This is a genomic window from Streptomyces sp. NPDC017246, from assembly GCF_044331325.1.
In the GTDB taxonomy this organism is placed as follows: domain Bacteria; phylum Actinomycetota; class Actinomycetes; order Streptomycetales; family Streptomycetaceae; genus Streptomyces.
In genome coordinates, this window is record NZ_JBIRMW010000026.1 from 1 (window position 1) to 56,747 (window position 56,747).

The window sequence follows — 56,747 nt, forward strand, 5'->3', positions numbered from 1 at the left end:
CGCTCCAAATAGGCACCCACCGAACGATGCTCAACCACCACACCCTTCGGACGACCCGTCGAACCCGACGTGAAGATCACATACACCGGATGCGACAGCGCAATGGGAACCGACACCGGACCATCAGCGAAACCATCCGCCTCCGACAGGACCGACACATCATCGATCACCATCACCGGACGCGCATCACCAAGAATCTGCGCCACACGATCCGCCGGATACTCCACATCCACCGGCACATACGCACCCCCAGCCTTCACCACACCCAGCAACGCCACCACCAACTCCACCGAACGCGGCAGCATCACCCCCACAAACGACTCAGCCCCAACCCCACGTCCGATCAGCCACCGAGCCACACGATTCGACCAACGATCCAACTCCCCATACGTCAAAGACCGCCCGTCACACACGACCGCCACCGCATCCGGCGTCCGCGCCACCTGCTCCCCGAAGAGAACCGGCAACGACACACCCCGCGTCTCCCGCACCTCACCGTTCCACCCCACCAACACCCGCTCCCGCTCCTCCGGAGCCAGGACGTCCACGTCTCCCACCAGTTCGGCGGGGTCCGCGGCGATCCGCTCCAGGACGCGTACCAGGCGGTCCTGGTGGGCCTCGATCTCGTGGGCGTCGTAGAGGGCGGGGTCGGCGTCGAACTCGACGCGGATGCCGCCGCGCGAGGCGGCGGTGCCGTAGAAGTTGATCTTGAGGTCGTTGACCGGACCCGTGGAGAGCGGGTGCACGTCGGCGGGGCTGTCGCCGAAGGCGAGTTCGCCGGCGAAGGCCATCACGTTCACGGTGGGGCCGAGGCGGGCCTGGCGGCCGCCGGACAGGCCCAGTTCCCGTACGAGGTCCTCGCCGCGGAAGCGCTGGTGGCGGATGACGCCGGCGAGAGAGCGGGAGACCTCCGCGGTGAGCTCAGCGACCGTGCGGTCCGGGTCGGGCTGGACGCGGATGGGCAGCACGTTGACGAGGGCGCTGGGGGTGGTCAGGCCGGTCCGTCCGGTGCGGCCCGCCAGGGGCAGCGCGAACGTGACGTCGGTACGGCCGGTCATGCGGTGGTAGAAGACGGCCGTGGACGCGATGGCCAGGGCCGGCCACGGGACGCCCAGCCGCTCGGCGAGTGCCGTGAGCCGCTCGGCCAGGTCCTGCGGCAGCGCGCGGATCCGGCGCAGGCTGCTGTGGGTGCTGCCGGCGGTGCGATCGGCGAGCGAGAGGGGCTCGGGAACGTCCTGGAAGAGGTCGAGCCAGTGGGCGCGGTCCCGTTCCCGGCGTCGCGATCCCGCGTACGAGCCCTCGTCGGCGACCAGCCGGTCGAGGGAGACGAAGGGGGTGGGAGCCGGGGTCTCGCCGGCCAGGAAGGCCCGGTAGAGGGCGGCGACCCTGGCCGTGTAGACGGTGTGGCCGAAGCCGTCCAGGACCGCGTGGTGGTAGCGGTGCACGTAGAAGGACCGGTCATCGGCGAGGAGCAGAAGGGTCTGTGCGCTGAGCGGGCCCCGGGAGAGGTCGAAGGGCCGGGCCATCTCGGTGGCGGCCCAGCGGTGCGCCTCGGCCTCCGGGTCCGTCGTGTCGCGCAGGTCGACGACGCTCAGCGGCCGGTCGTCGGCCGGGGTGACCACCTGCCAGAGTTCCGGTTCGCCCTCGTCCGCGTCGGAGCCGTCCCGGCCCCCGGCCATGCCCGCGCCCGTGCCGGTGCCTTCGGCGAAGTACGACCGCAGGGCCTCGGTCTCCTCGACGCCCGCGCGGACCGCCCGGGCGAGGACGTCGACGTCCACGGGGCCGTCGATCTCGTAGTAGCCGCCGCAGTTGTAGAGGGGGCTGTCCGGCTGCAGTTGCTGGGCGACCCAGATGCCCAGCTGGGCGGCGGTGGTGGGTCGACGGAGCGTACGGGCGTCGTCGGACATGGACGAGCGGTCCTCTCGGGTCTGCGGAGTGGCGGCCTGCGGGGGCGGGGGCGGGGGCGGAGCGGGGAATGGGTGAAGGCGGGGGCGGTGCGGCCGGGTCGAGGGCCGAGGCCCTACGGGCCGATCAGGCGTCCTGCGCCGCCAGTTCCTCGATCAGCGCCTCGCTCAGCGCGTCGATCGTGGGGTTGTCCCACATGACGGTCGGGTCGAGGGAGATGTCGAGGTAGTCCTCCAGCTCGGCGGCGACGGCGAGCACGTAGAGGGAGTCGAGGCCGTAGTCGGAGAGCTTGACGGCGGTGTCGACGGTGTCGGCGGGCCGCTCCAGGTGGGCGGCGACGCAGTCGACGAGCCAGGTACGGAGGCTGTCGGCGGTGTGGGAGTCGATACCGGTGTCGAGGTCGGTGTCCGTGTCGGTGTCGATGTCCGTGCCGGGCATGAGTGCTCCTTGGAGAAGGTCGGAAGGGCGGGGCCGCGTCGGGGCGTGCGGCTCAGGGACGGTCGGGAAGGGTCCTGCGGGCGTGGTCGAACGTCGAGCCCGCCTCGTAACGGGCGACGAGCTCGCCGTACAGGCGCTCCTGTACGGCTCCGCTCGGCTGCGGGACCCGGCGGGAACTGCCGGTGAGGGCGAGGCCGGGGGCCGCGGCGAGGAGGTCCGTGTCGGTGAACTCGGCGACGGCCGGGGCCGCGAGGAGCGCCGCGAGCGGAACGGGCGCCGGGTCCGGGACGGGCCGGCCGGCTCCGAAGAGCGCGCGCTGGGTCTCGTACAGGAGCCGCTGGAAGGAGGAGTGGGCGCCCTCGCGGATGTAGAAGCGCGAGCCCATCACGACCGAGAGACGGTCCATGGCGCCCTGGAGGGCCCGGGGTGCGAGCGCCTCGGCCGCATGGGCGAGGGCTCCGGGCCGCTCGGGCAGCGGCTCGCTGCCGCGTACGGCGAGGGTGGTGAGGGCGTCGCAGAGGAGAAGGTCGGCGAAGGCGCCGGCGAGCAGGGTGCGCAGGGCGGGCAGGTCGCTCGCCGGGGCACCGTAGAGGTGACGGCTCCGCAGGTGGCGCACGGTGATCCGGAGGGCGGAGTCGAGGGCGCCGACTCCCGCGCCGACGGCGGTGGCGGCCGGGGCCCCGGCCGGCGGCGCCGGGGCGAGGGCGGGTGAGCGGCGGTGGAGGGCGCGCAGCGCGTGCAGCACGGACTCGGGGTAGCCCTCGGGGAGGTTCCAGGGGGTGCCGTCGAGGGGGCGACGGCCCTCGGCCGCGTCGACGAGAGCGCGGAAGCCGTGCGGGTTGGTGTCGTCGTAGGGGTCGCCGAGGGTCTCTTCCAGGCTGTCGGCGAGGGTGGCGGTGATCACGAGGCGCTCGCCTCCAGGTGGTCGAGCAGCGAGACGAAGGTCCCGGGCGGGCCGTCGAGCAGCAGGTCGGCGAGCTCGTCGAGGATGTCGGTCTCGGCCGCGGTGACGGGTTCGCCGAGGTCGGTGAGGGCCTTGACGAGGCAGCCGCGCAGCCAGGTGGTGTCCGCCGCCGCGGTGGTCGTGCCGTGCAGCCAGAGGTGCAGGGCGCCGGCGGCGGCGAAGCAGAGTTCGTACCGTTCGGCGAGGTCGAAGGCCTCCCCGGGGACGGCTCGGGGGGTGAACCGTACGGTCGCCATGGCCTCGTGGAGGCGGTGGGTGGCGTCGAGGAGCCGTTCGGCGAGGGACACGAGCGGGGCGAGGCTCTCGGCCTGGGCCCGGCTCTGGCTCCCGGGCTCCGTCCGGCCCTCGCCCCCGGTGCGGGCCCGGCTCTCGTCGGCGGCCCGTTCCCGCAGTGCCTCGACGGCCCTGGGGAGGCCCGCGAGGACCGAGCAGCCGCTCGTGGAGAGGAGGCTGAGCCCGGCCGGCCGGAAGGGGCGCGGCACGGTGTGCGGGGAGGCGGCCTCGGCGAGTGCCTCCGTGTCGGCGCGGCCCTTGCGGTAGCCGCGGGCGATGCGCGGGAACTGCTCGATCAGGGCGTTGCGGTTGACGAGGCTGCTGCCGTCGAAGATGCCGATGATGCGGTGGTCCCGCTCGGCCTTGGCGAAGTGTCCGTGGGGGTCGCCGGCGCCGAGGAGCCCGTGCGGCCCGAGCAGCTGGAGGAGCCGGGCGACGAGGGCGTCGACCTGGGCGGGGACGTACGCCTTGGCGACGGCGGAGATGACGCTCATCTCGCCGGTGAGGGAGTGCAGGGAGCGTACGGCGATCAGTCCGGTGGCCTCGGCGAGGAGGAGCCCGGCGGTGGCCTCGCCGAGTTCGCGCCGGATGTGGGGCCGGCCGGCGAGCGGGAGGTCACTGGTCGCGCCGTCACGCGGGTCGCCGTGGTGCGTCGCCGCGAAGTCGGCCGCGAGGCGCAGGGCGTGGTCCCCCGCGCCGAGCGACATCGCGGCGCAGCAGGTGCGGGTGATGTGCAGGGCCTTGACGATGATCTCGACGCCCTGCCCGACGGCGCCGATGAGCGCGTCCTCGGGGAGGTGGGCCCCGTCGAAGGAGATGCCGCTGATGTCGGCGCCCCGGATGCCGTACGTGGGCACCTTGGGGAGGCAGGTCCAGGCGCCGGGTGCGAGGCGGGCCTTGTCGACGAGGAACAGGCTGAAGCCGCGCGGTCCGCCCTCCTCGTCCGTGCGGGCGAGGACGGTCACGAGACCGGCCCTGGTGACGTTGTTGATGAGCCACTTCTCGCCGTCGAGGAGCCAGCCGCCGCCGGGGGCGGGGCGGGCGGTGACCTCGCCGGAGAGCAGGTCGCTGCCGTGGTCACGTTCGGTCAGGGCGCAGGAGACCACCTCGCCGTCGGCGATGCGGCTCCCCAGCCGCCGGGCGGCGTCGTCGTCCCCGGCGATCCAGGTGGACACGGCGCCTAGGTAGGTCTTGCCGTGGGCGGCGGCGACGGTGAGGTCGATGCGCGAGACGGCGCGGAGCAGCCGCAGGACGACGGTGAAGTCGGCGAGGTCGCCGCCGTGTTCGGCGGGGACGTACGAGCGGGGCAGTCCGGCCTCGTCGAGGGCGCGGCAGGCCTCGGCGGGGAAGGCGTCGGCGGCGTCGAGGGCCGCGAGCTCCTCCGCGCCGAACGGGAGCGCGGGACCAATGAGTTCGCGCAGTCGCCGGGTGAACGCGTCCACGGAGTGGGTGGCGAGACCCTCTCCGGCTACGGAGGTGGGGGCGGTGGCGAAGTCCGGCCCGGTGACGGAGGCGGTGACGGGGTCCTGCCCGGCGACGGAGGTGGATCCGGGGACCGAGGTGGATCCGGTGACGGAGGCGGTGACGGGGTCCTGCCCGGCGACGGAGGTGGATCCGGTGACCGAGGTGGATCCGGTGACGGAGGCGGTGACGGGGTCCTGCCCGGCGGCCGTTCCGGCCCCGTCGACCGTGCCCTGCCCGCCGGCCGCTCCGGTCGGGAGTGCCGCGGTGGTCATGCCGAGGCCTTTCCGGAGCCGGCGAGCGCCTCCTGGGCGGCGGCGGGAACCGGGCGCAGGAGGTTCTCCTGGTAGTCCGCGTACGTGGGTTCGAGGGCGCCCGCGCGGAACAGCTCGCGCATCGCGGAGCGCTGGATCTTGCCGCTGGTGGTGCGGCGCACGCCGCCGGGCCGCAGCAGCAGGACGGCGCCGACCGGGGCGCCGAACTCGCGGGCGACGGTGAGGCGCATGTCGGCGGCGAGCGCGCGCAGCCGCTCCTCCTCCTTGATGCCGCGGACCTCGTGGGTGACGACGAGGACGTCCTCCTGGCCCGGGTCCCGGCCGGGGACGGCGAAGCAGGCGCCGACGAGGCTGCCCAGTTCGGTCTGCTGGGCCCGGAGTTCGTGCTCGATGTCCTGGGGGTAGAGGTTGCGGCCTCGGAGGATGAGGACGTCCTTGATGCGGCCGGTGACGAACAGCTCGCCGTCGTGGACGGTGCCGAGGTCACCGGTGCGCAGGTGGCCGGTGATGCCGTCGGCGGTGGTCGCGCCGAACTCGGCGGGGTTGGTGGCCTCGCGGTTCCAATAGCCGTGGCCGATGACGGGGCCGCGCAGCCAGATCTCGCCGACGCCGCCGTCCGGCAGGACGCGGTGGGTGTGGGGGTCGACGACGCGGAGCTCGGCGCCGGTGACGACGCCGCAGGAGGCGACGGGGCGGCCGGGCTCGCCGTCGGCGACGGGCCGGAACTCGTTGCGTTCGAGGGCCTCGACGTCGACCAGACGGGCGCTGTGCGGGACGTCGAGGGCACCGGAGACGAAGAGGGTGGCCTCGGCCATGCCGTAGCAGGGGCTGAGGATGTCCTGCCGCAGGCCGTACGCGGTGAAGCGCTCCCGGAAGGCGTCGAGGACGGAGGCGCGGACGGGCTCGGAGCCGTCGACGCCGAACCGCCAGCGCGAGAGGTCGAGGCCCTCCAGCTGCGCGTCGGTGATGCGGCGGGTGCACAGCTCGTACGCGAAGTCGGGGGCGGCGGAGGTGTGGACGCCGAAGCGGTCGATCATGTGCAGCCACAGATGGGGCCGCTTCAGGAAGGTCGAGGGGCTCATCAGGACGGTGCCGGCACCGCTGAGGACCGGCGGCAGGATGATGCCCATCAGGCCCATGTCGTGGAAGTGCGGGATCCAGCCGCCGAGCGGGGTGTGCTCGTCGAGTCCGAGGACGCGGACGAGGTTCTGGCTGTTGTGCAGCAGGTTGCCGTGGGTGATCACGACACCCTTGGGGTCGCCGGTGGAGCCGGAGGTGTACTGGAGGACGGCGAGGGTGTCGTGGTCGGTGGCCGGCATCGTCCAGCCGTCGGGGCCGGGACCGGCGCCGTCGTCGGTGACCAGCAGGGGGAGGCGGTCGAGGCCCTCCTCCTCGATCCAGCTCTCGACGTCGCCGCGGGTGACGGTGTCGGTGAGGATCGCGGCCGCGCCCGCGTCGTCGGCGATGCGCACGACACGGTGCCGCTCGTGGCGGTACCGGCCGGGGAGCGAGGAGGGGACGGCGACGGCTCCGGCGTAGAGGCAGCCGAAGAAGGCGGTCAGGAAGGCGAGTCCGGCGGGGTAGAGCAGGACGACCCGGTCGCCCCGGCCGATGCCGGCGGCGTGCAGTCGCACGGCGATGCTCCGGGCCTCGGCGTCGAGCTCCGCATAGCTGAGGCGGCTCGCGCCGTCCTCGCGGAGCGGGTCGGTGACGAAGGTCGCGGCGGTCCGGTCCGGGTCGCTCTCCGACCGTCCGACGAGAACCGCCGTGACACTGGGGGCGGTGACGATTGCCGCCATATTCGATGCCCTGCCCTTCGCGTTCGCTGAATCGTTCGCTGGATCACGCACTGGATCGTGCGTTGGATCACGCACTGGTTCGTGCGCCGGATCGTGCGCCGGCCAATTCGCCGGACCGTTCTCCGGATCGTTCGCCGAATCGAAATTCCTGCCGCACCTGTCCGGCACTGCGGGATTCTTTCTAGCGATGCCGGTGAGGCCCGGGGAAGGCGCCTGACAGCAAACTGCACGGTGCGGCGGCCGGGCCCGCGGCAGGGCCCGGATTGACCGCCCGGGGCTCTGTCGAGAGCCCGCCCGGGGGTCCAGTACCGGCCAACGGCAAGGCCGTTGGGCCAGGCCCGAGGCCAGTAGAGTCGGTGCGCGGGGGTCTGTCCGAGCCCGATTCGCCGGACAGTGCCCCGGGCGCGCGGGCCGCTTCAGGGGCGCGTTCCCGACGGCCTGCCGCTGTTTCCCGCATTCCCTCCAATCCGCCGAGCGATCGGCGTACCGGTCCTGACGCCGGAATACGCCGGCGTTCCAGAGACCGGATGTCCCATGAATTCCACACCTGACCCCATGAATTTCTCACATGCCGGTGCGACGCCTTCCGTGCTGCTGACCGGAACGTCCTCCGACGCCCACACCTGGAATCTGGTCTATCTCCAGCTCGTCCTGGAGGAGATCGGCCACACCGTGGCGAACCTCGGGCCCTGCCCACCGGACGACCTGGTGGTGCGCGCCTGCCTCGAACTGCGGCCCGGACTCGTGGTGGTGAGCAGTGTCAACGGACACGGCTTCAACGACGGGCTGCGGCTGATCCACGCGCTGCGGGCGGTTCCCGAGCTGGCCGGTACGACCGTCGTCATCGGCGGGAAACTGGTCACCGACGGTCTGCGCAACGTGGGCATGGTCCGCCGGCTGACCGCCGCCGGCTACGACCGGGTCTTCGACGACGGGGAGCTCGCCGACTTCCGGGCGATGGCGGCCCGGTCGCCGTACCGAGCCGTGTCGTGACGACGGCGCCCGCGTCCGCGGGGCCGCACGACGACACGGCCGGGTCACGCGGCGATACCGCCGGAGCCCCCGGAGCCTCCGCGAGTTTCGGCGCCTTCGTCGCCCGGGCGTACGCGCGGGGCGAGCTGGTCGTGCAGCCGAGGATGGGCTTCGGCGCCCCCGGTCTGATGCGCGAGGGGCTCGAACGCACCCGGGCGGCCGAGGCGGTGACCGTCGGCACCCTGACCCTGGACAGCTACACCCGGGTCAACGACCTGCCCGCCGCCCGGCGGGCCGTCGCCGAGGGGGTGCCCCTCAACGGCTATCCCCTCTGCACTCACTCCCCCGCCGTGTCCCGGGACCTGCTGGACGGTGTGCACGGCCCCGGTTTCCCGGTGCAGGTGCGGCACGGTTCGCCGAAGCCCGAGCACATCGTGGCGGCCCTGCTGTCCGTGGGGCTCGACGCGACCGAGGGCGGTCCCGTCTCGTACTGCCTGCCCTACGGCCGTACGCGGCTCGACGAGGCGGTCGCCAGCTGGCGGACCGCCTGCGCGATGCTCGCCGCGACGGACGCATGGGCCGCCGACGGAGGTGCGTCCCGGCTGCCGCACCTCGAAAGCTTCGGCGGCTGCATGCTGGGGCAGTTGTGCCCGCCGTCGATGCTGGTGGCGATCAGCGTCCTGGAAGGCGTCTTCTTCGCCCGGCACGGACTGCGCAGCATCTCCCTGAGCTACGCCCAGCAGACCAGCCCGGCCCAGGACCTGGAGGCGATGGCGGCGCTGCGGGCGCTCTCCGACGAGCTGCTCCCGGACATCGACCGCCATCTCGTCGTCTACGCCTACATGGGCGTGTACCCCACGACCCGACCGGGGGCGCTGTCGCTCCTGGAGGCCGCCGCGCGGCTGGCGGTGGAGTCGGGCGCCGCACGGCTCATCGTGAAGACGGCGGCCGAGGCGCACCGTATCCCGACGATCGCCGACAACGTCGAGGCCCTCGAGACGGCGGCGCGCGCCGCGCGGTCGGCGGCCCGGCGGCCCTTCGGCCCGTCCGCCCTCGACACCGAGGTGTACGTGGAGGCCCGCGCGCTCGTCCACACCGTCCTCGGGCTCCACGAGGACATCGGCGAGGCGCTGCAGCTCGCCTTCCGGCGCGGGCTGCTCGACATCCCGTTCTGTCTGCATCCGGACAACGCCGGTCTGGCCCGGAGCTTCATCGACTCCGACGGGCGGCTGCGCTGGTCGGACACCGGGCGGCTGCCGCTGCCCGCCACGGCGGTGGCGGCCGCCCGGAAGCTGACCTCCGCCGATCTGCTGACCGCGCTGACCCGTGTCCAGAGGACCTACGACCCAGGAGGCATCCGATGACCGTCCCGACCCCGCTGCCGCACCGCCCGGCCGGCGCGCTCTGGCAGGGCAGCAGCGCTCCGGCGCAGCTGTTCATCCTCACCGGCCGTTCGGTGCGGGCGCATCTGACCCACCGTCGGGCGATGGTGCTCAGCATGCTCCAGCCGGTGTTCATGCTGCTGCTGCTCAGCCAGGTCTTCGGCAGCATCGTCGACCGCGGGCATCTTCCGGCGGGCGTGGGCTACATCGACTATCTGCTTCCGGCGCTGCTCGTGACCACGGGCATCGGCCCGGCGGTGGCCTCGGGCATCGGCCTGGTGCGGGACATGGACAACGGGGCGGTGGCCCGGCTGCGTACGCTGCCGATCCACGCCCCGCTGCTGCTCATCGCCCGCAGCTTCGCCGATCTGCTGCGTACGGCCGTGCAGTTGGTGATCCTGCTGGTCGTGGCCGTGGTGCTGCTCGACGCCGACCCGGCGGGCGGGCCGCTCGGTCTGGCGGCGGCGCTGCTGCTCACCTGCGCGGTGGTCTGGGCGATGACGTGGATCTTCCTGGCCCTGGCGGCCTGGCTGCGGAACGCCGAGGCGATGCAGAGCGCCGGCTATCTGGTGACGTTCCCGCTGATGTTCGCGTCCAGCGCGTTCGTGCCGGTGGACCGGCTGCCGGGCTGGCTCCAGCTGCTCGCGCGGCTCAATCCGCTCTCGTACGCGATGGACGCGGCGCGGGCGCTCGCCCTGGATCTGCCGCTGGGCACCCAGGTGTGGGCGGCCCTGGGCACGAGTCTGCTGGTGGCGGTCGTCGGTTCGGCCACGGCCGTGTGGGCGTTCCGCCGTCCGGTGGCCTGACGCACCCCCAGCGCCGGGCCCGCTCGTCCTCCTTCTCCTCCCTTCCCCGTTGGTCCGTTCCCCCGCGTCCGGACCCGCATCCGAACCCGCGTCCGAACCCTTCACGAAACGGAGACAGCACCATGACCGAAGTGAGCACCGACTCCCCCGCCCGTCCGGACCTGGCACCCCCGTCCGGCGCCGACCCCGTCGCCTGGGCGGCGGCGCACCGGACCGAGATCCGGGAGCTGGTGGCCCGGCACGGTTCGGTCCTCGTCCGGGGTCTCGAACTGGACGGGCGCGAGCGGGCCGTCGCGACCGTCGGCGCCGTCCTCGGCGAGGAGGGCATGGCGGAACGCGAGGGCTTCGCCCCGCGCGACGCGTACGGGCCGCCGGGTGTCTACTCGTCCTCGCACTGGCCGGCGGACCAGCCCATGTGCATGCACCACGAGCTGAGTTACGCGGCCCGCGCCCCGCGGCTGCTGGCCTTCGCCTGTGTCACGCCGCCGGCCTCCGGCGGGGTGACGGCGCTCGCGGACGCGCGGGCCGTGCTCGCGGACCTGCCGGCGGAGCTGGTGGAGCGGTTCGAGCGGGACGGCTGGCGGCTGACCCGGCACTACAACCCGTTCGTCGGCATCGGCTGGCAGGACGCGTTCGGCGGCGCCGACCGCGACGAGGTCGAGCGGTACTGCGCCGAGAACGGCGTCGAGACGCGCTGGGACGCGGACGGTGGACTGCGGACGGCGCAGACCCGGCCGGCGGTCGTCGCCCACCCCGAGACGGGCGAGCGCTGCTGGTTCAACCAGATCGCGTTCCTCAACGAGTGGACGATGGCCCCCGAGGTACGGGAGTTCCTCACGGCCGAGTTCGGGCCCGAGGGGCTGCCGTTCAACACCTTCTACGGCGACGGCACCCCGCTGGACCGGCCGACGGTGGACCTGGTGAACGAGGTGTACGAGCGGCACACGGTCCGCGAGCCGTGGCGGCGGGGCGATCTGCTGGTGGTCGACAACGTGCGCACGGCGCACAGCCGTGAGCCGTACCGCGGCGAGCGGGAGATCGTCGTCGGCCTCGGCGAGCCGTTCCGTCCCTGACCGCCCGTACGAGGAAGGGCCGCACCCGGTCTCCGGGTGCGGCCCTTCCTCGTGGCGCGGCGGACGGTCAGTCGAAGCTCAGCGTGCGGTACACGGTGACGTTGCCGACGAGTTCCTGGCAGGCCTGGGCGGCCGCGGCGAGCTGAGCCGGGCAGTCCGGGGACGCCGTGTCGAGCAGGATGCCGAGCGTGGTGCCGCTGTGGCCGACGACGACGCCGAGGCCGCCGACCTCACGGCAGATGTCCGTCATGCCGTCCAGGGACCACTTGTGGCGCAGGACCTGGTTCATCCGGGCGCTGGCGGTCGCGACCCGGCCGGTCTCGGCGAGGTCGCGGCGGGCGATCGCGCCGGTGATCCGGTCGAGGAGGCGGGCGTACTCGCGCTTGTCGGCGGCCGTGAACGGCTTGGGGATGCTGTTGAAGGCGACCGTGTCCACGGCGCCGCCCTCGTCCGCGCTGACCACCGCCATGGAGGGCAGCGAGCCGAGCACGGACCGCAGCCGCACGGTGCGGTGGTGGAAGGCGACGATCGAGGAGTAGAGCACCCCGTCGGTCGGTTCGATCCTGGCGAGGTAGGTCTCGATGCGGCGCGGCGGCATGGCCTCGTCCAGGGCGTTGGCGACGGCCCGGGCGGTGGCGACGAGGTCGGCCGAGGAGCTGGCGAGGCCCTTGCCCTCGGGCAGGGTGCTGTGGATCTTCAGGAGGCCGCCGGCGGGCAGGCCCGCGTCCTCCATGATCATCGAGGTGAGGGCGAGGGCCTTCTTCTTGTGCGGCGGCCAGACCCGGAGGACGTCGGTGGTCGGGTCGGGTTCGAAGCGGGCCATGGCCCAGCGGGCGACGGGCAGGGTGACGAGGAAGTCCCCGTTCTCCTCGGGGAGGACTCCCTGGAGCAGTTCGCCGAAGGTCCCGAAGGCCGTGCTGACCCCGGTGGTGACGGTCGCGGCGCCGGCCCGGGTGGTGGCCGCCCCGCGGCCGGGCCGGGGGTCGGGTGTCCCGGGGGTCACCGTCGCGGCGCCGGCCCCGGTGGCTCCGAGGCCGTCCTCAGCGGTGACCGTCGCGGGGTGGGCGGCCGGGGTGAGCAGGTCGGTTGTGGTCGTCACGTGGCTCCCTCCTAGTCCTGACGCCCGGAGGGCGCGCAGGCGGCGCGCACCGCGTCGGCGGTCTCGGCCGGCCGGGTGCTGATGAAGTAGTGGCCGCCCTGGGTGAGTTCGCGCAGGGTGATCCGGTCGGAGATCGTCTTCCAGTCGCCGTGGGTGGCTGCGTACCCGTCGGTGGTGGGGTCGTCGAGGGCGACGACGACGTCCACCGGTGCGTCGATCCGGTACCGCTCGCCGTCCTCGCGGATCCGGGCGAGATGGCGGTCGGAGGTGACGACGTCGTGCCGGTAGGCGCGGCCGACGACCTCGGCGCGCTCCGGCTTGAGGGCGTCGAGCTCCACGTAGGCGTTGCCCGCGCGCAGCCGGGCGAGCAGCGTGGCGGTGTCGGCCGCCGAGGTCTCGGCGATCTCGGCGCGCAGTTCCTCGGCCTCGGGGAGCAGCAGGGCCCCGAGGAAGACCCGCTCGACGGTGCGGCCGGCCTCCTCCAGGAGGCGGGCGGTCTCCAGGGCGGCGGCGGCGCCCGCGCAGTGGCCCCAGATCAGGACGGGAGTGGTCACGCGTTCGATGATCTCGTCCGTGATCCGCCGGGCGAGCTCGGGGATGTCCGGCATCTCCTCTCCGGCGCCGCTGAAGTCGTGGCCGGGGAGTTCGACGGCCTCGACGGCGAAGCCGTCCCGTTCCAGTTCGGCGGCGAGGGAGCGGTAGTTGACCGCGTTGCCACCGGCGTAGGGGAAGCAGACGAGGGTGTGGTGGGGGGCGCGGGCGGCGGACAGCGTCTGGAGGAGGCCGGTGGCCGCGGGGGCGGCGGCGCCGCGTCCGCGCTCGTCGAGGGCCTCGGCCAGGTCGGCGAGGGAGGGCCTGGCGATCAGGTCCTTGAGGGAGAGGGCCCGGTCGAGGCGGACGAGGAGCCGTACGGCGGCCAGGGAGGTGCCGCCGAGGTCGAAGAAGTTGTCGGAGCGTCCGATGCGTTCGAGGGGGACGCCGAGGACCTCGGCCCAGAGCATGGCGAGGCGTTGCTCGGCGGGGGTGACGGGGGCCGTGTAGGGGGCGCCGCCGTGGCCGAGGGTTCCGGCGAGCCGGACGAGGGACTTCTTGTCGATCTTGCCGTTCTCGGTGAGCGGCAGCCGCTCCATCTGGTGGAAGTAGGTGGGCACCATGTAGTCGGGGAGCAGGGTGGCGAGGAAGTCGCGGACGCGTCCGGCCGGCAGGTCCTCCTGGCCCGCGAAGAAGGCGACGAGGTTGCGCAGGTCGCCCGCGCCGCCGTCGATGACGACGGCGGCCTCGTGGACACCGGGCATGCCGAGGAGCTTGTTCTCGATCTCCCCGATCTCGATGCGGAAGCCGCGGATCTTGACCTGCTCGTCCCGGCGGCCGAGGTACTCGATGCGGCCCTCGGGCAGCCAGCGTCCGAAGTCGCCGGTGCGGTACATGCGGGTGTTGGGCCGGAAGGGGTCGGCGACGAAGGCCTGCCGGGTGCGCTCCTCGTCGTTGATGTAGCCGCGTCCGACGCAGACGCCGGAGAAGGCGATCTCGCCGGGTGAGCCGAGCGGCACGAGCGCCAGGTTCTCGTCGAGGACGTAGGTGTTGACGTTGCGCAGGGAGCGGCCGACGGTCACGAAGTCCCGCTCGGGCAGCCCGTCGAGGACCTCGTGCATGGTGTCGTCGGAGACCTCGGTGGCCCCGTAGGCGTTGACGAGCTTGATGCCCGGGTGGGCGGCGAACCAGCGCTGGACCAGTTCGTACTTGAGCGCCTCGCCGGTGACGGAGACGGTGCGCAGGGCGCCGAGCGGGCGCGGGTGGTGCTCCAGGTGGGTCAGGAGCACCTCCAGGTAGGAGGGGACGATCTGGACGGCGGCGACGGCGCCGTCGGTGATCTCGTCGAGGAAGGCGTCGACGTCGAGCTGGGTGTCGGTGTCGACGATCCGTACCGCGCCGCCGACGAGCAGGGGGGCGGCGAACTGCCACAGGGAGATGTCGAAGCACTGGGAGGCGGTCTGGGTGACGACCTCCCCGGCGGCGAGCTCCATGTCCTCGATCTTCATGTACAGGTGGTTGAGCATGCCGGCGTGCTCGCACAGGGCGCCCTTGGGGGCGCCGGTGGAGCCGGAGGTGAAGTAGATGTACGCGGCCTGCCCGGGGTGCACGGTGACGGCGACCGGGCCGGTGGGCGCCCCCGGGCGGTTCAGGATCTCCGGTACGGACAGGGCGAGGGGCGCGTCCGTGACGGCGTCGGAGGCTTCGCGTACGAGGGTCTCGCCGCCGGGCGCGAGGAGCGCGAAACGGCAGGCGCTGCGCTCGAACTGGGTCGCGACCCGCTCGGCCGGGAAGTCCGGGCGGACCGGCAGGTAGACGGCGCCGGCCTTGAACACGCCGAGCGCGGCGGCGATCCAGTCGAGCGTGCGGTCCATGACGACGGCGACGACGTCCTCGGCGGCGGCGCCCGCCTCGACGAGGGCGTGCGCCACCCGGTCGGCGCGCTCGTCGAGCTCGCGGTACGTCCAGCGCACCCCGCCGTGTTCGGCGGCGAGCGCGTCGGGGGTGGCCCGGACCCGGTCCTCGAAGAGGTCGGTGAAGGTACGGTCGGGCAGCTCGGCGCGCGGCCCGGCGAGGCCGTACAGCTGCTTCTCGGTCTCGCGCTCCGAGAGCAGGCTCTGCCGGTCGTGCCGGTCGGCGGGGTCGGCGGCCAGGTGCCGGAGCGCCGCGAGGTGGTATCCGGCGAGGCGATGGGCGTGGTACTCGTCGAGGGCGGCCCGGTCGTGGAGGATCCGCAGGGCGAGTCCGTACTCGTCCCGGCTCCAGACGACGCGCAGGACGGTGCCTTCGCCGAGCAGCGGGGCGGCGCCGAGGCCGTCGGTCGCTCCGGTGATGCCGGCGCCGTCCGTGCTCTGCGTGCGGTGGGTGCTGTCCGTGTCCTCCGCGGTGTCCGTGAGCCCGGACAGGTCGAGGACGACCTCGGGGCGCGCGTCGGCGGGCGGGGCGGGCCGCGCCTCCGGGCCGGCCGGGTTCCGGGTGGCCTCGGGCGCGGCGGCGGCGTGGGCCACCAGCTCCGCCCAGGTGGAGTTCGCCACGTGCAGCCGGAGCGGCAGGATCTCGCCGGAGCCGTCCCGCGGGACGTGTCCGACGAGCAGGTCCCGCTCGGCGGTCACCGTGGCGAGGACCCGGGCGTGGGCGGCGGTCAGCAGGGCCGTCAGGTCCGTGCCGAGGGCGGCGGCCCGCCGGGTGAGGGCCCGGGTGAGGTCCTCGGCGAGCCGCGTGCCGTGGACGTCGGTGCCCTTCTCCCGGGCGGACGGCGCCGTCCACCGGGGAATCCTGGTGTACGCCTGGTGGTTGTTCGCGTGCTCGGTCATCGGCCCCCGACTCCTTCTTCCGGCGCTGCCGGCTCCTCCAGCTCGATCCTGATGAGGCGTGCGGCCGCTGCCGCGCGCTGTGCGGCCTGCGCCGCGTCCGCTCCGGTGGCGACCACGCAGGCCAGCCGGTCCTGGAACGAGTGCGTGATGCCGACGGTCCGCCCGGGGGCGGTGGCGACGGTGGCCGCGGCCACCCCGGGTGCCGTCAGTGCGTCGGCGAGCCCGTCGACGGCGGTGACCCGTCCTTCCCGCGCGGCGGGAAGGAACCGGATGGCGGCGTGTCCGCCGCGGTCCGTCCGCCCGTCCTCCGTCGAGGCGCGCGGCGGCAGGCCGGCCGCGCGCGCGACGACCGCGTCGACGAGGTCGGTGCCGAGGGCGGCCCGGACGGCGACCGGAATCATGCCGCCGGCCAGTCGCGGGTTGACCTCGATGATCACCGGTCCGGTGTCGGTGAGGCGCAGTTCGGTGTGGGCCGCGCCCCAGCCGAGGCCGAGGGCGGACAGCGCCCGCAGCGCGACCGCGCCCAGTGCCTCCGTGTCGGCGGCGGGGACCGGCGCCGGTATGTCGTGGCCGGTCTCGACGAAGTACGGCTCGGGTCCGGTGTGTTTGGCGACGACGGTCACCACGGTGTCGTCGAAGGTCTCCACGGAGAACTCGGGTCCCCGGACGGCCGCTTCGACGAGGAGCCGGGCGGTGACGGGGTTGCCGCGCTCGTCGGTGCCCCGGTCGAGCAGCCGCTCGGCCCAGGCCCGGGTCTCGGCGGCGTCCCGGCAGAGCCGTACCCCGATCGACCCGGAGCCGCTGACGGGCTTGAGGACGACGGGGTGGCCGATCGCCTCGGCCACCCGTACGGCTTCGTCCGGCGCGGTGGCGGAGGCGAAGGCGGGCACGGGCACACCGCCGGCGGCGAGGAGCTCGCGCTGCCGCTGCTTGTCGCGGCAGCGGGCGACGGCGTCGCCGTCGGCGGCGGGCAGTCCGAGCTTGGCGGCGACGCGGGCGGCGGCGGCCACGAAGTACTCGGAGCTGGACGCGACACCCGCGAGTCCGGCCGCGCTGTCGGCGAGTCCGGCGCAGCGGTCGAGGACGGCGACCGGGTCGGCGCTGTCGAGGACCTGGGTGTCGATGCCGTCCTCGGCCACGTAGGGGTAGCGGTCGGGGTCGCGGGTCAGCAGGACGGGGCGGAGTCCGCGGGCGCGGGCCGCGGCGCAGAACTCCCTGCCGGTGCCGGTGGTGTTGCTCTCCAGGAAGGCGAACCAGGGCCCGTAAGCGGGCTGTTCGTGGTGTCCGTCCGGGGGTTCGGGTCTGCGGGTCGCGCTCACGGCGCACTCTCCGTTCTCTCGGATACGGCACGCACGCCGGCGGCGGTGACGGCATGCGTGTCGGCGGCGGTGAAGGCACCCGCGGTGGCGCCGGTGACGGCGTCCGCGGTGACGGCGTCCGCGGTGACGGCGTCCGCGACGAGGGCGTCCGCGGCTCCGCCCGTGGCGACCAGGGCGGAGACGGCCTCGGCGAGGAGCCGGTCCGCCCGGGCCGCCCGGTCGCGGTGGGCGGCGAGCCGCCGCCCGTGCGCGGTCAGCCGGTCGGTGAGGACATGGACGGTCCGGTCGCACTCGCCGGGGCCGCCGCCCCGGTCGTGGGAGTCGACGACCTCGCGCAGGGTGGGGAGTTCGGTGGCCGACGGTCCCGCCCCGGTGACCTCGTCGAGGTCCGGCGCGGTGATCGTGGTGAGTTCGGTGGCCCCGGACTCGACCGCCACCCGGACGGCCTCGCCGACGACATGGTGGGCGGTGCGGAACGGCACCCCCTGGGCCACCAGCCGGTTGGCGATGACGGTGGCGGTGACGAAGCCCTCCCGGGCCCGCTGTTCCATGCGCGCCGGGACCGGCCGGGCCCCGCCGACGAGGGGCTGGGTGAGCAGGACGGAGTCCCGTACGGCGGCGAGGGCGGGCCAGCCGGCGCCGACGGCCTCGGTGCCGACCTCGATGGAGTTGGTGAACGGCGTCGACTTCATGGCGGCCGCCGAGGCCGTCCAGGCGCCGACCGCGAGCGCGGCCTTCGCCTTGACGTGCTCCAGGAGGAAGGCGTTGCGCTTCTGCGGCATGGCGGAGCTGCCGCCGACGAGCCGCTCGGGGAACTCCACGAACGCGAACTCCTGGGTGCTCCAGAGCTGGAGGTCGGTCGCGAGCCTGCTGAGGGTGAGCGCCACCGACGCGGCCGCCGCCACGGCCCGCAGCATGGTGTCGCGGGCGGCGACGGCGTCGGTGGCGTGCAGCGGGCCGTGCGGGAAGCCGAGGAGCGCGGCGGTGCGGGCCGGGTCGATGGGCAGGTCGGTGCCGGCCACCGCTCCGGCGCCGAGGGGGCACCGGTCGAGGTGGTCGAGGACGTGTCCGAGGGCGTCGATGTCCCGGTCGAGCGCGGTGGCGATGCCGGCCAGGTAGTAGCCGTAGCTGACGGGCATCGCGGGCTGGAAGTGGGTGTAGACGGGCATGACGACGGAGCGGTGGGCGCGGGCCCGGGAGAGCAGCACGGCCTGCAGCCGCAGCACCTCGCCGAGGAGCTCGGTGAGTTCGGCGCGGAGCCGGAGCGCGGTGATGGTGGCCTTGATGTCGTTGCGGGAGCGGCCGGTGTGGAGTTTCCCGCCGACCTCGGCGCCGAGTTCGGCGACCAGGTGGCCCTCGTACATGAGGTAGAGGCCGCGCGGGGCGGGCAGGTCGTAGAGCGCTGCGAAGCCCTCGGCCCGCAGCTCGGTGATGCGGCGCAGCAGGGCGACGGCGGCCTCGCGGGGCAGCAGTCCGCGTTCGGTGAGCATCACGACATGGGCCAGGTCGACGGTGGTGGTGGCGCCGAGCTCCTGGCGGATGTCCTCGGGTCCGGACTCGCCGTAGACGACCCGCCGGGTGCGGGGACCGAGGGTGCCGGTCAGGCGTCCGGTGCCGCTCACGAGAGGGCCCGCTCGGGGAGCGCCCTGTCGGTGCGCGGGACGGCGCCGGACACCTCGTCGTAGGCGCGGCGGTCCCAGGCGAAGCGCGCCCAGCGCTCTCCCGCGTCGGCGGGGGAGGTTACGGTGGCGGGCGCGGTGGGCGGGCCGTCGAGACGCAGCCCGTTGTCGGTGAGCCAGGCGTCGTCGTAGACGGTGGCCTGGTAGCGGTAGCCCTCGTCCGGCAGCATCACGACGCACAGCTCGTCGGGGTGCTGCTCGGCCCACCACTGGGCGACGAGGTGGGCGGCGCCGCTGGTCGGGCCCTGGAAGAGGGCGTGGCGGGCGTGGAGCGAGCGGGTCTGGGCGTACGCCTCGGCGGCCGAGCACCAGTGGATCTCGTCGAAGACCCCGTGGTCGAGGTTGGCGGGCCAGAGGCTGTTGCCGAGGCCGCGCAGGCCGCGGGGCCCGTCGGGCTGGCCGAAGAGGACGCTGCGGTGGCTGTCGACGCCGATGGCGCGGGTGCCGGGGGGGTGTTCGCGCAGCCCGCGGACGGTGCCGCACATGGAGCCGCCGGAGCCGACGGGTCCGACGAGGCAGTCGACGTCTCCGAGGGTGCGGTGGAGCATCTCGGCGACGACGCCGTAGGAGCGCGGGTTGTCGGGGTTGCTGTACTGCTCCGGGCAGAAGGTGTCGGGGAGTTCGGCGCGGATCTCGGCGAGGCGGCGCAGCCGCGCCTCCTGGAAGCCGCCGACGGCCGCGGGCTCGTGGCAGATCTCGACGCGGGCGCCCAGGTCGGTCAGCCGGCGGTACAGGTTGGGGTCGATCGCCGGGTCGCTGACCAGGATCAGCTCCCGCTCCATGAGGGCGCACTGCATCGCGAGGGCGAGGCCGAAGGTGCCCGATGTGGTCTCGACGACGACGGTGTCGTCGCCGAGTTCACCGCGCCGGTCGGCGCTCTGGAGGATGTAGTGGGCCGGGAGCAGCTTCATCAGGGTGAAGACGGCCCCGTAGAGGTTGGGGCCGAGGCGGACGAGGCGCGGGATCATCTGCGCCTCGGTGATCGAGGGGTACGTCGCGGTGGTCACCGTCGTCATGGGAGCTCCCAGGGGATGCGGCGCGGGCCGGCGTGCCAGGTCCCGAATCCGGGGGCGGGCCGACGTGGCCGGGGGGTCGGGTCGAGATCTGGTAGAGGATCCAGAGGTTCATGGGGCGACGGCCTCCCGGCCGTGGCGGCGTCAGGAGAGGACGGGGACGCCGGGCAGGGGGGCCGTGGTGTGTTCGGCCAGGGCGAGGTACACGTCGTCGAGGGTCGGCTCGCTGAGGGAGATCTCCGTGATGCCGACGCCCGCCTCGTCGAGGGCTCGGACGACCTCGGCGAGGGCGGCGGAGGCCCGTACGGGTACGAGGACCGTGCCGTCGGGTTCTCCCGTACGGGAGTCGAGACCGGCCCGGCGCAGTGCCTCGGTGGCGGCGGCCAGGTGTCCGGGGTCGGCGAGCTGGGCGCGGACGCTGCTGCCGCCGAGCCGTGCCTTGAGTTCGGTCACGGTCCCGTCGGCGATGGTCCGGCCCTGCCCGAGCACGATGACCCGGTCGGCGAGCTGTTCGGCCTCCTCCAGGTACTGCGTGGTGAGCAGGACCGTGGTGCCCTCGGCGACCCGGGCGCGGACGAGGTCCCAGAGGGCGCCGCGGCTCACCGGGTCGAGTCCGGTGGTGGGTTCGTCGAGGAAGAGCACCTGGGGGTCGCCGACGAAGCTGCTGGCGAGGTCGAGACGGCGGCGCATGCCGCCGGAGTACGTGCCGGCGGGGCGGCCGGCGGCGGCGGTGAGGCTGAACGCGTCGAGGAGTTCGTCGGCGCGGCGGCGGGCCTCGGCGCGGTTGGCGCCCAGGAGCCGGGCGACGAGGATCAGGTTGTCCCGGCCGTTGAGGCTCTCGTCGACGGCGGCGAACTGGCCGGTGAGGCCGATGCGCCGGCGCACCTCGCGGGCCTCGCGCACCACGTCGTGCCCGGCGACGCGGGCGGTGCCCGAGGTGGGGGGCAGGGCGGTCGCGAGAATGCTCACCAGGGTGCTCTTTCCCGCGCCGTTGTGCCCGAGGAGACAGAGCACCTCCCCTTTTCCTATGCGGAAGCTGACTCCGCCGAGCGCCTGCGTGCTGCCAAAGGACCGGCTGATTTCCATCGCTTCGATCATCACGCTGTTCACCGGATGTCATTCCTCGCAGAGAGCGGTTGGATACGGAATGGAGATGCCTCCGAATTCCTACATTCCCCGGCCTCTGCGCGGCAAGGAGGGTTACAGCAAGCTGCCATGGGGCCGCGGATTCAGCCCGCGGCGCGGGCCGGGCGTTCCGCCGTCACGGGCGGCAGCAGTCCGAGTTCGACGGCGCGGGCGCCCGCCTGGAAGCGTGAGTTCGCGCCGAGCTCGCGGGTGATCTCGGCGACGTTCCTGCGGTAGGTGCGCACGGACATGCCGAGCTCCCGGGCGGCGACCTCGTCGGTCCGTCCGGAGCTGAGGGCGAGCAGGATGCGGCGGGCGACGTCGCTGCGGGTGCGGTCGCTCAGCCGGCGGTGGTCGGCGAGCGGCGCGCTGCCGTTCCAGGAGGCCGTGAAGAGGGTGCGCAGATTGCGCAGGACGGCCGGGGAGCGCATCAGGACGGCCTCGCGGACCGGCCCGTTGGTGCGCGACCACACGACGCTGACCAGGCCGTCCGAGAGGACGGTGTCCTGGAGGGGTGCGCCGACGAGCCGGACGTCGACCCCGGGCGCGTACTTGTCGAGACGCTCCAGGAGGAGGCGGTTCTCGAGGATGCTGATCCGGGCGAGCAGCCTGACGTCGACGCCGCGGGCGGCGGCCCGGCCGAGGGCGGCGACGAGCCGTGCGGTCTCCTCGTCGTGGTGGCCGGAGAGCGCGACGGCGAGGGAGCGGGCGGCGGAGCCGACCACGCGCTCGGCGGTCTCGGTGCCCTCGTCGGGTTCGAGGGCGGTCAGCAGCCGGCCTTCGGTGCGGTGCCGGTCGACGGCGGTCTCGACGAGGCGGCGGGCCTCGAGGAGCATGCGTTCTATCTCGCCGTCGGACATTCCGCGGCCGGTGACGTCACCGCCGGGTATCGGGTTTCCGCCGATTCCCCTGGGTGCGGGAATGACAGCCTTCGGATCATTGACAGAAATACTCGGCACAACTCCCCCTGATGTTTGAGTTCATCCGCAACGACGACCACGGTAGGAGTGGCTTTCCGGGCGGGTCAAACAGTTGCAGGACGGAGCAAACGACTGGCGCGGCGGGGAGTGGAGGCCGTGTCCCCACGGAGCGGGTCTCCCGACGGAGCGGGGGTGCCGACGGAGCGGGGGTGCCGACGGAGCGGAAGGGTGGCGAGGAGGGGCCGGCGCGGGGCGCGGGGGGACGACGCCCGCGCCGGCACCGGTCTCAGGAGAGCTGGCCGTCGTAGTTCGGCAGCTTGACGTCGCGCTCGGAGTGGCCGCCCTCGAAGTCCGTGGCGTTGTTCCCGATGTTCGCGATGATCGCGTAGCCCTGGGCCTCGATGTCGGCCCGCTTCGCCGCCTTGTACTCGCCGGTGCCGCCGAACAGGTCGGAGAGAGACCGCTGGTAGAGGCCGGTCACCGGGTAGCCGGCGTGGGTGAGGTTCGACTTGGTGACGAGCTCGATGATCCCGGGCCGGGCGGTGACGAAGAAGACGGCGACACCGCGGTCGTGGGCGTAGCGCGCGAGGTCCAGGACGGGCGCGACGGCCGGGGTCGGCGGGAACGGGTGGAAGTGCGTCTCCAGGGACGTGTTGTCGATGTCCAGGACGATCGCCTGCTTCTGACCGCCCTGGGCTATGCGGCTCTCGATGTGGGGGCGGGCCTCGCCGACGACGGCGCGGACGTCGGCGTCCCAGGTGGCGTAGTCGACGCCGGCGGCCGCGGTCGCGCCCACCGTGTGCTGCTCGGTGCCCGCCGGGACCTGGGCGACCGCCGTACCGGTCGCACCGAGCACCGTCAGCGCGGCCGCCGCCAGAACGGTGCCCAGGCGCGTCTTCCGTGTTGCCGCAGTCATGCTTCCTCCGTGTCTCGGGCCACGGCCGGGCGGCCGTGGTCACGGCAGGACGCTAGGACGGGAGCGGAGGGCGGGGCGACGCCCGTGACCACAAGCGGTGACGGTGCGTCGTCCCAAAGGCCGAGATGGCGCGGGTGCGTGTCCGGTTACGCTCCGGATTCGCGTCCGCTGACAGCTAGTTGCCAGCGGACGGGGCCGCCGTCACCGCCACTCGGCGAGGACCTCCTCGGTGTGCTCGCCGGGGAGCGGTGCGCGGCCGGGGGCGTCGGCGGGGGTGCGGTCGAAGCGGGAGGGCGGGGCGGGCTGGCGGGTGTCACCGACCGTCACAAAAGCTTCACGGGCGACGAGTTGGTGGTGTTCGTCGGCCTCGGCGGCGGTGAGGACCGGGGCCACCCCGGCGTCCACACCGTCGAAGAGCTTCACCCAGTGGTCGCGGTCCCGGCTCGCGAACCGGCCGGCGATCAGCTCGCGCAGCGCGGGCCAGGCGGCCGGGTCGGCGCGGTCGGGCAGGGCGCCGTCGCCGGCGAGGCCGAGCTGCTCCAGGAGGTTCTGGTAGAGCCGGGCCTCGATGGCGGCGACCGCGAGGTGGCGGCCGTCGGCGGTCCGGTAGAGCGCGTAGTGCGGGGCGTCGGTGACGGTGTGGTTGCCGGGGACCTCGCGCCACTGGTGGATCAGGGTGGAGATCAGGGCGGCGCCGTCGGTGAGGGCGGTGTCGACGACCTGGCCCCGGCCCGAGCGCTCCCGCTCGTGGAGCGCGGCGAGCAGCCCGTGGACATGGGTGTGGGCACCGCCGGCGAAGCTGGAGAGGTACGCGGTCGGCGGCGGCACCGGGTCGCCGGTGGCCGGGTCGGTGTCGAGGGCGCCGGTGAGGGCGAGGACCGCCAGGTCGTGGGCGGCGCGGCCGGCCCATTCGCCCTGCTGGCCCCAGCCGCTGACCCGTCCGTACACCAGGCGCGGGTTGCGGGCGAGGGCGGTCTCGGGGCCGAAGCCGAGGCGGTCGGCGACGCCGGGGCGGAAGCCCTCGACCAGGATGTCGGCCTGCTCGGCGAGCGTGAGGGCCTGCTCGACGCCGTCGGGGCTCTTGAGGTCCAGGGCGACCGAACGGCGGCCCCGGGAGAGGGGGTTCTCCGCCGGGCGCGGGTCGTCGGGGCCGGGGGCCCTGCCGGGCGTCCGGTCGATCCGTACGACATCGGCGCCGAGACCGGACAGGACGGTGCCAACGAAGGCGGTGGGCGCCGAGCCCGCGAATTCCAGTACACGCACTCCGGTCAGCGGTCCGGCCATGGCCAACTCCTTTGATTCCGAGGGTCTGTGACGCGTTCCACGCTATTGCGCACGTCGGCGGAAGGGACTGCGGAGATCCGTAGCGCCCGGAATGGGGCGGCGGCCGAGACTGGGGGAATTCCCCTTTCCCTATTCCGAAAGGCATGACGAATGGCCGTCGTCTACACCGCCGAGGTCACCTCCACCGGAGACGGGCGCAACGGCGCCGTGCGTTCCTCCGACGGGCTGCTCGACCTTCCGCTGTCGAGCCCCAAGGCCGTGGGAGGGTCCGGCACCGCCACCAACCCCGAGCAGCTCTTCGCCGCCGGCTACGCCGCCTGCTTCCACAGCGCGCTCCGGCTCTCCGCCCGTGAGTCCGGGACCGCGCTCGCGGACGACACGGTCGTCGCCGAGGTGGCCCTGCACAAGGAGGACAGCGGATTCCGTCTGTCGGTCGTCCTCACCGTCGGACTTCCCGGACTCGACGACGCGGAGGCGCAACGGCTCGCCGACGCGGCGCACGGGCGCTGCCCGTACTCGAAGGCGATCCGCGGGAATGTGGAGGTGCGGGTGAATCTCGCCGCCTAGTGCTTGCGGAAATCGACAGCGGAAAGCCCCCGTGGTCCTGCCACGGGGGCTTTCCTGCTTTTCCCTTGGGTACGGCCCCGGGGGCCCCGGGTCAGGGTGTCGCCGCGGCGGCGGCGGCCGCCGCGGCCGGCAGCGCCTCGACCACCCGGCCGACCGCCCGGTCGTCGTGCGAGGCCGAGACGAACCAGGCCTCGAAGGGCGAGGGCGGCAGATAGACCCCGCGGCGCAGCAGTTCGTGGAAGAAGGGGGTGTAGCGGTACGACTCGGTGGCGCGGACCCCGTCGAAGTCGACGACCTCGTCCTCGGTGAAGAAGACCGAGAACATGGTGCCGGAGTACTGGACCCGGTGGGCCACGCCCTCCTTGGTGAGCGCGGCCGAGACCTCTCGGCCGAGGGTGGCCGAGACCTCGTCGAGCCGCTCGTACACCTCCGGGGTGCTGTGCCGGAGGGTGGCGAGTCCGGCGGCCGTGGCGACCGGGTTCCCCGAGAGGGTGCCCGCCTGGTAGACGGGTCCGGCGGGGGCGAGGTGCGCCATGACGTCGGCGCGTCCGCCGAAGGCCGCCGCGGGGAAGCCTCCGCCCATGACCTTGCCGAAGGTCAGCAGGTCGGGGGCGACGCCGTCCCGGCCGTACCAGCCGGAGCGGCTGGCCCGGAAGCCGGTCATCACCTCGTCGGAGACGAAGAGCGCGCCGTGGCGGGCGGTGATCTCCTTGAGGCCGGCGTTGAAGCCGGGCAGCGGCGGGACGGCGCCCATGTTGCCGGGGGCGGCCTCCGTGATGACGGCGGCGATCTCGTGGCCGATCTCCGCGAAGACCTTCTCGACCGAGGCCAGGTCGTTGTACGGCAGGACGATGGTGTCGCTCGCCTGGGCGCCGGTGACGCCCGGGGTGTCGGGCAGGGCGAAGGTGGCGAGGCCGGAGCCGGCCGAGGCGAGCAGCGCGTCCACGTGGCCGTGGTAGCAGCCGGCGAACTTCACGATCTTGCTGCGCCCGGTGAAGCCGCGTGCCAGCCGGATCGCCGACATCGTCGCCTCGGTGCCGGAGCTGACGAGGCGGACCTGTTCGACGGGGGCGACCCGGCCGACGATCTCCTCGGCGAGTTCGACCTCTCCGGTGGACGGCGCCCCGAAGGAGGTGCCGTGCTCCAGGGCCCCGGTGACGGCCTCGACGACGGCCGGGTGGCGGTGGCCGAGGATCATCGGGCCCCAGGAGCAGATCAGGTCGACGTATTCGTTGCCGTCGCTGTCGGTGAGATAGGGGCCCTGGGCCGAGGCCATGAAGGGCGGGGTGCCGCCGACGGCGCCGAAGGCGCGGACCGGGGAGTTGACGCCGCCGGGGGTGACCCGGCGGGCCCGCTCGAAGAGGGCCTTGCTGGCGCTGCCTCCGCCGCTCATCGGCCGGCCTCCTCGGGGGTCTCGAAGCCGAGGGCGGCGTCGAGGACGACGGCGCCCCGCTCCAGCACGCGGACCGGGTTGAGGTCCAGCTCGAAACCGGCGGGCCAGTCCTGGACCAGTTCGGCGACCTTGTGGAGGAGTTCGGCGGCGGCCGTCACGTCGGCGGCGGGGCGGCCCCGCGTCCCCGCGAGTATCTTCGCGCCGCGCAGTCCGGCGAGGAGTTCGGCCCCCTCGCCGGGGGCGAGCGGCAGGAGCCGGTGGCCGACGTCGTCCAGGACCTCGGTGAAGATCCCGCCGAGTCCGGCGGTGAGCACGGGGCCCAGGTCGGTGGTGTGGACGCCGACGATCAGCTCGACGCCCTCCGCGACCAGTTCCTCGACGAGCACCTGCCCGCCGAGCGCGGCGAGCCGGGCGTACGCCTCGGGCGCGGTGCCGGCGGTGACGCCGATCTCCACGCCGCCGGCCTCCGTCTTGTGGAGCAGGCCCGGTACGACGGCCTTGAGCACCGCCGTACCGCCGACCTCGGCCACGGCCCGCGCCGCGTCCTCGGCGTCCTCGGCGATCCGGCCCTTGGGCACGGTGATCCCCGCCTCGGCGAGGAGCCGCTTGAGCTCGGGCTCGGTCGCCCCGGCGCCGGGTCCGGGCACGGTCCCGGGGCGGGGGGCGTCCGGCAGCGTCCGGGGCCTGCTGACCTCCCACAGGGCGGCGGCCGCGCGCAGGGCGCGGGCCGGTGTCGGGTACTCGGGGAGTCCGGCCTCGCGCAGGTCGCGCGGGGCGTCGGGGGCGAGGAAGTCGGCGCCGGTCCGGGCGACGAGGATGGGCTTGCCGCCCTTCACTGCGGCCCGGGAGAGGGCGTTGACGGCTTTCTCGACGTCCGGTCCCGCCATCACGCAGAAGGCGGCGACGATGATGTCGACGGTCTCGTCGGCGATGAGGACGTCGAGGGAGCGGTCGAAGAGCGAGGGGTCGCTGAGGACGGTGGCCGTGATGTCGACGGGGTTGTCGATGGCCCCGAAGGCCGGGACGATCTCGGCGAGCGCCTCCTTGCTGCGCGGTTCCAGGGCGCTGAGTTCCAGGCCGTGGGCCTCGACGGCGTCGGCGGCGAGGATGCCGGAGCCGCCGGAGGTGGTGACCACCGCGACGCGGTTGCCGACGGGGCGCCGCTCGGACTCGAAGACCCGCGCCACGTCGAGGAGTTCGTCGATGTCGTCGACCCGGACGATGCCGAGGCCGCGCAGGGCGGCGTCCAGGACGCGGTCGTCGGTGGCGAGGGCGCCGGTGTGCGAGGCGGCGGCCCGGCCGCCCGCCTCGGTACGGCCCGACTTGAGCAGGGCGACGGGCTTGCCGGAGCCGGCCAGCTCGCGGAGGGTCCCGATGTCCGGGGTGTCCTCCAGGTAGCCGAGGAGGCCGGTGACCTCGGGGACGGCGGCGAGTTCGCGGAGGACTTCGAGGGCGGTGACGTCGGCGTCGTTGCCGGTGCTGACCACCCAGCCGGGGCGCAGTCCCCGCTCCAGGGCGAGGCTGGCGGCGCCGAAGCCGAGGGCGCCGCTCTGGCTGACGAAGGCGAGGGTGCCGGGTTCGAAGGGCACGGACTCGGCGCCGAAGAGGGGGCTGAAGGTGGCGAGGACGCGGTTCTCGTAGGCGACGGCGCCGATGCAGTTGGGTCCGATGATCCGCAGGCCTCCGGCGCGGGCCTTCGCGACGACCTCGGCCTGGAGGCGGGCGCCCTCCTCGCCGGTCTCGGCGAAGCCGGAGGAGGCGATCACGGCGAGCTTGACGCCGGCGGCGACGCAGTCGTCGACGGCGCCGGGGACCCGCTCGGCGGAGACCATGATCAGCGCCAGGTCGACGGGGCCGGGGGCGTCCTTCACGCTGGGGTAGGCGGGAACGCCGAGGATCTCCGGGGAGCGCGGGTTGACCGGCAGGATGCGGCCCTTGTAGCCGTAGCGGAGCAGGTAGTCGAGCGGCTTGCGGCCCAGGGCGCCGGGGCGCTCGCTGGCGCCGATGACGGCGATGGATCCGGCTTCCCAGAGAGCCGAGATGTCACTCATGCGATGGCCTCGATCTTCGTCTCGTTCGTCACGTTCTTCTCGTTCGGGTCGTGCCTGTTCGGGTCGTGCCTGTTCGGGTCGTGCCTGTTCGGGTCGTCGGCGGTGGTGCCGGGGGTGCCGTCCGCGCCGGCGTTCCCGTCCGCGCCGTCGGCGGATTCGGCCTCCGCCGCCGCGAAGAGGCGGGTGAAGGCGGCGATGTGCCGGGCGCCGTCCGGGTCGGCCGCCAGCTCCCGCACCAGGACGGTGGGCTGGTGCAGGGCCTTGTCGACGATGCGCCGTACGCTGCGGTCGATCTCCCGCCGTACGGTGCCGTCGATGCCCTCCAACCGGCGTGCGAGACGGTCGAGTTCGGCCTCGGCCGCCTCGGTCGCGGCGGTCCGCAGGGCGGTGAGGACGGGCTTGGCCCCGGCGAGGCGGAGCCCGGTGCGGAACTGCTCGACCTCCGCGTCGATCAGTTCGTGCGCGGCCTGGACACTGGCCGCCGAGATCTCGTCCTCCTGGCCCTCCTCCGCGATCCTGCGCAGGTCGACGAAGGTGACGCCGGGCAGCTCCGCCGCGCCGGGCGCGATGTTGTGCGGCAGCGAGAGGTCGAGCAGGAACAGTTCGCGGCCGTCCCGGGCGGCCAGCGCCTCCTCGACCTGCCCGGCGGTGACGAGGTGGCCGGTGGCGGCGGTGGCGCCGACCACCACGTCCACCTCGGTGAGCAGCCGGGGCACGTCCGTCAGGTCGTACCCCACTCCCCCGGTGGTCTCCGCGAGCCGCTGCGCCTTCTCGGGAGTGCGGTTGGCGACGTGCACCCGGTCGAGGCCGGAGCGGCGCAGCGCGGCCACGACGACCCCGGCGAAGGCGCCGGCGCCGATGACCAGGGCGGTCTTGCCGTGCAGGGAGCCGACCCGGCACTCGAAGAAGCCGAGTCCGGCGGTGGCGAGCGAGCGGCCCGCCTCGTTGAGTCCGGTCTCGTTGCGGGCCCGCTTGCCGACCCGCAGGGCGGTCTGCACGGCCTTGGCGAGGACCCGGCCGGTGCGGTCGAGCCGCTGGGAGCGTTCGAGGCCCAGTTTCACCTGGCCGAGGATCTGGTCCTCGCCGACGACGACCGATTCGAGTCCGGAGGCCACGGCGAAGAGGTGGCGTACGGCTCCGTCGGCGTGGTGGCTGTAGAGGTGCGGGGCGATCTCCTCGTGGTCGACGCCGGTGTGCTGGGCGAACAGCTGCCCGAGACCGGTGAGTTCGCCCGGACCGCCGGGTCCGGTGGCGCCGGCCCTGGTCTCGGCGTAGATCTCCAGGCGGTTGCAGGTGGAGACGACGACGGCGGCGTCGATGCCGTCGACGGAGGTCACGTCGGAGACGAGGTCCTCGGCCGGCCGGTCGGTGCCGGCGAGTCTCTCCAGGAGGTCGAGCGGGGCGCTGGCATGGCTGATGCCGAGGACCAGCATGGTGGAGGACGGGCTCACCGGGTCACCGGTCCAGCGTCTGGGCGAACTCGGAGGCCCAGTAGGTGATGATCTGGGTGGCACCCGCGCGGTGGATGGAGGCGAGGCTCTCGCGGACGACCTGGTCGCGGTCGATCCAGCCCTTGGCGGCGGCCGCCTCGACCATCGAGTACTCGCCGGAGACCTGGTAGGCGGAGACGGGCACCTGCACGTGGTCGGCGATGAGCCGGACGATGTCGAGGTAGGCGAGGGCGGGCTTCACCATCACCAGGTCGGCGCCCTCGGCGACGTCCAGGGAGACTTCGAGGAGGGATTCGCGGATGTTTCCGGGGAACTGCTGGTAGCCCTTGCGGTCGCCGCGGAGGGTGGACTCGACGGCGTCGCGGAAGGGGCCGTAGAAGTGCGAGGCGTACTTGGCGGAGTAGCCGAGGATGGCGACGTTCTGGTGGCCGGCCCGGTCGAGGGCCTCGCGGATACGGCGCACCTGGCCGTCCATCATGCCGCTGGGGGCGACGATCTGGGCGCCCGCGTCGGCCTGGACGACGGCCGCCCGGGCGTACAGCTCGATGCTGGCGTCGTTGTCGACGTCTCCGTGGGCGTCGAGGACTCCGGTGTGGCCGTGGTCGGTGTACTCGTCGAGGTTGATGTCCCCGATGATCACGGTGGAGTCGCCGACCTCGGCGACGACGTCGCGCAGGGCGACCTGGAGGATGCCGTCGGGGTCGACGGCGCCGGTGCCGGTGGGGTCCTTGTGCTCGGGGATGCCGAAGAGGATGAGTCCGCCGACGCCGTTGGCGACCGCCTCGGCGGCGGCCTTGCGGAGGGTGTCGCGGGTGTGCTGGTAGACGCCCGGCATGGAGGGGATCTCACGTGCCTCGGTGAGGCCCTCGCGGAGGAAGAGGGGCTGGACGAGGTTGGCGGGGCCGACGCGGGTCTCGGCGGCGAAGCGGCGCAGCGCGGGGGTGCGGCGCAGCCGGCGGGGGCGGTAGTAAGGGGCGGCGGGGTCGGTGGCCGCGGTGTTGCGGCCGTAGGCGTCGTACGTCATGAGCGTGACTCCTTCGAGGGCGTGGCGGCGTGCGGGCGCGGGTGCACGTGCGGGTGCGGGTGCGGGTGCGGGACGGCGAGGGCGCGCAGGGCGGCGGACACGGCATCTCCTAGAGGGCCTCGCCGAGGAACACCTGCTCCAGGTGCTTGGCGACGGGCTCCTCGGGGCGGCTGAACCAGTAGCCGTGCCCGCTGCGCTGGAAGAGCTTCAGCTCACCGAGCTGGACGAGGGTCTCGGCGAGCTTGACGGCGAGCCCGGCCGGGTCGATCACGGGCAGGCCGTGCAGCTCGTGGATGCCGAGGTGCCAGAGGATCTCGTTGGGGATGCCCTCGGCGGGGATGATGACCTCGGCCCCGGCGCGGGCGGCCCGCTCGGCGGCGGCCGAGTACACCTCGACGAACTGGTCGAAGTCCCCTTCGAGGGAGCGGTGTACGGAGTCCCAGCCGCCGGGGACGACCTCGTAGGAGCTGAGCGAGGACTCCAGGCGGTACTGCCGGATGTTGGCCCGGATGGGCTCCTCGAGCGGCGGCATGAAGCCGAGGACACCGAAGCGCTGCCCGGTGAGCGCCGACAGGAAGAAGGCGGTCTCGCCGTACCCGAGGGTCGGGATGGAGGCGAGGTGGCGGGCGTCGCGGAGGCCGGGGTCCTGGCCCGCGGCGATCACCCAGGCGTCGTAGCCCTCGCGTTCGGCGACGAGCGCGGACTCGGAGAAGTGGCGGCTGAAGAGCACCTGGGCCGAGTGGTGCCCGACGAGCCCGAAGGGCGTGGCGTCGGGGTACGTGTCGGCCGGCAGGGTCTTGATGTCGACGGTGGTACCGGGTGCGGCGATCGCGTCCAGGTGCGTGCGATACCACTCGTCGAGCAGCGGCAGACGTCCCTCAACGGTGTGCTTGTGAAACCAGATCCGCATGTGCCTCACCTTTCAGTGGTCGTGGTGCGACGTCGAGAAGTGATGCCTTGAACAGGTAGTCGGCGGCCGAGCGGGGGTCTTCGGCGGTACGCCTCAAGGAGGCGAGCCGGGCGGGGAGTTCGGCCGCGCTGTCCAGTCCGGCCGTGCGGGCCTCGCTGCGCGGGATGACGGCCGTCTCCACGACGGAGCGGCGCCGTTCGAGGGCGGCGTCGAGCGCCGCCTCGCCCGGGGCGTCGCCCCGCAGGACGGCGGCGAGGGCCCGGCCCGTCTCCACGGCGTCGTGCAGCCCGCAGTTCATGTTCAGACCGCCGGCGGTGGAGGTGAGATGGGCCGCGTCCCCGGCGAACAGCACCCGGCCCGCCCGGTAGCGGGGCAGCAGGAACCGCGCCAGCCGGTAGGTGTGGGCGTCGGCGATCCGTACGGCCCGCCCCGCGGCGCCCGGCAGGGCCTGCTCGACCCTGGCCCGTACGGCGTCGGGGGCGAGCACGGCGTCGCGGTCGGTCCCCCGCGGGATGCGGAAGATCAGCCGCCAGTGGTCGGGCATGCCGAGTGCGCTGAACGAGGCCCGCGCGTCACGGACGTACGCCAGGGCGGCGAGCCCGGGGACCAGCTCGTCGAGCGGCGTCCGGGTGACCACGCGGAGCGCGTAGTCGGGGTACTCCTCGGCCGTTCCGGGGAGTCCGGCGAGCTCGCGCAGCCGGCTGCGGCTGCCGTCGGCCGCCAGGACGTACGGGTGGCGGGTGACGGTGGCCCGCCCCGCCGCGTCCTCGGTGCGCAGCCGGACCCCGTCGCCGGTGTCCTCGGCCCCGGTGACGGTGGCCCCGAACCTGATGTCGGCGAGCCCGGTCGCGGCCAGCTCGGCGAGCAGCAGCGGGGTGAGCCGGGCCTGTTCGACATGGAGCCGGTACGGGTGACCGGTGTGCCCGGCGAGCACGGAGTAGTCCAGTTCGGCGTGGACGAGGCCGTCCAGGTCGCGCCACTGGACGCGGTCGACGGTGCGGCCCTGGCGGCGCAGGGCCGCGGCGACGCCGAGTTCGTCGAGGAGGTCGAGGGTGGACGGGTGGAAGGTGGACGCCCGGGACTCGGTGGCCAGGGTCCCCCGGGACTCCAGGAGGGTCACCGGCACTCCGGTCCGGGCGAGGACGAGCGCGGCGGTCAGCCCCACGGGCCCGGCGCCGACGACGGCGACCGGTCCGCGGGAGGCGGTGGCGCCGCTCACGGCACGGCCACGGCATCGCGACCGGCGGCCGCGGTGCCGTCCCGCGGGCCGGCGGGTGTGCCGGTGCGCTCGGCCAGCCGGCGCAGCAGCGGGTGGGCGTCCGGGCCGTCGGCCGGGAGGCCGAGGGTGTCCCGGGCCCACCAGGCGCTCGCCAGGTTGGAGGTGAGCAGGACGCGACCGCTGTCCCGGCCGAGCTCGGCCAGCGCGTCGAAGGTGAACATGCCGGTGCCGGTGAACAGCAGCGTCGCGTCCTCGGGGAGTTGGGCCTCCCGGACCTGTGCGACGAGCTCCGAGGTGGTCACGTCGTACGGGGAGAAGCGGTCACCGGCCCGGATCTTGACGACCCGGTCGACCGTGAGGCCGGCCGACTCCCAGTAGGCGTGGGACAGTTCGGTGAGCCAGGGCTCGTACGGCGAGACGAGGACCAGCCGGTCCGCTCCCACCGCCCGCGCGGTGTCGAGGATGGCGAGCGCCGCCGACCGTACGGGGGCGCCGGCGCGCTCGGAGAGCTCCGCGCAGAGGGCCCGGTCGCCGTCCGGGGTGAGCAGGTAGTGCGATCCGGTGCAGGAGACGACGGCGGCGTCGAGACGCAGCCCGCCGAAATTCCCCAGCACTTCGGGGAGTACGTCGTTGTACTTCTCCAGCCGACCGCGCAGGTCTTTTCCGGGAAGTACCGGGAATCGTGAGGTGTGGACATTGAATGCGGGACTGACGAGGCTGCCGATCTCGGGTTCGGCGGCGGCGTTTCCCGAGGGAACCACCACACCGAGTCGCGGCGCCGAATGCAGAGCCATGAACGAGTCTCTCCCATCCGTCGGTGCCATTGACATCACCGTATGTCCGGAACGGGTCGCACATCGATACGGGATTCCGCACCCGTGGCCGGATCGTGTTGCGGATACGAGAACGGCGCCGCACCGTGAATACGGTGCGGCGCCGAGGCGTCCGAATTACGGGACACTCGCGATACGGAAACGGAATTCAGTCGGCCCGGACCGCGGCGGCCCCGGCGGCTTCGGCGACGAATTCGTCGATCTTCGCGCGGCGGGTGAGCCCGCCGTTCACGGCCCAGTTGCCCTCCGGGATCTCGTTCACGACGAGCCAGACGACGGTGTCGGGACCGGTCGCCTCCCGCACGTGCCGGGTCACCTCGACGGAGAGGGCCTCGTTGCGCCCGGGGGTGAGGAAGCCCTCCAGGGGGGTGACCACGACCAGGACGCCCGGGGGCGTGCCGGCGGCGGTGGTCGCGAGCCCCTTGGCGGCCTCACGGACGTACACCCAGGTGGCGGCGGCGAAGAAGTCGGTGTGCGGCAGCTCCATGGCCGTCAGCACGGAGTCGGCGACCTGCTGCTGCAGGACCTCCGCGGCGGCCTCGGAGAGGGTGCCCTCGGGAACGGTGATCTCGACCAGCGGCATGACGACTCCCCAACATGTGTGCGTACGGATACGGGTGCGGGCGCGGTGCGACCGCGGATACGGGTGCGACGGAGGGTTCAGCAGGCCAGCGCGGCTTCGAACCGGTCGATGGCAGCGGCCAGTTGGGCGCGCCGGCGGATGTCGAGCTTCCGGTAGATCCGGGTGATGTGCAGTTCCACGGCACGGGTCGACACCGTGAAGGACTCGGCGATCTGCTTGTTGGTCAGTCCGTCGAGCATCATCGTGGCGATGCGCCGTTCGTGGGCGGTCAGTTCCTCACGGACGGCGGCCTCCTCACGGACGGCCGGCGGGGCGGGCGCGGTGACGGCCGGCGGGACGAGGGCCGTCACGCCCCCGCGTATTCGCTCGTGGGTCCCGGCACCGCCGGTGGACCGCTCGAGGCCGGCGAGCACCACGTGCCCCATGACCGCGTTCCACTCCCGGACCCGTAACTCGCCGAAGACCTGGGCCTGTGCGTACGGGTCGGCGTACAGGACCCGTAAGAGCGTGCGGCGGTCCGGTGCCTCACAGACCAGGAGTTCCCCGGTGCCGTCCCGCCAGGGACCGCCACCGAGCAGGATGCCGCGGGCGGCCATCCTTTTCCAGTAGGTCCGGTGAGCCTCTCCGAAACTCAACCGGTCCGTCTCATTGCCACGGAAAACGAGTTCGACCACAAAAGCCACGTACGACTCCCCCATAAAGGCCGGGTGTTTCCACTTCTGACGCTACCACCCACCACCCGCCCCATTAATGAACACAATGTTGCGGGTGCCGGTCCGGTATTCCTGGGGGAATGGCGCATGCCCGGCCGCCGAGAACGGCCGGGTGGCGCCCTGCTGTGCCGGTGTCCGGCGCGGGGCGGCTATTCGGCCGCCGCCGCGCTCGGTACGGAGGCGGCCCCGGGCTTCGGCTCGGGCTCGCGCTCCTGTCCGGGCCCGTCCTCGCCCTCGGCCTCGGCCGCGGGCTTCGGTTCGGGCTCGGGCGCCGGCCGCGGCTTGCGCCGGAGCAGACCGGTGGCCGCGAGCACCGCCACCGCCCCGATCCACACGGTCCAGCCGAGCGGCTCGCGCAGCACCGCGGCGCCCAGCACGACGGCCACCGCGGTCATCAGATAGGTGACGGTGGACGCCACGGTCGGCCCGTCCTTGATGATCAGCTCGAAGTTCAGCAGCGCGGCGAAGCCGGTGCAGACCACGCCGAGGATCAGGACGGAGATCACCGAGTCGGTGCGCCAGGTGATGCTCTGGAGCCCCAGGAACGGGAAGGCGACCAGAAGGAGCACGGTGGCCGCGCTGAGCTGCCCGCCCGCGAGCATCAGGGGCGGAATGCCCCTGCCCACGAGGAACTTGCCCATGTACGCGAAGCTGGCGCCGAAGCTGATCGAGCCGAGGACGAAGCAGAGGATGCTCCAACCCGTCCCGGCCGAGGCCGAGTTCCAGGGTGAGGCGATGAGCGCGGTACCGCCGAGGCCGAGCAGCACACCGCCGGCCTTGAATCCGGAGACCTTCTTCTCCTGGCCCAGCAGCAGGGCGGCGGCCAGGGTCCAGATCGGCGCGCTGCCGTTGACCACGGCGGCGACGCTGCTAGATCCGGCGATCTCCCCCTCGGCGTAGAGGGTCCACGGGACGGCGTTGCCGAGCAGCGCGGCAACGGTCAGATGGCCCCAGACGGCGGCCTCCCTGGGGAGCCGAAGCCCCTTCGCGTAGCCGATGGCGAGGATGACGACGGCGCCGAGCGCGAGCCGGATCAGCACCATCTGCACGGGTGAGAACCCGTACCCGGCGATCTTGATCCACAGGAAGACGGAGCCCCAGATCAGGCTCAGTGCGGCGAGCCGCGTGTAGGTGGCTTTGGACATGGGTGTTTCCCGCTCTCCGAAGACAGGGCTCGGCCAGATGTGGAAGAGGAAGTGAGGGGACGCGGCGGAGCTCTCCGCGGCACGGGAACGAGCCTCGCAGCGGCGGCCGGGCGGGTCCAGCAACGTCTGGTGGACGGTACCTTCCACGAGCCGTGGCGCATCGGGAACCGGTCCCGTCGGGAACCGCGCCCCACCCGGTGAGAGCGGACGTCGGGAACCGCGCCCACCCGGTGGGTGCCGGTGTCGGTGACCGACCCCGGCCCGTGCGTCAGCCGGCGACGGCCGCCCTGGCCGCCGTGCGGAGCGCGTCCAGCACGGCGGCGATCTCCGGGGAGGTCTGGCTGCCCTCCCGTACGGCCGCGAAGACCGTACGGGAGGGCGCCCGCTCGCTGAACGCGCGGATCGTCACCTCGGGCCGCGGGACCGGCTTGGCCAGCCGCGGCACCAGCGCGACCCCGAGGCCGAGCCGCACCGCCGCGAGCGTGGCGTCCCAGTCGCCGATGGCGTGGGAGGCCTGCGGGGTGAACCCGGCCGCGGTACACGCGGCGACGCCGATGTCGTGACAGAGGCCCGTGGTGGCGAAGATCCAGGTCTCGTCGGCGAGGTCGCCGAGGAGCAGCCGCTCGCTGCCGAGCAGCCGGTGGCCGGCCGGCAGGGCGATGTCGAAGGGGTCGTCGCAGAGCGCGACCCGGTGGAACCTGCCGTCGGAGCGGACGTCCTCGCCGGCCGGGCCCGGGGTGCGGGTGGTGTCGGCGGAGATGACGACGTCGGTCTCCCCGCGCTGGAGCAGGGAGAAGCTCTCCGGCGGGTCGACCTCGGCGAGCGAGGTCCGCAGCAGCGGCCGGGTCTCCCGCAGCCGGGCGACGGCGGGCAGGATGAGCGCCGACAGGGTGGTGGAGAAGCCGGCGACCGCCACCTCCCCGCGCTCACCGCTCTGGTGGGCGGCGAGCTCGGCGCGCATCTGCTCGACCTGGGTGAAGACGGCGTCGGCGTGCCGGAGCACGATCCGTGCCGCGCCGGTGAGCCGCAGCCTGCGCCCGGACGGTTCGGTGAGCGGCACGCCCAACTCCCGTCCCAGGGCGCTGATCTGCTGCGAGACGGCCTGCGGGGTGAGGTGGAGCGCCTGGGCGGCCGCGCTGACGGTGCCGCGTTCGCTGAGCTCCCTCAGCACCCGCAGCTTCCTCAGGTCCGGATAGTCGGTCATGCCCGCACCCCCTCCCACCGCCGCCGTCCGGTCATCGTACGCAGCCGGCGTCCACGTCGATGACCTCCTTGGCCAATGTCTCCAGGACGTCCAGGTCCCGCGCGGTGCGGCCCGCCTCGCGCCGGTCGCCCGGATAGGTCGGGTCGAGGACGACGGCCCGCGCGCCCAGGTCCTGGAGGAGTCCGAGGTCGTCGGCGATCTGCGCCAGGGTGCCCTCGCCGAGGAGCCGCCCGGGGCCGAGGGGCCGGGCGGTGACGCGGAGTTTGATCCGGGGGCAGACGTCGGGCACCGGCCGCTCGTGTTCCTCGGCGACCTGGCGGAGCGTGGGCAGTCCGACGCCGAGGAGCCAGTCGCCGGAGACGGAGGTGGGGTGCCAGGCGTCGCCGAGGCGGACGGCCCTGCGGAGCGCGCCGTAGCTGTGTCCGCCGACCCACACGGGCGGCCCGGGCCGCTGCACGGGCAGCGGCCCGGTGTGGACCTCGCGGAAGGAGACGTGGGCGCCGTCGAAGGAGGCGACCTCGTTCGCCCAGCAGGCCTTGATGGCGGCGAGGTACTCGTCGCTGATGGCTCCGCGTTTGCGGTACGGGACGTCGAGGACCGCGAACTCGCGGGCGGCCCAGCCGGCGGCCGCGCCGAAGACGAGCCGGCCCTTGCTGAACCGGTCGATGTTGGCGGCGACGCGGGCGGTGTGCACGGGATGCCGGTACGGGAGGATCGTCACCGTCGTCCCGAGGCCCACGGTCCTGGTGACCCCGGCGAGCCAGGCGAGGGTCGCGAAGGGGTCGTAGAACGGGGCGGGGAAGAGGTGCTGCACGTCCGGGGTGAGCGCCACGTGGTCGGAGACCATGGCGTAGTGGTACCCGATCGACTCGACCCGCAGCGCCCAGTCGGCGAGGGCGTCGGGGGTGGCCTCGGGCCCGTAGTTGGGCAGATTGACGCCGAACTTCATGGGGCGTTCCTTTCCAGGGCCTCGGCCGCGGTCGCGCCCGCGGCTCCGGTCCCGTTGGCGTGGTCCGCGGTGCGGCGGCCGGCCCGGGCGTCACGCCGGGCGAGCCCGCGCACCGCGGTGAGGTGGAGGAGGACTCCCGCGAGCGCGAACCCTGCGGCGGGGAGCGGGAGCCAGCGGGCGTCGAGCCCGTGGGCGAGGGCGAGGCCGCCGAGCGCGGAGCCGACGGCGCCGCCGAGGTAGGTGGCGGAGCTGTTGAGGCCGACGGCGGCGGCCCCGCCCTCGCCGTCCCCGGCGAGCAGCCGGTGCTGCTGGGGGACGACGAAGGCCCAGCCGACGGCGCCCCAGACGAGGAGGGGTGCGAGGACGAGCCCGGGGACGGTTCCGGTCCACGGCAGCAGGGCCAGGGCGCCGCCGAGGGTGCCGAGGAGGGTGACGGCGAGGACGGCGGGTTGCGCGGTCCGGTCGACGAGGGTTCCGGCGAGGAGGCTGCCGCAGACTCCGCCGATGCCCCAGACCCAGAGGTACGGCACGGCGCTGCCGACGTCGGCGATGCGGTGGAGGACCGGTTCGAGGTAGGTGTAGAGCCCGAGGCTGGCGACGGTCTGGGTGAAGGTGACGGTGACCACGACGGCCACCCGGGGCCGGGCGAGGGCGCCGAGCCGGGCCCGCAGGGAGGGCGCGGCGGCTCCCTCGACACGGGGCAGGGCTCCGGCGACGCCGGTCAGGGCGGCGACGCCGAGGCCGGTGACGAGCCAGAGGGCCGTCCGCCAGCCGGAGTGGGCGGCGACGAGCAGCCCGAGCGGTACGCCGAGGACGGTGCCCGCGCTCATTCCGCCGAGGACCAGGCCGAGGGCGCGGCCGCGCCGCTCGGGCGGGACGAGCGCGACGGCCGCGGTGGCCGCCGCCGGGGTGAAGAGGCCCGCTCCGGCGCCGGCGAGGGCACGGGTGCCGAGGAGTCCGGCGTACGAACCGGCCAGCGCGGTCCCGGCGTTGGCGAGGACGAAGACGACGAGGGCGGTGACGAGGACGGCACGGGTCCCCCAGCGGGCGAGGACGGCGGAGAAGAGCGGCGCGGCCAGGGCGTAGCAGAGGGTGAAGGCGGTGACCGACTGGCCGGCGAGGGAGACGGAGACGTGCAGGTCGGCGCCGATGCCGGGGAGCAGTCCCGCCATCGCGTAGGCGTCGGTCCCCATGGCGAAGGAGCCGAGTGCGAGCAGGGCCACCGCGCGCGTGCCACCCATCACGCCCCCTCTTCTCTGTGTCCCGTCCGCGTCGTACGGAACGGTCCTGGGGACGCTACTGACCGCGCGTCCGGATCGGGGCGCACAAGGGCGAAGAGGGTTCGGAGTCCCGCAGCCTCGCGTCCCCGCTCCTCTGGAATCGGCCGGTCACGGGCCTACGGTGGATCGATCGAGGAACCCCAGGAGGGAGTCCACCGTGCTCGACCTGTCCGTCATCAACGCGATGTTCCCGCCCGATCTCCCGGAACCGTCCGACTGGGAGCGCCGGTTCGCGCCGCGCTCCCTGCCGGCGGGTGCCGAGGTGACGCGCTTCGCCCCGAGCCCCACCGGTCATCTGCACATCGGCGGTCTGTACACGGCGGCCGTCGCGCGCGCCCTGGCCCACCAGTCGGGCGGCGTCCACGTGCTGCGCGTCGAGGACACCGACCGGTCACGCCAGGTCACAGGCGCCGCGGAGGAGTTCTCCCGGTTGCTCGCCGCCTTCGGGCTCGCCCCCGACGAGGGCGGGGTCGCCGGGGAGGGCGCGTGGGGCCCGTACCTCCAGTCGGAGCGCCGGGACGTCTATCTCAGCCATGTGCGCGAGCTGCTGCGGCGGGACCGCGCGTACCCCTGCTTCTGCGACCGGGACCGGCTGGCCCGGAGCGCGGTGGAGCAGCGCGCGGGCCGCTCCCCGCTCGGCTACTACGGACGGTGGGCGCCCTGCCGGACGCTCGCCCCCGAGGAGGCGGCGCGGCGGCTGGCGGCGGGCGAGCCGTACGTGGTGCGGTTCCGCTGCCCGTACGAGTTCCCCGGCCGGGTCCGGTTCACGGACCGGATCCGTGCCTCGGTCACCATGCAGGACAACGGCAACGACATCGTGCTGCTGAAGTCCTCGCAGGAGGAACTTCCGCTGCCGACCTACCACTTCGCGCATGTGGTGGACGACCGCCTGATGCGGGTGTCGCTGGTGGTGCGCGGCGAGGAGTGGCTGTCCTCGACGCCGGTCCATCTCCAGCTGCACGCGGCGCTGGGCTTCGAGCCGCCCTCGTACGCGCATCTCGCGCCGCTGATGAAGGCGGAGGGGCCCTCGCGCCGCAAGCTCAGCAAGCGCAAGGACCCCGAGGCGTCGGTGGACTACTACCTGGCCGCCGGGTATCCGCCGGCCGCCGTCCAGCACTATCTGCGCGGTCTCGCCAACATCCGGCTGATGGACGTGCCCACGGCCGAGGCGCTCGCCGCTCCCGTCCGGCTCGACGGTATGCGCCCCTCGGGGCCGCTGCTCGATCTGCCCAAACTGCACTCCCTGAGCCGGGAGTTCATCGCCTCGCTGCCTCCGGAGGAGCTGTACGCGCAGCTTCTCGCCTGGGCGGAGGACCACGACCCGGAGCTGGCCTCGGTCCTCGCCCGGCACCGGGACCTCGCCCTGGCGGCCGTGGCGGCGGGACGGCCCGCGGACGCGCCCGCCCGGAAGGACCTGGATCGCTGGTCCTGCTTCCGTGACCGCTACGGCTTCTTCTTCGCCGAGCTCTTCGGCCCGCCGCCGGCCGCCGACGACGACCGCTACGGCGGCCTGGACCCGGAGCTGGTGCGCCGGGTCGCCGCCGAGTTCGCCCGGGAGGCGGCCGGGGCCGCCACGGCGGAGGAGTGGTACGGCACGCTCCGCGCGCTCGCCGCACGGCACGGCCGCGCCCCGGACACGGCCGCCTGGCGCCGGGAGCCGGGGCGCTGGGCGGGCCCGCCGAGGGAGATCCCGAACGTGGTCCGGGTCGCGCTCACCGGCGCCACCCGCAGCCCCGACCTGTTCGCCGTGGCCCGAGCGCTGGGCCCGGACGAGGTGCTGCGCCGCCTCACCGCCGTGGCGGGGTGAGGCGGCCGGATCCGCGCGAGGAGACGGTCAGTTCAGCGGCATGCTCCGGTCCGACGACCGCACTCCGGGTGCGGTCGGCGCCGGGATCTTGAGGAGTCCCTTGTCGCTGGAGCTCGCGGGCGCGTCCGCGCCGACCGGGGTGGTCGTCATGGGACGGGCGGCCGCGCAGCGCTGCTTCTCGGCCTCCGACATGGGCCCGGTGCGCTGGAGCAGCCGGTCGGGGACGGCCCGCGAGGGTCCGTCGACGACGGCGTGCAGCCGGTAGTCGTCCTTCTTGCTGACGAACCAGCCCTCGACCCGCTCGCGGCTCGGCTGCATCTCGACCCAGCTGACCTCGCCGGGCTGGATCTTCTCCACGACGGTCCGCTGGTCGCTGCTGAACCACTGCCAGGGCCGCTGCCAGCCCTTCTCGTAGGCGAGGGCGAACTGGGTGGCCATGGGCCGCTCCCTGGCGCGCTTCTCGTCCTCCTCCCGTACGCCCGACGTGGGCAGCCTGGCCACCTCGTTGAGCGGCAGGTTCGCGTCGGCGTACGTCTGGGAGATGCTGTCGTGCCCGCGCTCGGCGTACGAGAGGAGCCGGGAGTGTTCCAGCGCGTTGCGGGTGCAGTTGACGAAGGCCTCGCCGACGACCCTCGCCCGGTCGTAGTAGCGGAAGGACATCCGGGTGTCGGGCCGGAAGGTGCAGGCGTTCTCGCCGTTGCAGGCGGCGGCCGCGTTGTGGAGGGTGCTCTCGCGGTCGTTGCCCTTGTACGCCTCCGAGGTCCCGAGCGCGGTCTTGCTCACGGTCTTGTCGAGCTCCGGCGGCACCTCGACCGCGCGGATGCGGGCGATCATCGGTGAACAGGTCACATGGGTACGGGAGTCGGTGACCCGGGAGGTGAAGGTGAGCAGCGGCTCGTTCTCGCTCGCGGTGAAGACGTAGCTGCGGGCGGTCCAGCGGCCGGGCCCCGGCTTCCCCTTCGTACGGTCGGGGTCGCCCGCGGTGGTGACCTCCTGGACCGCGCCGCCGGAGGCGACGACGGCGTACGGCTGCCCGGCGACGACCTGTTCGCCGGTGCACTCCTTGGAGACGGCGGGGCTGTCCTCGTAGTTCACGGTGACCCTGGCTCCCGCGCGGACTCCGCGCAGCCGCTGCTGGAGGGTGTTGCCGTCCTTCTGGAGGGCGACGCCGTGGGAGGCGTCGGTCCGGCCCGAAGCGGTGGGCGAGTAGCGCTGGTTGAGGCCGGTCCAGGAGTCGAGGCCGACGGTGGTGGGGCCGTCGCCCTTCATGACCGGGTCGGCGAAGTCGCCGTTGAGGACGGGGACGGACTGCGCGGCGGGGGCGGCGGCGGAGTGGGGGGCGAGGGGGAGCAGAAGTCCGGCGGCGCCGAGGACGGCGAGCGACGCGGACAGGGAGCGGTGCATGGCGGGGGACTCCTCCGGGATCAAGAACCGTGGGACACGGCGGGTATCGGGGACCTGGAGCGGGGACCGGGCTCGGGAACCGGAGCTCAGGAGCTGTTGGCCGACAGGGCGACTTCGCGCTTCGGTTCGGCACCCGGCGGCACCGCCCGTGAGGCCGGCACCTCCCGTACGGCGGGGGCGCTCCGAAGCCCGTCCGGGGTGCTGTTGTCGGCGTCGGGCGCGGTGTCGCCCGCGGGGCGCTTGCGCCCGCAGAGCCGGTCGGGGACGGCGTACGTCTGGGCGACGAAGCTGCTGGTGTTGACCATGGAGGGGCTGTCCACGCTCACGTTGAGGATCTTCTTCCCCGTGTCCGTGACGAGGTTGCCGACCACCCGCCGCATGGCCGCGCTCGCGCCGAAGACGAGCATGTCGTACGGCTTGACGGTGGTCTTGTAGACCGTCGACTCGGTGTTCTCGATCGTCCACGACTTGGAGTACGTGGCCTTGAAGGCGGCCTCGAAGGCGAGTTTGGCGCTCAGCGAGCCGGCCACCTTCGCGCCGCCCGCGACGGTCGTCTTGGTCCCTGCCGTCGAGGTCGGACCGTCCTTCAGGTTGGGCGTCTTGTTCTCGCTGGTGATGTCGTTGCTGAGGTTGGTGGTGACCTCGCCGGAGGCGGTGACCGTGCCCTCGGCGGTGATCTTCCCGGAGATCTCGCCGCCGATGTTGTCGGTGCTGCTGGTCTTCAGGGTGACGGTCCGGTCGACGCCCATGTCACTGGTGGTGCAGTTGACGACCGCGTTGCCGAGGGACTTGACGGCGGTGGCGTACTCCCGGTCCTGCTTGGGATCGATGGCGAACGTGCAGGCCGTTCTCTTGGTCCCGCAGTACTCCAGGACGTCGGCGATGCGCGTGGGGCGGCCGTCGGCGGTGACGGCGCGGGCGACGGGGGTCTCGCCCGGCCCCTCCTCGGTGGCGACGGCGACGGGCGGGGCGAGCAGGACGAGGGGCGCGGTGAGCCCGAGACCGAGGGCGAGGGTGAGGGGGCGGGCCAGGGGCGGGACGGCGTGGGGACGGCGTGCGGGCATGACGGGGGAACCCTTCGGGACGGAAGGCGTACGGGAGCGGGGGTGGTTCAGGGACCGAGCAGCGAGCAGAGCTGGGAGGCCGGGAAGGGGGACTGTCCCGGGTCGCCCGAGCCCTGCGGCAGGGAGGCGGGGAAGGCCGCGCAGGTGGAGTCGACGGCCGCGGCGGCGTTGTCTGCGGGCTCCGGCTTGTAGGTGGAGATGGTCGTGCCCATCTCCTTGAGGCCGTCCTCCTCGCGGGCTCCCTTGCCGGACAGTTTCTCCATGCAGGAGGCGGAGCCGGGCGGGCACTCCTCCAGCTTCTCGCCCGCCGCCTTGATGTCCTTGTCGGCCTGGCCGGCGGCCTCCTTGGTCTTCTTCTGGTCGGCCTCGATCTTCTTGGCCGCCTCGGCGTTGCTCTCCTTGTCCTTGCACTCCTGGTCGTCGGGCTCGCACTCGGCGGCGTACGCGACGGGGGCCAGAGGGACGGCGACCGGAAGGGCGAGGGCGGCGGCGAGGACTCCGGCGCCCAGCAGACGGCGTGCCGATGTCTTCCATACGGGCATGGGAACTCCCTTGGGACAGGGGTGAATTGACGGGCTCGGCGGGGGACGCCAGGGGCGGACAGGGGACTGCCCTCAAGATCACCGAGCGCATTCCGACGCTAGCCGTCGGGGCCCCGGCGCCCCGGCAGGACACACGGCGCGGCGCCCTCCCCGGGGGCCGCTCACCACTTCGGCGGAGCGCACTCGGAACCGCCCCGACCGGCCGGTACGAGGGCTTTCCGGAGCGGGCCGCACGGGCCTCCCGTACACCCGTGGGCATGGAATCCCGAGCGGGGGCGAGCGGGTGGGCGGCCGTGCGCGGCGGGGGCTCTCACTCCCCCGGCCGCCGCCGTTCGGCGGCCCGCCACGGGCGCCGCCCGGCGTCGTCCCCCGAGGCCCGCGGCGGGGTGAATGCGCCCCCGCGACGGCGCCCCGAACGGAGGTCCGACAAACGGGTGTTTCATCCGTTCCGACTCGCCCCGGTGATCATTCTCGGACAGTCTGCTGATGTGCCCGGCGGCCCGTCCCGGCCGCCGCACCCGGCCGTGGGCGCCCCATGCCCAAAGGCCCGGCACGACGTGTTCGCATGACCCGCGACCGGCCCGTGGGCGCCTCCGCGCTCCCCGCGGACGCCACCGGCCGGACGCCGCGCTCCCGTATGTCCCCGTCGAAGGAGAGCAGAGCCATGTCCCGTTCACGACGCGGTACCCCGCGCACACGCCTGCGCGACCCCCGGGCCTTCCCGACGCGCGGCCGGACGTTCGCCACCGCCGTCCTCGCGGCCGCCGCACTCGCCGCCGTACCGGCCCTGGCCCCCGCCGCGCAGGCCAACGAGGGCAACCCGACCGTGCTGAGCTGGGGCGCGGGCCGCACCGGCCAGCTCGGCAACGGCACCCTGTCCGACAGCCTCAGCCCGTCCTCGGTCACCAGCCTCTTCCGCGGTGACGTCGACCAGATGTCGGCCGGCGGCACCTCGTCCGCCGACTCCTTCGCCCTCGCCCGCACCGACAAGACGGTGAAGTCCTGGGGCCACAACGCCTCGGGCCAGCTCGGCAACGGCGGCAACACCAACCAGACCGTGCCCACCACGGTCCCCCGCCTCAGCAACATCAAGGACATCGCGGCCGGCGGCCGGCACGCCCTCGCCCTCGACACGAGCGGCCAGGTCTACTCCTGGGGCGACAACGCCTACGGCCAGCTCGGCAACAATCGCACCGGCGACAGCCGTACGGTCCCCGATCGCGTCCAGGGCATGCCCAAGGTCAAGCAGATCTCGGCCGGCTGCGACTTCAGCCTCGCCCTCCTGGAGAACGGCAAGGTGTACGCCTGGGGCCGCGGCATCCACGGCCAGCTCGGCACCGGCAACCGCGCCAGCAGCTCCGTGCCCCGGCAGGTCCAGGGCCTGGAGAACATCGTCGAGGTCGACGCCGGCTGCCACCACGCCCTCGCCCTGACCGCCGACGACACGGTCAAGTCCTGGGGCTACAACCTCTACGGCCAGCTCGGGAACTCCAGCACCAAGTCCTCCACCCTCCCGGTCGACGTCGACTGGATCGAGGGCGTCTCCGACATCGAGGCGGGCGCCCACCACAACTACGTGAAGACGAGCGACAGCCACGTCTGGGGCTGGGGCAACAACCAGTACGGCCAGCTCCTGGAGTCCGACGAGGCCTTCGACTCCAACGTCTCCCGCACCAACCGCACCGCCCCCGTCGAGATCCCCCGCCTGGAGGGCGTCCAGCACCTCGCGGCCGGCGCCCGGCACGGCGTCGCCGTCACGGCCGACGACGTCTTCACCTGGGGCCACAACGGCGAGGGCCAGCTCGGCAACGGCACCACCGTCCCGCGCTACGAGTCGGTGAAGATCCTCAACGAGGGCTCGGCGATCAAGGACGTGGCCGTCTCGCTGGGCGGCAACACGACGTACGCGTACTGAGCGGGGAGGGCATTCCCATGACGTACGCGCACGTACGCGCCGCCGTCCTGGCCCTCGTCCTGGCCGGACCCACCGCCGCTCCCGCCCACGCCGCCGAGCCCCGTGATCCATGGGTACGGGCCTGGGGGCTGAACACGGCGGGCCAGCTCGGCAACAGCAGCCTGCTCGACCAGCAGACGCCGTCCTCCGTCCAGGGCCTCGCCCGGTCCGCCGTACGGGAGCTCTCCGGCGGCGGCGGCAACAACGTCAACTCCTTCGCCCTCGCCCTGCTGCACGACGGCACCGTCCAGTCCTGGGGCGGCAACTCCAACGGTCAGCTCGGCAACGGCACGACCACCGCCCAGGCCTTCCCCGGCACCGTGGCGGGCCTCTCGGGCGTGTCCCAGGTCGCCGCCGGCGTCCACTTCGCCTTCGCCGTCCGCGGCGGACGCCTCCTGTCCTGGGGCGACAACGCCTTCGGCCAGCTGGGCAACGGAGCCACCGAAAGCACCGCGACGACCCGCCCCGTCGCCGTCCAGAGCCTGAACAGGGTGAAGGACGTCGTCGCCGGCTGCTACCACGCGGCCGCGCTCCGCGAGGACGGCACCGTCTGGACCTGGGGCAGGAACACCGACGGCCAGCTGGGCATCGGCTCGACGACCGACCAGAACACCCCGAAGAAGGTCCCCGGCCTGGTGGACGCCGTGGCCGTCGCCATCGGCTGCTACCACACCGTCGCGCTCACGGCCGACGGCACGGTCAAGGCCTGGGGCCGCGGCGCCTACGGCCAGCTCGGCAACGACAGCACCGATTCCAGCCCCTCACCCGTGGACGTGAAGCACCTCGACGACGTCGCGAGCATCCACTCCGGCAGCTATCACTCCTTCGCCGTCCTCGACGACGGCAGCGTCCGCGCCTGGGGGTGGAACACCGCCGGGCAGCTCGGCGACGGCACCACCGTCGACCGGACCACCCCGGTCCCCGCCCCCGGGCTGAGCGGCGTCAAAGCCTTGACCGGCGGCTGGAAGCACAGTCTCGCCGTCCTCGACGACGGCTCCGTCCTCGCCTGGGGCGAGAACGGATCCGGCCAGCTCGGCGACGGCACCACCACGAACTCCCTCACCCCGGTCACCGCCCTGCCCCCGGGCAGCGGCACGACCCGCGTGGCCGCTTCCACCGTGTGGAAGGCCAGCTACGCCTACTGACCCCGAAAGGTCCCCACAGATGTCCCCGTCCCCCCGCACCACCCTGCTCGCCGTCCTGACAGCGGCCACCACCCTGGCCGTCCCCTGCCTCTCCGCCCACGCCGCCGGCACCGACCCCTGGGTCCGCGGCTGGGGCCTCAACGCGCTCGGCCAGCTCGGCAACAGCTCGATCGTCAACCAGCAGACCCCCGCCGGGGTCCAGGGCATCACCCGCGACGACGTCCGCGAGATGTCCGGCGGAGGCGCCGACGGCACCGGCGCGGCCGGCACCGCGTTCGCCGTGGCCCTGCTCAAGGACGGCACCGTCAAGAGCTGGGGCGGCAACGGCCTCGGCCAGCTCGGCAACGGCACGATCGTCGCCCAGTCCTTCCCCGGCACCGTCGCCGGTCTCTCCGGCGTCGCCGAGATCTCCGCGGGCGCCGACCACGTCCTCGCCGTCAAGGGCGGCCGGGTCCTCACCTGGGGCGGCAACGCCACCAAGCAGCTCGGCACCGGCGCCGACGCCACCAACCCGCAGCGGACCCCGGTCGCCGTCCAGAGCCTGGACAAGGTCAAGGACGTCGCCGCCGGCTGCGGCTTCAGCGTCGCCCTGCGCCAGGACGGCACCGTCTGGACCTGGGGCAACGGCGCCAACGGCCGGCTCGGCACCGGCAACAACACCACCCGCGAGACCCCGCAGAAGGTGCCCGACCTCGTCGACGTCGAGTCGGTCTCCGTGGGCTGCGACCACGTCCTGGCGCTCACCGCCGAGGGCACCGTCAAATCCTGGGGCAAGAACACCGAGGGCCAGCTCGGCAACGACAGCACCGCCGACAGCAACGTCCCCGTCGACGTCGCCTACCTCGACGCCGTCGCGAAGGTCTTCGCCACCTCCACCTCCAGCTTCGCCGTCCTCGACGACGGAAGCCTGGCCGGCTGGGGCAAGAACGACGCGAAGCAGCTGGGAGACGGCACCGCGGCCCACCGGACGACCCCGGTGCCGCTGGACGACCTCAAGGGCGTGCAGGACATCGCGGGCGGCGCGGACTTCACCCTCGCCGCGCTCGACGACGGCTCGGTGATCGGCTGGGGCGCCAACGCGAACGCCCAGCTCGGCGACGGCAGCACCGTCGCACCGCCCAAGACGGCCACCGCGCTGCCCCCGGGCAGCGGGATCACCCATGTCACGACGACGAAGACCGGCCGGTCCGGCTTCGCGTACTGACTCCCCGCGTACGGACTCGACGGGTGCGCGGGGCCCTCGCCGGCCCCGCGCGCCCCGGATCCGCCCGCTCCCCCGCTCCGCCCTCTCCGCCCTCTCCGCCCGTGCGGAGACCCCGGACCCGGCGGGGAGAGCGGCCCCACACCGCCCGATCCTGGCCAGGGGCGACGGTGACCTGGCAGGATCGCGGCATGTTCGCCTCGCTCTCCCGTGCCGCCCGCCGCCGTCTCCTGGCGATCTCGGCCGCGCTGCTCACGGTGTGCGGGGTGCTGGTGTGGTGGCTGATGTCCTTCGGCACCCCCGTCCCGAGCGGCCCGGTCACGTTCAGTACAGGTGTCCCCACCGGCGTCTACCAGCAGTACGGCGAGCTCCTCAAGCAGGCCCTCGCGCAGGACCTGCCCGAGGTCTCGATATCGCTCGAGGACAGTGAGGGCTCCCAGCAGAACCTGGCCCGGGTGGCCTCGGGCGAGGCCGACTTCACCATCGCGACGGCCGACGCGGTGGCCCAGTACCAGCGCGAGCGCAGGCCGGGCTTCGAGCGGCTGCGCGGCTGCGCCCGGCTCTACGACGACTACGTACAGCTCGTGGTGCGCAAGGGGTCCACGATCCAGAAGGTGCAGGATCTGCGGGGTCGCAAGGTCGGCGTCGGTCAGGACGGCTCCGGTGTCCGGCTGATCGCCGACCGTGTCCTCGCGGCGGCCGGCCTCGCCCCCGTCCGGGACATCCAGCCGGTCTCGGTGGGCATCGACACCATGCCCGGCCACCTGGAGCACGGCGACCTGGACGCGTTCTTCTGGTCGGGCGGCCTGCCCACGACGGCGGTGCAGAAGCTGTCGGAGCGGTTCGAGATCCGGCTGATCCCGCTGGACGCACCCCTGGTCGACCGGCTCCACGACGTCGGCAGGTCGACCCGTCACTACCGGTCGGCGATGATCCCGGCCGACGCGTACGCCAAGGCGCAGGACGGCCGGCCGATAGAGACCCTGGCCGTGGCGAACCTGCTGGTCACCACGGTGGAGGCGGACGACGACCTGGTGGAGGGCTTCACCCGTACGGTGATCAGGAGCCGGGACCGGATCGGCAGCCAGGTCCACCCTGCCCAGCTGGTGGACCTGCGGACCGCCGTCTACACCGAGCCCCTGCCCCTCCACGACGGCGCCAGCCGCTACTACCGCTCGGTGAAGCCCTGACCGTCCCGGTCGCCCTTCGCCGTCCTCGACGGCGGAGCGTTCCGCGGCACGGTGACCGTCACCCGCAGCCCGTGCGGCTCGTTCGGGGCGAAGTCGATGCCGCCGCCGCCCGCCGTGAGCAGCACACGGGTGATGGAGAGGCCGAGACCCGATCCCTTGACGTTCTGGTGCCTGCCCGAGCGCCAGAAACGGTCGCCGACCCGCCCCAGCTCCTCGTCCGTGAGGCCGGGCCCGTGGTCGGCGACGACCACGGCGACGCTCTCCCCGCCGTGCCGGGCCTGGGCCGTGACCGAGACCTCCTCCCCGGCCGGGGTGAACTTCAGCGCGTTGTCGATCACCGCGTCCAGCGCGCTGGAGAGCGCCACGGGGTCCGCCCAGGCCGTGACCGCCCCGCACCGCCCCGTCAGCACGACACCCTTGTCGTCGGCGACCGGCCGCCAGGAGGCGACCCGCTCGGCGGTGAGCGCGCCGACGTCGATGAGCCGCAGCTCGGCCGCCGTGTGCTCGGCGAGCGCCAGGTCGAGGAGGTCGTCGAGGACCTGTGAGAGGCGCTTGCCCTCGGTCCGTACGGAGGCGATCTCCTCGTTGCCCTCGGGGAGCTCCATGGCGAGCAGCTCGATCCGCAGGAGCAGCGCGGCCAGCGGGTTGCGCAGCTGGTGGGAGGCGTCGGCGACGAAGGCCCGCTGCTGTTCGAGCGCCTCCTCGACGTTGTCGGCCATCTCGTTGAACGAGAGCGCGAGGCGTCGCAGTTCGGGCGGTCCGCCGGTCGCGGCGACGCGGGAGTTCATACGCCCGGTGGCGATGTCGTGGGTGACGGAGTCGAGGACGCGGACGGGCCGCAGCACCCAGCCGGTGAGCCGGAACGCGGCTCCGACGGCGACGAGCATGGCCGCGGCCTCACCCGCGAAGATCACCAGCCAGCCGCGCAGGATGCGCACACGGAGCTGTCCGGTGGGCGAGTCGGTGACGACGACGGCGACGACGTCCCCGTCGCGGACGACCGGGGAGGCGATGATGAGCCGCGCGTGGGCCTGCCAGGGCCACACCTGCGGCGGATTGTGGCTGCGCCGGCCCAGGAGCGCCTCGCGGAAGGCGCGACGGCCCTCCCCCTCGTACGGGACGACCCAGTCCTCGGGGGCGGCGGCCATGGACCGGTTGTCGCGGTAGAAGATCCCGGCCCGGATGCCGTACACGTCGTGGTAGCTGGCGAGTTCGCCGCCGAGGGTGGTGCGCCGCTCGTCGGTACTCGGGTTGGTCTCGCTGACGAACTGGGCGAGCGCGGCGAAGCGCGCCCCGTCGTCGAGCCGGTCGACGACGACCCGCTGCTGTTCGGAGGCGGCGAGGCTGGCGGCGAGCGGGAAGCCGAGGGCGAGCAGGACGCCGGCCATCAGGACGATGAGCAGCGGAAGGAGGCGGGTGCGCACGAAGGGGCCGTCCGGCGGTTACGCGGCGGGGGCGACCAGGCGGTAGCCGACGCCCCGCACGGTCTCGATCAGGGCGGGCATCCGCAGCTTGGAGCGCAGGGACGCGACGTGCACCTCCAGGGTGCGGCCGGTCCCCTCCCAGCTGGTACGCCAGACCTCGCTGATGATCTGCTCGCGGCGGAAGACGACTCCAGGGCGCTGGGCGAGGAGCGCGAGCAGGTCGAACTCCTTGCGGGTCAGGGCGACGCTCTCGCCCTCGACGCTGACGCGGCGGGTCGGCAGCTCGATGACGACGGAGCCGAGCCGCAGCTGGGTGCCGTCGGCGGCCGTGCCGGTGCCCGCCGTCTCCTCGGTGCCGGCGTTGCGCCGGCTGACGGCGTGGATCCGCGCGAGGAGCTCGCCGGGGTCGTAGGGCTTGACGACGTAGTCGTCCGCGCCGAGGTTGAGGCCGTGGATCCGGGAGCGTACGTCGCCGCGCGCGGTCACCATGATCACCGGGGTGGTGGTGAGCTTCCGGATGCGGCCGCAGACCTGGTAGCCGTCCTGGTCGGGGAGGCCGAGGTCGAGCAGGATCACCCCGTAGGAGGGCCGCTCGCCCTGCGCGGTGGGCAGGACGGCCTGGAGGGCCTCCTCGCCGTTGCGGGCGTGGGTGACCGTGAAGCCGTGCTTGGCGAGAATCGCGGAGAGGGCGGCGGCGACATGATCGTCGTCCTCGACGAGCAGCAGTCGCATACGTACCTCCTCCGGGATCGTGTGTGCCGACGACGGCTCTCTGTGTACCAGGTGGTACCGGGGCATGAACACCGAACATCGGTGCCGAGCGGTGTCGCAGTCAAGTGTCGGCCGGTGACACCGGTGTTTCTGTTATGCAGCCGGTACGGCCCGGGGCGTCCCGTTCACACACTGTGTCCGGTTGCGGCCGGATCGTTATCCTCAATTTCCGCTCAGATGTGATGACGGGCATCGCATCGGATCTCTAGTGTCCTCCCCAACCGAGGAGGACGGAGCTAGAGCCCGATGAGCGGAGAGTCAGTGTCCAAGGGTCCCGCGGACACCCCGCACGCCACGGACGACCTGGTCGTACTGTCCGGCGTGAACAAGCACTTCGGCGCACTGCATGTCCTCCAGGACATCGATCTGACGATCAGCCGCGGCGAGGTCGTGGTCGTCATCGGACCGTCCGGGTCCGGCAAGTCGACGCTGTGCCGCACGATCAACCGGCTGGAGAGCATCGACTCCGGCACCATCACCATCGACGGCAAGCCCTTGCCGGCGGAGGGCAAGGAGCTCGCCCGGCTGCGTTCCGACGTCGGCATGGTCTTCCAGTCCTTCAACCTCTTCGCGCACAAGACGGTGCTCGAGAACGTGATGCTGGGCCAGATCAAGGTCCGGAAGACGGAGAAGAAGGCCGCCGAGGAGAAGGCCCGCGCCCTGCTCGACAGGGTCGGCGTCGGCACCCAGGCGGACAAGTACCCCGCGCAGCTCTCCGGCGGTCAGCAGCAGCGCGTGGCGATCGCCCGCGCGCTCGCGATGGGCCCGAAGGTCATGCTGTTCGACGAGCCGACCTCCGCGCTCGACCCCGAGATGATCAACGAGGTCCTCGAGGTCATGCAGCAACTGGCGCGGGACGGCATGACGATGGTGGTCGTGACCCACGAGATGGGCTTCGCGCGCTCCGCCGCCAACCGGGTCGTCTTCATGGCCGACGGACGCATCGTCGAGCGGGCGACGCCCGAGGAGTTCTTCAGCAACCCGCGCAGCGACCGGGCCAAGGACTTCCTCTCCAAGATCCTTCACCACTGAGCGAGTTCGGGCCTATCCTTCCCAACTCACTTCTAGACCAAGGGACATTCCTCGATGAAGCTTCGTCGCACCCCCGCCGCCGCCGCGGCCGCCGTCGTCCTCGCGCTGACCGCCACCGCCTGTGGCGGCGGCTCCGACTCGGGCAGCAACGGTGACAAGATCAACGTCGGCATCAAGTTCGACCAGCCCGGCCTGGGCCTGAAGACCCCGGACGGCAAGTACGCCGGCTTCGACGTGGATGTCGCCCGCTACGTGGCCAAGGAGCTCGGCTACGCCGAGGACAAGATCAACTTCAAGCAGGCACCCAGCGCCGAGCGCGAGAACCTGATCAAGAACGGTGACGTGAAGTTCGTCGTCGCCAGCTACTCGATCAACGACAAGCGCAAGAAGGAGGTCGACTTCGCCGGTCCGTACTTCCTGGCCCACCAGGACCTGCTCGTGCGCTCCGACGACAGCTCGATCACCAAGGTCGAGGACCTCAACTCCAAGAAGCTCTGCTCGGTCACCGGCTCGACCTCCGCGCAGAACGTCAAGGACAAGCTGGCCCCGAAGGCCGACCTCCAGCAGCTCGGCGGCTACTCCGAGTGCCTCACCGGCCTGGAGAACAAGCGTGTCGACGCGCTGACCACCGACGACTCCATCCTCGCGGGCTACGCCTCGCAGAAGGAGCACGCGGGCAAGTTCAAGCTCGCCGGTCTCCGGATGAGCGACGAGAAGTACGGCATCGGCGTCAAGAAGGGCGACGACGACCTCCGCGGCAAGATCAACAAGGCGCTGGAGAAGATGGTCTCCGACGGCACCTGGGAGAAGCTCGTCAAGCAGCACTTCGGCCCCTCGGGCTACAAGTACGAGCCCGCGCCCAAGGTCGAGAACTGACCTGACCCGCATCGGCCGTGACGGCCGCCCCCACCCGGGGCGGCCGCCGCACCGACACCGGCCGCTGCCCACGCAACCGGCCTCCACACCGACCGACCACCAGGGGAGAGCGCGGGCATCGTGTTCGACTTTCTTGATTCCGGGCAGTACGACCTGCTCGGCGCCTTCTGGGTGACGGCGCAGCTCGCCCTCTACTCGGCGATCGGCTCACTGATCTGGGGCACCGCGCTGGTAGCGATGCGGGTCAGCCCGGTGCCCGTCATGCGAGCCTTCGCCACCGGGTACGTCAACATCGTCCGGAACACGCCGCTGACCGTGGTCATCGTGGCCTGCTCCTTCGGTCTCGACCAGACCCTGGGCATCACGCTCGGCGGCGGACGCTCGGAGGACATCGGCTTCCGGCTGGCGATCCTCGGGCTCATCGCGTACACCGGCACCTTCGTCTGCGAGGCACTGCGCTCGGGCATCAACACCGTCCCGGCCGGCCAGGCCGAGGCCGCCCGAGCCCTCGGCCTCGGCTTCACCCAGGTCCTCACCCTGGTGGTGCTCCCGCAGGCCTTCCGCACCGTGGTGACCCCGCTCGCCAACGTGCTCATCGCCCTCACCAAGAACACCACCGTGGCGGCGGCCATCAGCGCCGCCGAGGCGGCTCTCCTGATGAAGGAGATGATCGAGAACGAGGCCGACGCGCTCTTCGCCGTCTTCGGTGTCTTCGCGTTCGGCTTCATCCTTCTCACCCTCCCCACCGGCCTGATCCTGGGCTGGGCGGCCAAGCGTCTGGCGGTGAAGCGATGAGTTCCGTCCTGTACGACACTCCCGGCCCCCGAGCCAAGCGGCGGAACGTCGTCTACACCATCGTCTTCCTGGCCGCCCTCGGCCTGGTCGCATGGTGGGTCCTGGCGGCACTGGCCGACAAGAACCAGCTGGACGCCGACAAGTGGAGTCCGTTCGTCACCGACTCCCGGGTCTGGACGACGTATCTGCTGCCCGGCCTGACGGAGACCCTCAAGGCCGCCGCGCTGTCGATCCTGATCGCGCTGCCGCTCGGCGCCCTTCTCGGCATCGGCCGGCTCTCCGACCACCGTTGGGTGCGGGTGCCCGTCGGCACGGTCGTGGAGTTCTTCCGCGCCATCCCGGTGCTGCTGCTGATGATGTTCGCGGCCGCCCTGTACCGGGAGTTCACGACGATCAGCTCCGACTTCCGCCCGCTGTACGCGGTCGTCACCGGTCTGGTGCTCTACAACGCCTCCGTGATCGCCGAGGTCGTCCGCGCCGGTGTGCTCTCGCTGCCCCGCGGCCAGGGCGACGCGGCCGAGGCGCTCGGCATGCGCAAGGGCCAGACCATGCTGTACGTCCTGCTGCCGCAGGCCGTGACCGTCATGCTCCCCGCCCTGGTCAGCCAGCTCGTCGTGATCGTCAAGGACACGGCACTCGGCGGCGCGCTGCTCGGCTTCACGGAGCTGCTCAGCCAGAACCGGCAGATCACGGCCAACTACGGCGCCAACACGATCGCCACCTTCACGGTCATCGCGCTGATCTACATCGTCATCAACGCGATCCTCACCCACCTCGCCGGCCGCCTGGAGCGGCGCCTGCGCCGGGGCAGGAAGTCCGCCGCGGTGAACATCCCGGCCCAGCCCGGAGCGACCGAGGTGAAGAGCGACGCCATCAGCGGCGCCTGATCCCGAGCGGCCCCCACCGCCAGTGAGCGGTGGGGCCCGACGGGATCCGTGGGACAACAGGGGTGGGCCGGAGCGGCACTGACTTCAGGTCAGCCGCACCGCGCCCACCCCGTCGCTTGACGCAAGCACCCTCAGTGGGTTGCATACGGTCTGTGATCAAGCACCGGGCTCGTGCCACACTCAGATGTGCTGCCCCCATGACCGTCCGGCCTTCAGGAGCCGCGCCGTGGACCCGGTGATCATCGTGGGCGCGGGGCCTGTCGGCCTCGCGCTCTCCCTCGCGCTCGCCGCGCAGGGCGTGCCCAGCGTCGTCCTCGACGAGGGCTCCGGCAAGGACGAGCCACGCCCCGCCCGGAGCGTCGTGCTGCGCGCCGACATGGCCGCGATGGTCGAGCGGCTCGGCTGCACCACCCTCCGTGACGAGGGCGTCCGCTGGGTCGGCTGGCGCGGCATGCGCCGCCGTCAGGTGGCCCGCCACCTGGCCCTCGACCTGGGACTCGGCGGCACGGAGGAGTGGTCCGAGGACCCCGACGCGCCCTCCGCCCCGGCCGCGCCGCTGCACATCCCCCAGCACGCCCTGGCACGCGGACTGCGCGACGCCATCGCCCACCAGAAGCTGATCCGGCTCGTCACCGAGGCCCGGCTCGACACCGTCGAGCAGGACCGCGACGGGGTCATCGCCCACACCCGGGGCCCGGCGGGCACCTGGTGGCGCGGCAGCCACCTCGTCGGCTGCGACGGCGCCCGCTCGACCGTACGCAAGCTGCTCGGGATCCGCTTCCCCGGCCGCACCGCGGTGGAACGGCACGCGGTCGCCGCACTGCGCACCGAACTCCCCTGGCCCGGCGAGGCCCTGCTGCACCGTCAGCCTCCGTGGCGCGGTGCCCCCGACGAGATCACCGCCCGCCCGCTGCCCGACGGGGTGTGGCGGATCGACTGGCTGCTGCCGCCCCGGGGCGACCTGGTCACCCCGGACGCGCTGGTCGCCCGGATCCGCGAGACCCTGGCCGGCTGGTGCGACGGGGTGACACCCCCATACGAACTCATCGACACCGGCGTCCACACCCTGCACCACCGGCTCGCCCGGCGCTGGCGGGTCGACCGGGTCCTCCTCGCCGGGGACGCGGCCCATCTGCTGGGCGCGGTCGGCACCCAGGGCCTCGACGAGGGGTTCAGGGACGTCGACAACCTCGCCTGGAAACTCGCCCACACCTGGCACCACGGCGCCTCCGAGCGGCTGCTCGACAGCTACCAGAGCGAGCGGCGGTCGGCCGTCGCCTCGCGGC

General features: G+C 73.1%; 47 protein-coding genes (1 of these 47 running past the window's edge). 15 read left to right on the plus strand and 32 right to left on the minus strand.

Features of this window, described 5'->3' with window-relative positions:
- The 5 genes from ACH4MY_RS36660 to ACH4MY_RS36680 all read right to left on the minus strand — a co-directional run.
- Nucleotides 1-1,907, minus strand: a 1,907-nt coding sequence (locus tag ACH4MY_RS36660; protein ID WP_398008961.1) for a condensation domain-containing protein, incomplete at its 3' end; no start/stop codon positions are given.
- 124 nt (nt 1,908-2,031) lie between these two features.
- A complete protein-coding gene (locus ACH4MY_RS36665) occupies nt 2,032-2,343 on the minus strand; it encodes an acyl carrier protein (protein ID WP_398008963.1) in 312 nt (103 codons plus the stop codon).
- 52 nt (nt 2,344-2,395) lie between these two features.
- On the minus strand, nt 2,396-3,247 hold the full coding sequence (locus ACH4MY_RS36670) for an acyl-CoA dehydrogenase family protein (RefSeq protein WP_398008965.1): 852 nt from the start codon (nt 3,245-3,247) through the stop codon (nt 2,396-2,398).
- Nucleotides 3,244-5,316 carry an acyl-CoA dehydrogenase family protein gene (locus ACH4MY_RS36675; RefSeq protein WP_398008966.1) on the minus strand — a complete coding sequence of 691 codons (2,073 nt, stop codon included), beginning with the start codon at nt 5,314-5,316 and terminating at the stop codon, nt 3,244-3,246. The genes ACH4MY_RS36670 and ACH4MY_RS36675 overlap by 4 nt, the downstream gene beginning before the upstream one ends.
- A complete protein-coding gene (locus tag ACH4MY_RS36680; RefSeq protein WP_398008968.1) occupies nt 5,313-7,115 on the minus strand; it encodes a fatty acyl-AMP ligase in 1,803 nt (600 codons plus the stop codon). Before ACH4MY_RS36680 ends, ACH4MY_RS36675 begins: the two co-directional genes overlap by 4 nt.
- 555 nt (nt 7,116-7,670) lie before the next feature.
- On the opposite strand from ACH4MY_RS36680, the gene ACH4MY_RS36685 reads away from it, so the two are divergent.
- The 4 genes from ACH4MY_RS36685 to ACH4MY_RS36700 all read left to right on the plus strand — a co-directional run bounded on the left by ACH4MY_RS36685 (nt 7,671) and on the right by ACH4MY_RS36700 (nt 11,348).
- Nucleotides 7,671-8,108, plus strand: coding sequence for a cobalamin B12-binding domain-containing protein (locus ACH4MY_RS36685; RefSeq protein WP_398008970.1), 438 nt, complete (start codon nt 7,671-7,673; stop codon nt 8,106-8,108).
- Entirely contained in the window at nt 8,105-9,451 is a 1,347-nt protein-coding gene (locus ACH4MY_RS36690; protein WP_398008972.1) for a methylaspartate mutase, read from the plus strand. The genes ACH4MY_RS36685 and ACH4MY_RS36690 overlap by 4 nt, the downstream gene beginning before the upstream one ends.
- Nucleotides 9,448-10,275: an ABC transporter permease gene (locus tag ACH4MY_RS36695; RefSeq protein ID WP_398008973.1), complete on the plus strand. Its 828-nt coding sequence runs from the start codon at nt 9,448-9,450 to the stop codon at nt 10,273-10,275. The genes ACH4MY_RS36690 and ACH4MY_RS36695 overlap by 4 nt, the downstream gene beginning before the upstream one ends.
- Nucleotides 10,276-10,397: 122 nt before the next feature.
- On the plus strand, nt 10,398-11,348 hold the full coding sequence (locus ACH4MY_RS36700) for a TauD/TfdA family dioxygenase (RefSeq protein WP_398008975.1): 951 nt from the start codon (nt 10,398-10,400) through the stop codon (nt 11,346-11,348).
- A gap of 67 nt (nt 11,349-11,415) precedes the next feature.
- On the opposite strand, the gene ACH4MY_RS36705 is transcribed toward ACH4MY_RS36700, so the two are convergent.
- From ACH4MY_RS36705 to ACH4MY_RS36745, 9 genes are all read right to left on the minus strand, one after another.
- A complete protein-coding gene (locus ACH4MY_RS36705) occupies nt 11,416-12,447 on the minus strand; it encodes a kinase (RefSeq protein ID WP_398008977.1) in 1,032 nt (343 codons plus the stop codon).
- An 11-nt stretch (nt 12,448-12,458) separates the two neighbouring features.
- Entirely contained in the window at nt 12,459-15,791 is a 3,333-nt protein-coding gene (locus ACH4MY_RS36710) for an amino acid adenylation domain-containing protein (RefSeq protein ID WP_398008979.1), read from the minus strand.
- A complete protein-coding gene (locus tag ACH4MY_RS36715) occupies nt 15,788-17,110 on the minus strand; it encodes an ATP-grasp domain-containing protein (protein WP_398008981.1) in 1,323 nt (440 codons plus the stop codon). Before ACH4MY_RS36715 ends, ACH4MY_RS36710 begins: the two co-directional genes overlap by 4 nt.
- A complete protein-coding gene (gene argH / locus ACH4MY_RS36720; RefSeq protein WP_398008983.1) occupies nt 17,107-18,732 on the minus strand; it encodes an argininosuccinate lyase in 1,626 nt (541 codons plus the stop codon). Before argH ends, ACH4MY_RS36715 begins: the two co-directional genes overlap by 4 nt.
- Nucleotides 18,729-19,805 carry a cysteine synthase family protein gene (locus ACH4MY_RS36725; protein WP_398008984.1) on the minus strand — a complete coding sequence of 359 codons (1,077 nt, stop codon included), beginning with the start codon at nt 19,803-19,805 and terminating at the stop codon, nt 18,729-18,731. The genes argH and ACH4MY_RS36725 overlap by 4 nt, the downstream gene beginning before the upstream one ends.
- A gap of 141 nt (nt 19,806-19,946) precedes the next feature.
- On the minus strand, nt 19,947-20,912 hold the full coding sequence (locus ACH4MY_RS36730; RefSeq protein WP_398008986.1) for an ATP-binding cassette domain-containing protein: 966 nt from the start codon (nt 20,910-20,912) through the stop codon (nt 19,947-19,949).
- 119 nt (nt 20,913-21,031) lie between these two features.
- Entirely contained in the window at nt 21,032-21,763 is a 732-nt protein-coding gene (locus tag ACH4MY_RS36735) for a LuxR family transcriptional regulator (RefSeq protein WP_398008988.1), read from the minus strand.
- A 370-nt stretch (nt 21,764-22,133) separates the two neighbouring features.
- Nucleotides 22,134-22,763, minus strand: coding sequence for an HAD family acid phosphatase (locus ACH4MY_RS36740; RefSeq protein WP_398008990.1), 630 nt, complete (start codon nt 22,761-22,763; stop codon nt 22,134-22,136).
- Between the two features lie 201 nt (nt 22,764-22,964).
- A complete protein-coding gene (locus tag ACH4MY_RS36745; protein WP_398008991.1) occupies nt 22,965-24,047 on the minus strand; it encodes a CaiB/BaiF CoA transferase family protein in 1,083 nt (360 codons plus the stop codon).
- Nucleotides 24,048-24,197: 150 nt separating this feature from the next.
- Between ACH4MY_RS36745 and ACH4MY_RS36750 the strand changes: the two genes are divergently transcribed.
- Entirely contained in the window at nt 24,198-24,614 is a 417-nt protein-coding gene (locus tag ACH4MY_RS36750; protein WP_398008993.1) for an organic hydroperoxide resistance protein, read from the plus strand.
- Nucleotides 24,615-24,705: 91 nt separating this feature from the next.
- Here the strand turns inward: ACH4MY_RS36750 and hemL are convergent, their stop codons facing one another.
- From hemL to ACH4MY_RS36815, 13 genes are all read right to left on the minus strand, one after another.
- Nucleotides 24,706-26,007, minus strand: a complete 1,302-nt coding sequence (gene hemL / locus ACH4MY_RS36755; RefSeq protein WP_398008995.1) for a glutamate-1-semialdehyde 2,1-aminomutase — start codon at nt 26,005-26,007, stop codon at nt 24,706-24,708.
- Nucleotides 26,004-28,058: an acetate--CoA ligase family protein gene (locus tag ACH4MY_RS36760; protein WP_398008998.1), complete on the minus strand. Its 2,055-nt coding sequence runs from the start codon at nt 28,056-28,058 to the stop codon at nt 26,004-26,006. Before ACH4MY_RS36760 ends, hemL begins: the two co-directional genes overlap by 4 nt.
- Nucleotides 28,055-29,509, minus strand: a complete 1,455-nt coding sequence (hemA, locus tag ACH4MY_RS36765) for a glutamyl-tRNA reductase (protein ID WP_398009000.1) — start codon at nt 29,507-29,509, stop codon at nt 28,055-28,057. Before hemA ends, ACH4MY_RS36760 begins: the two co-directional genes overlap by 4 nt.
- Before the next feature lie 4 nt (nt 29,510-29,513).
- Complete coding sequence (gene hemB / locus ACH4MY_RS36770; RefSeq protein WP_398009002.1) at nt 29,514-30,533, minus strand: porphobilinogen synthase; 1,020 nt, start codon at nt 30,531-30,533, stop codon at nt 29,514-29,516.
- Between the two features lie 109 nt (nt 30,534-30,642).
- Nucleotides 30,643-31,443, minus strand: a complete 801-nt coding sequence (locus ACH4MY_RS36775) for an aspartate/glutamate racemase family protein (RefSeq protein ID WP_189834741.1) — start codon at nt 31,441-31,443, stop codon at nt 30,643-30,645.
- A complete protein-coding gene (locus tag ACH4MY_RS36780) occupies nt 31,412-32,662 on the minus strand; it encodes an FAD-dependent oxidoreductase (RefSeq protein WP_398009004.1) in 1,251 nt (416 codons plus the stop codon). Before ACH4MY_RS36780 ends, ACH4MY_RS36775 begins: the two co-directional genes overlap by 32 nt.
- Nucleotides 32,659-33,456 (minus strand): arylmalonate decarboxylase, encoded by a 798-nt coding sequence (locus ACH4MY_RS36785; RefSeq protein WP_398009006.1) that lies wholly within the window; start codon nt 33,454-33,456, stop codon nt 32,659-32,661. Before ACH4MY_RS36785 ends, ACH4MY_RS36780 begins: the two co-directional genes overlap by 4 nt.
- Nucleotides 33,457-33,643: 187 nt before the next feature.
- Nucleotides 33,644-34,078, minus strand: a complete 435-nt coding sequence (locus ACH4MY_RS36790; protein ID WP_398009008.1) for a 4-oxalocrotonate tautomerase family protein — start codon at nt 34,076-34,078, stop codon at nt 33,644-33,646.
- A gap of 77 nt (nt 34,079-34,155) precedes the next feature.
- Complete coding sequence (locus tag ACH4MY_RS36795; RefSeq protein WP_398009010.1) at nt 34,156-34,776, minus strand: LuxR C-terminal-related transcriptional regulator; 621 nt, start codon at nt 34,774-34,776, stop codon at nt 34,156-34,158.
- Nucleotides 34,777-34,940: 164 nt separating this feature from the next.
- Nucleotides 34,941-35,936 (minus strand): DMT family transporter, encoded by a 996-nt coding sequence (locus ACH4MY_RS36800; RefSeq protein WP_398009012.1) that lies wholly within the window; start codon nt 35,934-35,936, stop codon nt 34,941-34,943.
- A gap of 268 nt (nt 35,937-36,204) precedes the next feature.
- Complete coding sequence (locus ACH4MY_RS36805) at nt 36,205-37,140, minus strand: LysR family transcriptional regulator (RefSeq protein ID WP_398009014.1); 936 nt, start codon at nt 37,138-37,140, stop codon at nt 36,205-36,207.
- 31 nt (nt 37,141-37,171) lie between these two features.
- A complete protein-coding gene (locus ACH4MY_RS36810) occupies nt 37,172-38,089 on the minus strand; it encodes a TIGR03619 family F420-dependent LLM class oxidoreductase (RefSeq protein WP_398009016.1) in 918 nt (305 codons plus the stop codon).
- The gene (locus ACH4MY_RS36815) at nt 38,086-39,330 is read right to left on the minus strand and encodes an MFS transporter (RefSeq protein ID WP_398009018.1); all 1,245 of its coding nucleotides are present in this window, start codon (nt 39,328-39,330) and stop codon (nt 38,086-38,088) included. Before ACH4MY_RS36815 ends, ACH4MY_RS36810 begins: the two co-directional genes overlap by 4 nt.
- A 196-nt stretch (nt 39,331-39,526) precedes the next feature.
- Here ACH4MY_RS36815 and ACH4MY_RS36820 point away from each other — a divergent pair, with 196 nt between their 5' ends.
- On the plus strand, nt 39,527-41,176 hold the full coding sequence (locus ACH4MY_RS36820; RefSeq protein WP_398009020.1) for a glutamate--tRNA ligase: 1,650 nt from the start codon (nt 39,527-39,529) through the stop codon (nt 41,174-41,176).
- A gap of 27 nt (nt 41,177-41,203) precedes the next feature.
- Here ACH4MY_RS36820 and ACH4MY_RS36825 read toward each other — a convergent pair whose 3' ends face one another.
- From ACH4MY_RS36825 to ACH4MY_RS36835, 3 genes are all read right to left on the minus strand, one after another.
- On the minus strand, nt 41,204-42,580 hold the full coding sequence (locus ACH4MY_RS36825) for a hypothetical protein (RefSeq protein ID WP_398009022.1): 1,377 nt from the start codon (nt 42,578-42,580) through the stop codon (nt 41,204-41,206).
- A gap of 86 nt (nt 42,581-42,666) precedes the next feature.
- Nucleotides 42,667-43,644 (minus strand): hypothetical protein, encoded by a 978-nt coding sequence (locus ACH4MY_RS36830; RefSeq protein ID WP_398009024.1) that lies wholly within the window; start codon nt 43,642-43,644, stop codon nt 42,667-42,669.
- 47 nt (nt 43,645-43,691) lie between these two features.
- The gene (locus tag ACH4MY_RS36835; protein ID WP_398009026.1) at nt 43,692-44,186 is read right to left on the minus strand and encodes a hypothetical protein; all 495 of its coding nucleotides are present in this window, start codon (nt 44,184-44,186) and stop codon (nt 43,692-43,694) included.
- A gap of 664 nt (nt 44,187-44,850) precedes the next feature.
- On the opposite strand from ACH4MY_RS36835, the gene ACH4MY_RS36840 reads away from it, so the two are divergent.
- The 4 genes from ACH4MY_RS36840 to ACH4MY_RS36855 all read left to right on the plus strand — a co-directional run bounded on the left by ACH4MY_RS36840 (nt 44,851) and on the right by ACH4MY_RS36855 (nt 49,676).
- Nucleotides 44,851-46,101 carry an RCC1-like domain-containing protein gene (locus ACH4MY_RS36840; RefSeq protein ID WP_398009028.1) on the plus strand — a complete coding sequence of 417 codons (1,251 nt, stop codon included), beginning with the start codon at nt 44,851-44,853 and terminating at the stop codon, nt 46,099-46,101.
- A gap of 17 nt (nt 46,102-46,118) precedes the next feature.
- Nucleotides 46,119-47,285, plus strand: coding sequence for an RCC1 domain-containing protein (locus ACH4MY_RS36845; protein ID WP_398009030.1), 1,167 nt, complete (start codon nt 46,119-46,121; stop codon nt 47,283-47,285).
- A 19-nt stretch (nt 47,286-47,304) separates the two neighbouring features.
- On the plus strand, nt 47,305-48,489 hold the full coding sequence (locus ACH4MY_RS36850; RefSeq protein WP_398009033.1) for an RCC1 domain-containing protein: 1,185 nt from the start codon (nt 47,305-47,307) through the stop codon (nt 48,487-48,489).
- A 188-nt stretch (nt 48,490-48,677) separates the two neighbouring features.
- Nucleotides 48,678-49,676, plus strand: a complete 999-nt coding sequence (locus ACH4MY_RS36855; RefSeq protein WP_398009049.1) for a TAXI family TRAP transporter solute-binding subunit — start codon at nt 48,678-48,680, stop codon at nt 49,674-49,676.
- On the opposite strand, the gene ACH4MY_RS36860 is transcribed toward ACH4MY_RS36855, so the two are convergent.
- Nucleotides 49,655-51,100: an ATP-binding protein gene (locus tag ACH4MY_RS36860; RefSeq protein WP_398009034.1), complete on the minus strand. Its 1,446-nt coding sequence runs from the start codon at nt 51,098-51,100 to the stop codon at nt 49,655-49,657. The two genes, ACH4MY_RS36855 and ACH4MY_RS36860, sit on opposite strands and share 22 nt — an antisense overlap.
- 18 nt (nt 51,101-51,118) lie before the next feature.
- Nucleotides 51,119-51,832, minus strand: coding sequence for a response regulator transcription factor (locus ACH4MY_RS36865; protein ID WP_398009036.1), 714 nt, complete (start codon nt 51,830-51,832; stop codon nt 51,119-51,121).
- A 285-nt stretch (nt 51,833-52,117) separates the two neighbouring features.
- On the opposite strand from ACH4MY_RS36865, the gene ACH4MY_RS36870 reads away from it, so the two are divergent.
- The 5 genes from ACH4MY_RS36870 to ACH4MY_RS36890 all read left to right on the plus strand — a co-directional run.
- Entirely contained in the window at nt 52,118-52,903 is a 786-nt protein-coding gene (locus tag ACH4MY_RS36870) for an amino acid ABC transporter ATP-binding protein (RefSeq protein WP_398009039.1), read from the plus strand.
- Nucleotides 52,904-52,957: 54 nt separating this feature from the next.
- Nucleotides 52,958-53,779: a glutamate ABC transporter substrate-binding protein gene (locus tag ACH4MY_RS36875; protein WP_398009042.1), complete on the plus strand. Its 822-nt coding sequence runs from the start codon at nt 52,958-52,960 to the stop codon at nt 53,777-53,779.
- A 120-nt stretch (nt 53,780-53,899) separates the two neighbouring features.
- On the plus strand, nt 53,900-54,574 hold the full coding sequence (locus tag ACH4MY_RS36880; RefSeq protein ID WP_266897403.1) for an amino acid ABC transporter permease: 675 nt from the start codon (nt 53,900-53,902) through the stop codon (nt 54,572-54,574).
- The gene (locus ACH4MY_RS36885) at nt 54,571-55,461 is read left to right on the plus strand and encodes an amino acid ABC transporter permease (protein ID WP_398009043.1); all 891 of its coding nucleotides are present in this window, start codon (nt 54,571-54,573) and stop codon (nt 55,459-55,461) included. The genes ACH4MY_RS36880 and ACH4MY_RS36885 overlap by 4 nt, the downstream gene beginning before the upstream one ends.
- A gap of 226 nt (nt 55,462-55,687) precedes the next feature.
- Nucleotides 55,688-56,747, plus strand: partial view of an FAD-dependent monooxygenase gene (locus ACH4MY_RS36890; protein ID WP_398009045.1) — the 5' portion only. Its footprint extends 668 nt past the window's final position; the window shows 1,060 of its 1,728 coding nt (coding positions 1-1,060); the start codon lies at nt 55,688-55,690; its stop codon lies beyond the right edge, outside the window.

What these genes read in the sequence shown, in the direction of transcription:
- ACH4MY_RS36805 (WP_398009014.1), bottom strand. Translation starts at nt 37,140, where the DNA reads ATGACCGACTATCCGGACCTGAGGAAGCTGCGGGTGCTGAGGGAGCTC.
- ACH4MY_RS36875 (WP_398009042.1), top strand. Translation starts at nt 52,958, where the DNA reads ATGAAGCTTCGTCGCACCCCCGCCGCCGCCGCGGCCGCCGTCGTCCTC.
- ACH4MY_RS36790 (WP_398009008.1), bottom strand. Translation starts at nt 34,078, where the DNA reads ATGCCGCTGGTCGAGATCACCGTTCCCGAGGGCACCCTCTCCGAGGCC.
- ACH4MY_RS36680 (WP_398008968.1), bottom strand. Translation starts at nt 7,115, where the DNA reads ATGGCGGCAATCGTCACCGCCCCCAGTGTCACGGCGGTTCTCGTCGGA.
- ACH4MY_RS36865 (WP_398009036.1), bottom strand. Translation starts at nt 51,832, where the DNA reads ATGCGACTGCTGCTCGTCGAGGACGACGATCATGTCGCCGCCGCCCTC.
- ACH4MY_RS36800 (WP_398009012.1), bottom strand. Translation starts at nt 35,936, where the DNA reads ATGTCCAAAGCCACCTACACGCGGCTCGCCGCACTGAGCCTGATCTGG.
- ACH4MY_RS36735 (WP_398008988.1), bottom strand. Translation starts at nt 21,763, where the DNA reads ATGCTCCTCGAGGCCCGCCGCCTCGTCGAGACCGCCGTCGACCGGCAC.
- hemL (WP_398008995.1), bottom strand. Translation starts at nt 26,007, where the DNA reads ATGAGCGGCGGAGGCAGCGCCAGCAAGGCCCTCTTCGAGCGGGCCCGC.
- ACH4MY_RS36685 (WP_398008970.1), top strand. Translation starts at nt 7,671, where the DNA reads ATGAATTTCTCACATGCCGGTGCGACGCCTTCCGTGCTGCTGACCGGA.
- ACH4MY_RS36665 (WP_398008963.1), bottom strand. Translation starts at nt 2,343, where the DNA reads ATGCCCGGCACGGACATCGACACCGACACGGACACCGACCTCGACACC.
- ACH4MY_RS36725 (WP_398008984.1), bottom strand. Translation starts at nt 19,805, where the DNA reads ATGACGACGGTGACCACCGCGACGTACCCCTCGATCACCGAGGCGCAG.
- ACH4MY_RS36745 (WP_398008991.1), bottom strand. Translation starts at nt 24,047, where the DNA reads ATGGCCGGACCGCTGACCGGAGTGCGTGTACTGGAATTCGCGGGCTCG.
- hemB (WP_398009002.1), bottom strand. Translation starts at nt 30,533, where the DNA reads ATGACGTACGACGCCTACGGCCGCAACACCGCGGCCACCGACCCCGCC.
- ACH4MY_RS36830 (WP_398009024.1), bottom strand. Translation starts at nt 43,644, where the DNA reads ATGCCCGCACGCCGTCCCCACGCCGTCCCGCCCCTGGCCCGCCCCCTC.
- ACH4MY_RS36750 (WP_398008993.1), top strand. Translation starts at nt 24,198, where the DNA reads ATGGCCGTCGTCTACACCGCCGAGGTCACCTCCACCGGAGACGGGCGC.
- ACH4MY_RS36740 (WP_398008990.1), bottom strand. Translation starts at nt 22,763, where the DNA reads ATGACTGCGGCAACACGGAAGACGCGCCTGGGCACCGTTCTGGCGGCG.
- ACH4MY_RS36810 (WP_398009016.1), bottom strand. Translation starts at nt 38,089, where the DNA reads ATGAAGTTCGGCGTCAATCTGCCCAACTACGGGCCCGAGGCCACCCCC.
- ACH4MY_RS36675 (WP_398008966.1), bottom strand. Translation starts at nt 5,316, where the DNA reads ATGACCACCGCGGCACTCCCGACCGGAGCGGCCGGCGGGCAGGGCACG.
- ACH4MY_RS36795 (WP_398009010.1), bottom strand. Translation starts at nt 34,776, where the DNA reads ATGGGGGAGTCGTACGTGGCTTTTGTGGTCGAACTCGTTTTCCGTGGC.
- ACH4MY_RS36870 (WP_398009039.1), top strand. Translation starts at nt 52,118, where the DNA reads ATGAGCGGAGAGTCAGTGTCCAAGGGTCCCGCGGACACCCCGCACGCC.
- ACH4MY_RS36835 (WP_398009026.1), bottom strand. Translation starts at nt 44,186, where the DNA reads ATGCCCGTATGGAAGACATCGGCACGCCGTCTGCTGGGCGCCGGAGTC.
- ACH4MY_RS36850 (WP_398009033.1), top strand. Translation starts at nt 47,305, where the DNA reads ATGTCCCCGTCCCCCCGCACCACCCTGCTCGCCGTCCTGACAGCGGCC.
- ACH4MY_RS36775 (WP_189834741.1), bottom strand. Translation starts at nt 31,443, where the DNA reads ATGCGGATCTGGTTTCACAAGCACACCGTTGAGGGACGTCTGCCGCTG.
- ACH4MY_RS36845 (WP_398009030.1), top strand. Translation starts at nt 46,119, where the DNA reads ATGACGTACGCGCACGTACGCGCCGCCGTCCTGGCCCTCGTCCTGGCC.
- ACH4MY_RS36700 (WP_398008975.1), top strand. Translation starts at nt 10,398, where the DNA reads ATGACCGAAGTGAGCACCGACTCCCCCGCCCGTCCGGACCTGGCACCC.
- ACH4MY_RS36825 (WP_398009022.1), bottom strand. Translation starts at nt 42,580, where the DNA reads ATGCACCGCTCCCTGTCCGCGTCGCTCGCCGTCCTCGGCGCCGCCGGA.
- ACH4MY_RS36815 (WP_398009018.1), bottom strand. Translation starts at nt 39,330, where the DNA reads ATGGGTGGCACGCGCGCGGTGGCCCTGCTCGCACTCGGCTCCTTCGCC.
- ACH4MY_RS36855 (WP_398009049.1), top strand. Translation starts at nt 48,678, where the DNA reads ATGTTCGCCTCGCTCTCCCGTGCCGCCCGCCGCCGTCTCCTGGCGATC.
- ACH4MY_RS36885 (WP_398009043.1), top strand. Translation starts at nt 54,571, where the DNA reads ATGAGTTCCGTCCTGTACGACACTCCCGGCCCCCGAGCCAAGCGGCGG.
- ACH4MY_RS36695 (WP_398008973.1), top strand. Translation starts at nt 9,448, where the DNA reads ATGACCGTCCCGACCCCGCTGCCGCACCGCCCGGCCGGCGCGCTCTGG.
- ACH4MY_RS36760 (WP_398008998.1), bottom strand. Translation starts at nt 28,058, where the DNA reads ATGAGTGACATCTCGGCTCTCTGGGAAGCCGGATCCATCGCCGTCATC.
- ACH4MY_RS36710 (WP_398008979.1), bottom strand. Translation starts at nt 15,791, where the DNA reads ATGACCGAGCACGCGAACAACCACCAGGCGTACACCAGGATTCCCCGG.
- ACH4MY_RS36785 (WP_398009006.1), bottom strand. Translation starts at nt 33,456, where the DNA reads ATGGCTCTGCATTCGGCGCCGCGACTCGGTGTGGTGGTTCCCTCGGGA.
- ACH4MY_RS36840 (WP_398009028.1), top strand. Translation starts at nt 44,851, where the DNA reads ATGTCCCGTTCACGACGCGGTACCCCGCGCACACGCCTGCGCGACCCC.